At 66.6% G+C, this 56,096-nt stretch carries 53 protein-coding genes (2 of these 53 cut by a window edge); 29 read left to right on the top strand and 24 right to left on the bottom strand.

The genetic code is table 11. The annotated features are described in order from the left end of the window. From K320_RS0108750 to K320_RS0108725, 6 genes are all read right to left on the bottom strand, one after another. Positions 1-551 carry the 5' portion of a FecCD family ABC transporter permease gene (locus K320_RS0108750; protein WP_084301211.1) on the bottom strand. The gene continues 493 nt to the left of window position 1, outside the view, so only the first 551 of its 1,044 coding nucleotides appear in the window; the start codon lies at positions 549-551; the stop codon falls past the left edge of the window. Then, positions 541-1,395, bottom strand: a complete 855-nt coding sequence (locus tag K320_RS0108745; protein WP_024538459.1) for a heme/hemin ABC transporter substrate-binding protein — start codon at positions 1,393-1,395, stop codon at positions 541-543. The genes K320_RS0108750 and K320_RS0108745 overlap by 11 nt, the downstream gene beginning before the upstream one ends. Positions 1,396-1,547: 152 nt before the next feature. Then, on the bottom strand, positions 1,548-2,621 hold the full coding sequence (locus K320_RS0108740) for a hemin-degrading factor (protein WP_024538458.1): 1,074 nt from the start codon (positions 2,619-2,621) through the stop codon (positions 1,548-1,550). Positions 2,622-2,641: 20 nt separating this feature from the next. Next, positions 2,642-3,907 (bottom strand): HmuY family protein, encoded by a 1,266-nt coding sequence (locus K320_RS19630; protein WP_024538457.1) that lies wholly within the window; start codon positions 3,905-3,907, stop codon positions 2,642-2,644. A 27-nt stretch (positions 3,908-3,934) separates the two neighbouring features. Next, a complete protein-coding gene (locus K320_RS0108730; protein ID WP_024538456.1) occupies positions 3,935-6,022 on the bottom strand; it encodes a TonB-dependent receptor plug domain-containing protein in 2,088 nt (695 codons plus the stop codon). A gap of 192 nt (positions 6,023-6,214) precedes the next feature. Then, positions 6,215-6,640, bottom strand: a complete 426-nt coding sequence (locus K320_RS0108725; protein WP_034342977.1) for a hypothetical protein — start codon at positions 6,638-6,640, stop codon at positions 6,215-6,217. A 151-nt stretch (positions 6,641-6,791) separates the two neighbouring features. On the opposite strand from K320_RS0108725, the gene K320_RS0108720 reads away from it, so the two are divergent. Beyond that, positions 6,792-8,873, top strand: coding sequence for an acetoacetate--CoA ligase (locus K320_RS0108720; protein WP_029695965.1), 2,082 nt, complete (start codon positions 6,792-6,794; stop codon positions 8,871-8,873). A 33-nt stretch (positions 8,874-8,906) separates the two neighbouring features. On the opposite strand, the gene K320_RS0108715 is transcribed toward K320_RS0108720, so the two are convergent. Together K320_RS0108715 and K320_RS0108710 are read right to left on the bottom strand one after the other, a co-directional pair. Beyond that, positions 8,907-9,365 carry a DUF2501 domain-containing protein gene (locus tag K320_RS0108715; RefSeq protein ID WP_029695964.1) on the bottom strand — a complete coding sequence of 153 codons (459 nt, stop codon included), beginning with the start codon at positions 9,363-9,365 and terminating at the stop codon, positions 8,907-8,909. A gap of 141 nt (positions 9,366-9,506) precedes the next feature. Continuing rightward, positions 9,507-9,911 (bottom strand): phage holin family protein, encoded by a 405-nt coding sequence (locus tag K320_RS0108710; protein ID WP_024538454.1) that lies wholly within the window; start codon positions 9,909-9,911, stop codon positions 9,507-9,509. 273 nt (positions 9,912-10,184) lie between these two features. Here K320_RS0108710 and K320_RS0108705 point away from each other — a divergent pair, with 273 nt between their 5' ends. Next, positions 10,185-10,490 carry a hypothetical protein gene (locus K320_RS0108705; RefSeq protein WP_024538453.1) on the top strand — a complete coding sequence of 102 codons (306 nt, stop codon included), beginning with the start codon at positions 10,185-10,187 and terminating at the stop codon, positions 10,488-10,490. A 131-nt stretch (positions 10,491-10,621) separates the two neighbouring features. On the opposite strand, the gene K320_RS0108700 is transcribed toward K320_RS0108705, so the two are convergent. The 5 genes from K320_RS0108700 to K320_RS0108680 form a co-directional block, all read right to left on the bottom strand. Then, on the bottom strand, positions 10,622-11,095 hold the full coding sequence (locus tag K320_RS0108700; RefSeq protein ID WP_024538452.1) for an FKBP-type peptidyl-prolyl cis-trans isomerase: 474 nt from the start codon (positions 11,093-11,095) through the stop codon (positions 10,622-10,624). 118 nt (positions 11,096-11,213) lie between these two features. Next, a complete protein-coding gene (locus K320_RS0108695) occupies positions 11,214-12,443 on the bottom strand; it encodes an MFS transporter (RefSeq protein ID WP_024538451.1) in 1,230 nt (409 codons plus the stop codon). Between the two features lie 59 nt (positions 12,444-12,502). Continuing rightward, a complete protein-coding gene (locus tag K320_RS0108690; RefSeq protein WP_024538450.1) occupies positions 12,503-13,066 on the bottom strand; it encodes a hypothetical protein in 564 nt (187 codons plus the stop codon). A 3-nt stretch (positions 13,067-13,069) separates the two neighbouring features. Next, positions 13,070-13,768, bottom strand: coding sequence for a glutathione S-transferase N-terminal domain-containing protein (locus K320_RS0108685; RefSeq protein WP_024538449.1), 699 nt, complete (start codon positions 13,766-13,768; stop codon positions 13,070-13,072). A gap of 166 nt (positions 13,769-13,934) precedes the next feature. Then, positions 13,935-14,324 (bottom strand): VOC family protein, encoded by a 390-nt coding sequence (locus K320_RS0108680; protein WP_024538448.1) that lies wholly within the window; start codon positions 14,322-14,324, stop codon positions 13,935-13,937. A 106-nt stretch (positions 14,325-14,430) separates the two neighbouring features. Between K320_RS0108680 and K320_RS0108675 the strand changes: the two genes are divergently transcribed. Then, a complete protein-coding gene (locus K320_RS0108675; RefSeq protein WP_024538447.1) occupies positions 14,431-15,015 on the top strand; it encodes an NnrU family protein in 585 nt (194 codons plus the stop codon). A gap of 64 nt (positions 15,016-15,079) precedes the next feature. Here the strand turns inward: K320_RS0108675 and K320_RS0108670 are convergent, their stop codons facing one another. Then, complete coding sequence (locus tag K320_RS0108670; RefSeq protein WP_024538446.1) at positions 15,080-17,995, bottom strand: DNA topoisomerase III; 2,916 nt, start codon at positions 17,993-17,995, stop codon at positions 15,080-15,082. Positions 17,996-18,084: 89 nt separating this feature from the next. Here K320_RS0108670 and K320_RS0108665 point away from each other — a divergent pair, with 89 nt between their 5' ends. Genes K320_RS0108665 through K320_RS0108655 form a run of 3 tightly spaced genes read left to right on the top strand, consistent with a single transcriptional unit; the run spans position 18,085 to position 20,164 of the window. Then, on the top strand, positions 18,085-18,615 hold the full coding sequence (locus tag K320_RS0108665) for an SET domain-containing protein (protein WP_029695963.1): 531 nt from the start codon (positions 18,085-18,087) through the stop codon (positions 18,613-18,615). After that, positions 18,612-19,430: a biotin--[acetyl-CoA-carboxylase] ligase gene (locus K320_RS0108660; RefSeq protein WP_024538444.1), complete on the top strand. Its 819-nt coding sequence runs from the start codon at positions 18,612-18,614 to the stop codon at positions 19,428-19,430. Before K320_RS0108665 ends, K320_RS0108660 begins: the two co-directional genes overlap by 4 nt. 5 nt (positions 19,431-19,435) lie before the next feature. Then, positions 19,436-20,164, top strand: a complete 729-nt coding sequence (locus K320_RS0108655; protein ID WP_024538443.1) for an SPOR domain-containing protein — start codon at positions 19,436-19,438, stop codon at positions 20,162-20,164. A 12-nt stretch (positions 20,165-20,176) separates the two neighbouring features. On the opposite strand, the gene K320_RS0108650 is transcribed toward K320_RS0108655, so the two are convergent. The 3 genes from K320_RS0108650 to K320_RS0108640 all read right to left on the bottom strand — a co-directional run bounded on the left by K320_RS0108650 (position 20,177) and on the right by K320_RS0108640 (position 22,937). Then, positions 20,177-21,634 (bottom strand): sensor histidine kinase N-terminal domain-containing protein, encoded by a 1,458-nt coding sequence (locus tag K320_RS0108650; protein WP_024538442.1) that lies wholly within the window; start codon positions 21,632-21,634, stop codon positions 20,177-20,179. A gap of 62 nt (positions 21,635-21,696) precedes the next feature. After that, complete coding sequence (locus K320_RS0108645; protein WP_024538441.1) at positions 21,697-22,371, bottom strand: response regulator transcription factor; 675 nt, start codon at positions 22,369-22,371, stop codon at positions 21,697-21,699. A 77-nt stretch (positions 22,372-22,448) separates the two neighbouring features. Further along, positions 22,449-22,937 (bottom strand): MarR family winged helix-turn-helix transcriptional regulator, encoded by a 489-nt coding sequence (locus K320_RS0108640; protein WP_029695961.1) that lies wholly within the window; start codon positions 22,935-22,937, stop codon positions 22,449-22,451. 192 nt (positions 22,938-23,129) lie between these two features. Between K320_RS0108640 and recA the strand changes: the two genes are divergently transcribed. Together recA and recX are read left to right on the top strand one after the other, a co-directional pair. After that, positions 23,130-24,203: a recombinase RecA gene (gene recA / locus K320_RS0108635; RefSeq protein WP_024538439.1), complete on the top strand. Its 1,074-nt coding sequence runs from the start codon at positions 23,130-23,132 to the stop codon at positions 24,201-24,203. Between the two features lie 58 nt (positions 24,204-24,261). Beyond that, the gene (gene recX, locus K320_RS0108630; protein ID WP_024538438.1) at positions 24,262-24,747 is read left to right on the top strand and encodes a recombination regulator RecX; all 486 of its coding nucleotides are present in this window, start codon (positions 24,262-24,264) and stop codon (positions 24,745-24,747) included. On the opposite strand, the gene K320_RS0108625 is transcribed toward recX, so the two are convergent. Beyond that, positions 24,725-25,276, bottom strand: a complete 552-nt coding sequence (locus tag K320_RS0108625; protein ID WP_024538437.1) for a shikimate kinase — start codon at positions 25,274-25,276, stop codon at positions 24,725-24,727. The two genes, recX and K320_RS0108625, sit on opposite strands and share 23 nt — an antisense overlap. Positions 25,277-25,369: 93 nt before the next feature. Between K320_RS0108625 and K320_RS0108620 the strand changes: the two genes are divergently transcribed. Continuing rightward, positions 25,370-25,822 carry a PACE efflux transporter gene (locus K320_RS0108620; protein WP_024538436.1) on the top strand — a complete coding sequence of 151 codons (453 nt, stop codon included), beginning with the start codon at positions 25,370-25,372 and terminating at the stop codon, positions 25,820-25,822. Here K320_RS0108620 and K320_RS0108615 read toward each other — a convergent pair. Next, positions 25,764-26,492, bottom strand: coding sequence for a TetR/AcrR family transcriptional regulator (locus tag K320_RS0108615; protein ID WP_024538435.1), 729 nt, complete (start codon positions 26,490-26,492; stop codon positions 25,764-25,766). The genes K320_RS0108620 and K320_RS0108615 overlap by 59 nt on opposite strands. A gap of 129 nt (positions 26,493-26,621) precedes the next feature. Between K320_RS0108615 and K320_RS0108610 the strand changes: the two genes are divergently transcribed. The 9 genes from K320_RS0108610 to K320_RS0108570 all read left to right on the top strand — a co-directional run bounded on the left by K320_RS0108610 (position 26,622) and on the right by K320_RS0108570 (position 36,069). Beyond that, positions 26,622-27,467: an ABC transporter ATP-binding protein gene (locus K320_RS0108610; RefSeq protein ID WP_024538434.1), complete on the top strand. Its 846-nt coding sequence runs from the start codon at positions 26,622-26,624 to the stop codon at positions 27,465-27,467. Then, positions 27,467-28,345, top strand: a complete 879-nt coding sequence (locus K320_RS0108605) for a branched-chain amino acid ABC transporter permease (protein WP_024538433.1) — start codon at positions 27,467-27,469, stop codon at positions 28,343-28,345. Before K320_RS0108610 ends, K320_RS0108605 begins: the two co-directional genes overlap by 1 nt. A 4-nt stretch (positions 28,346-28,349) precedes the next feature. Beyond that, positions 28,350-29,387, top strand: coding sequence for a branched-chain amino acid ABC transporter permease (locus tag K320_RS0108600; protein ID WP_024538432.1), 1,038 nt, complete (start codon positions 28,350-28,352; stop codon positions 29,385-29,387). Between the two features lie 38 nt (positions 29,388-29,425). Beyond that, positions 29,426-30,613, top strand: a complete 1,188-nt coding sequence (locus tag K320_RS0108595) for an ABC transporter substrate-binding protein (protein WP_024538431.1) — start codon at positions 29,426-29,428, stop codon at positions 30,611-30,613. 140 nt (positions 30,614-30,753) lie between these two features. Continuing rightward, complete coding sequence (locus K320_RS0108590) at positions 30,754-31,575, top strand: ABC transporter ATP-binding protein (protein WP_024538430.1); 822 nt, start codon at positions 30,754-30,756, stop codon at positions 31,573-31,575. Beyond that, a complete protein-coding gene (locus tag K320_RS0108585) occupies positions 31,572-33,377 on the top strand; it encodes an AMP-dependent synthetase/ligase (RefSeq protein ID WP_024538429.1) in 1,806 nt (601 codons plus the stop codon). Before K320_RS0108590 ends, K320_RS0108585 begins: the two co-directional genes overlap by 4 nt. Before the next feature lie 149 nt (positions 33,378-33,526). Further along, positions 33,527-34,303, top strand: a complete 777-nt coding sequence (locus K320_RS0108580) for an enoyl-CoA hydratase/isomerase family protein (RefSeq protein WP_024538428.1) — start codon at positions 33,527-33,529, stop codon at positions 34,301-34,303. 20 nt (positions 34,304-34,323) lie between these two features. Next, positions 34,324-35,511, top strand: coding sequence for an acetyl-CoA C-acyltransferase family protein (locus K320_RS0108575; protein ID WP_024538427.1), 1,188 nt, complete (start codon positions 34,324-34,326; stop codon positions 35,509-35,511). A 132-nt stretch (positions 35,512-35,643) separates the two neighbouring features. Continuing rightward, positions 35,644-36,069: a DUF3293 domain-containing protein gene (locus K320_RS0108570; RefSeq protein ID WP_024538426.1), complete on the top strand. Its 426-nt coding sequence runs from the start codon at positions 35,644-35,646 to the stop codon at positions 36,067-36,069. 246 nt (positions 36,070-36,315) lie between these two features. Here the strand turns inward: K320_RS0108570 and K320_RS0108565 are convergent, their stop codons facing one another. Together K320_RS0108565 and K320_RS0108560 are read right to left on the bottom strand one after the other, a co-directional pair. Continuing rightward, entirely contained in the window at positions 36,316-37,569 is a 1,254-nt protein-coding gene (locus K320_RS0108565; RefSeq protein WP_024538425.1) for a nucleoside recognition domain-containing protein, read from the bottom strand. 4 nt (positions 37,570-37,573) lie between these two features. Further along, entirely contained in the window at positions 37,574-38,467 is an 894-nt protein-coding gene (locus K320_RS0108560) for a recombination-associated protein RdgC (protein ID WP_024538424.1), read from the bottom strand. A gap of 199 nt (positions 38,468-38,666) precedes the next feature. Here K320_RS0108560 and K320_RS0108555 point away from each other — a divergent pair, with 199 nt between their 5' ends. Then, positions 38,667-39,203: a Spy/CpxP family protein refolding chaperone gene (locus K320_RS0108555; protein WP_024538423.1), complete on the top strand. Its 537-nt coding sequence runs from the start codon at positions 38,667-38,669 to the stop codon at positions 39,201-39,203. Positions 39,204-39,278: 75 nt separating this feature from the next. Further along, positions 39,279-39,824, top strand: coding sequence for an acyloxyacyl hydrolase (locus tag K320_RS0108550; protein WP_029695960.1), 546 nt, complete (start codon positions 39,279-39,281; stop codon positions 39,822-39,824). Here K320_RS0108550 and K320_RS0108545 read toward each other — a convergent pair whose 3' ends face one another. Together K320_RS0108545 and K320_RS0108540 are read right to left on the bottom strand one after the other, a co-directional pair. After that, positions 39,825-40,316, bottom strand: a complete 492-nt coding sequence (locus K320_RS0108545; RefSeq protein ID WP_024538421.1) for a C40 family peptidase — start codon at positions 40,314-40,316, stop codon at positions 39,825-39,827. A gap of 37 nt (positions 40,317-40,353) precedes the next feature. Beyond that, complete coding sequence (locus K320_RS0108540) at positions 40,354-41,061, bottom strand: MOSC domain-containing protein (RefSeq protein WP_024538420.1); 708 nt, start codon at positions 41,059-41,061, stop codon at positions 40,354-40,356. Between the two features lie 107 nt (positions 41,062-41,168). Between K320_RS0108540 and K320_RS0108535 the strand changes: the two genes are divergently transcribed. The 3 genes from K320_RS0108535 to cueR all read left to right on the top strand — a co-directional run bounded on the left by K320_RS0108535 (position 41,169) and on the right by cueR (position 43,913). Beyond that, complete coding sequence (locus K320_RS0108535; RefSeq protein WP_024538419.1) at positions 41,169-43,190, top strand: cation:proton antiporter; 2,022 nt, start codon at positions 41,169-41,171, stop codon at positions 43,188-43,190. A gap of 82 nt (positions 43,191-43,272) precedes the next feature. Further along, on the top strand, positions 43,273-43,470 hold the full coding sequence (locus K320_RS0108530) for a heavy-metal-associated domain-containing protein (protein WP_024538418.1): 198 nt from the start codon (positions 43,273-43,275) through the stop codon (positions 43,468-43,470). Continuing rightward, positions 43,467-43,913, top strand: coding sequence for a Cu(I)-responsive transcriptional regulator (gene cueR, locus K320_RS0108525; RefSeq protein ID WP_024538417.1), 447 nt, complete (start codon positions 43,467-43,469; stop codon positions 43,911-43,913). The genes K320_RS0108530 and cueR overlap by 4 nt, the downstream gene beginning before the upstream one ends. Here cueR and K320_RS0108520 read toward each other — a convergent pair. Further along, positions 43,892-45,007, bottom strand: coding sequence for an alkene reductase (locus K320_RS0108520; protein WP_024538416.1), 1,116 nt, complete (start codon positions 45,005-45,007; stop codon positions 43,892-43,894). The two genes, cueR and K320_RS0108520, sit on opposite strands and share 22 nt — an antisense overlap. A gap of 91 nt (positions 45,008-45,098) precedes the next feature. On the opposite strand from K320_RS0108520, the gene mnmG reads away from it, so the two are divergent. The 6 genes from mnmG to K320_RS0108490 form a co-directional block, all read left to right on the top strand. After that, positions 45,099-47,051, top strand: a complete 1,953-nt coding sequence (mnmG, locus tag K320_RS0108515; protein WP_024538415.1) for a tRNA uridine-5-carboxymethylaminomethyl(34) synthesis enzyme MnmG — start codon at positions 45,099-45,101, stop codon at positions 47,049-47,051. Continuing rightward, positions 47,048-47,698: a 16S rRNA (guanine(527)-N(7))-methyltransferase RsmG gene (rsmG, locus tag K320_RS0108510; RefSeq protein WP_024538414.1), complete on the top strand. Its 651-nt coding sequence runs from the start codon at positions 47,048-47,050 to the stop codon at positions 47,696-47,698. The genes mnmG and rsmG overlap by 4 nt, the downstream gene beginning before the upstream one ends. Positions 47,699-47,844: 146 nt before the next feature. Next, complete coding sequence (locus K320_RS0108505; RefSeq protein ID WP_024538413.1) at positions 47,845-48,624, top strand: ParA family protein; 780 nt, start codon at positions 47,845-47,847, stop codon at positions 48,622-48,624. Between the two features lie 136 nt (positions 48,625-48,760). Continuing rightward, positions 48,761-54,625, top strand: coding sequence for an IPTL-CTERM sorting domain-containing protein (locus tag K320_RS0108500; RefSeq protein WP_024538412.1), 5,865 nt, complete (start codon positions 48,761-48,763; stop codon positions 54,623-54,625). Between the two features lie 196 nt (positions 54,626-54,821). Continuing rightward, positions 54,822-55,358 carry an RBBP9/YdeN family alpha/beta hydrolase gene (locus K320_RS0108495; protein WP_024538411.1) on the top strand — a complete coding sequence of 179 codons (537 nt, stop codon included), beginning with the start codon at positions 54,822-54,824 and terminating at the stop codon, positions 55,356-55,358. A 7-nt stretch (positions 55,359-55,365) separates the two neighbouring features. Beyond that, positions 55,366-56,096, top strand: the 5' portion of a protein-coding gene (locus tag K320_RS0108490) for a ParB/RepB/Spo0J family partition protein (protein WP_024538410.1). Its footprint extends 184 nt past the window's final position; 731 of the gene's 915 nt are visible here — the first part of the coding sequence; its start codon is at positions 55,366-55,368; its stop codon lies off the right edge, out of view.

The raw sequence follows: 56,096 nt of genomic DNA, 5'->3' as shown, positions 1-56,096 counted from the left end.
CAGGTGAACAGGCCGATCACCGCCGCGCACAGCGCGTTGATCGCCACGCCGGCCAGCAGTACGCCGGCCACCCCCGTGCCGCGCCCGCCCAGGCGGTAGGCCAGCAGCGTGGCCGCCAGGCTGCCGCAGAACGCGGCCGAGCCGACCACGGGCAGGCTGGCCGCGCCCAGCACGATGGCCCCGACCGCGCCTAGCGCGCCGCCAGCCGACACGCCGATCAGCCCCGGCTCGGCCAGCGGGTTGCGAAACAGCGCCTGCATCGCCGCGCCCGAAATCGCCAGCCCCGCGCCCACCAGGATCGCCAGCGCCACGCGCGGCAGGCGCACTTCCAGCAGCACGTTGCGCCACAGCGCGTCGTCGCCCGCGCGTGCGCCCAGCAGCAGGGCCGGCACACGGCGCAGCGGAATATCCATCGCGCCGCTGGAGGCCGCCGCCAGGGCCAACACGAACAGGGCCGCGCCCAGCGCCAGCAGCGCCGCGCCGGTGCGGCCCAGGCGCGGCGTGTGCGTCGGTGTGCTGCCCACGGGGATGGCCGAAGCCTCAGGAGGCATGGCGCGCGGGTGCGTCGAACAGCCCGGCGCGCACCTGCGCCAGCGCCTGCGGCAGGCGCGGGCCGAAGCCCAGCAGCAGCAGCAGGTCGTCGAGCACGATGATGCGTTTTTCCCGTCCGGCAGGCGTCATGGCGATACCTGGCTGGGCGGCAAACCCGGCCAGGCCGCCGGCGGCCTTGATCGACAGCGTCGAAGTCAGGATGGCCTCGGGCCGCGCGGCGGCCACCGTCTCGGCGGAGACGGCCTTGTAGCCCGGCTGCCCGAAGGCGTTGGCGCCGCCGGCCAGCGTCAGCAGCGCATCGGGCGCGCTGCCCTGCCCGGCGGCTTGCAGGCGCCCGGTGTGACTGCTGAGGATCAGCACGCGCGGGGGTTTGCCGCCGTGCGACACCGGCCGCACCGCCTCCTCCAGCGCTTCATGCAGGCGGCGCGCCCGCGCCAGGCCGTCGGCGTCCAGCGCCAGCGCGGCGGCCACGGCGTCAATGGCGCTCTCCAGCGCGCCCACCTTGGGCGACGAGGCCACCAGCACCACCGGCACGCCGGCCGCGCGCAACTGTTCCAGCGCATGGGGCGGGCCGGACTGCTCGGACGCCAGCACCAGGTCAGGACGCAGGCTCAGCACGCCTTCCACAGCAAAACTGCGAAAGTAGCCCACCTGCGGCAGCGCGCGCGCCTCGGGCGGGTATAGGCTCGATTGATCCACGCCCACCAGCCGCTCGTCCGCGCCCAGCGCATGCACGATCTCGGTGACCACGCCGCCCAGGCTGACGACGCGACGGGGTGTTGCCGCACGCGCTTGCCCCGCCAGCGCCAGCAGCGGCAGGGTCAGCAGATGGCGCCTATGCATCGACGGGATGGCTTTTGACTCCCTCTCCCGCCGGAGGAGGGTGGGGGTGGGGGCACACGCCGACGCCCAGGCTTGCTGCGGGTCTGCCCCCATCCCAGCCTTCCCCCAGCGGGGGAAGGAGCTTGTGGGGCCCCCGTGTTTCGGTGCCATCTTCAGGCCGCCAGCGCAGGTTCCGCCTTTGCCAGGCTGTCTGCCAGCCGGGTCCAGGCCTCAATCTCGGGGCGCCCGGGCAGGCGCTGGCCGAAGAATTGCGCGATCTGTCCGCCCTGCGCGTCGTACAGCTCCAGCGAGGTCACGGGGCCGTCGGCGGTGGGCTTCTTGACGACCCAGCTCTCGGCCACCTGGTCCAGGCGCAGGTGCAGGTTGAAGTCCTCGTCCAGCACGTTGATCCACGGGCCCATGGGCTTGACGGTGCGCACCGGGCCGGAATGGATCTGCACCAGCCCGGGCGAGCCGACGAAGACCATCAGCGGCAGGCCGCTGCGCGCAGCCTCGTGCAGCACGCGCTCGGCGGCGTCGTTGCCGGCCTGGCGCGCGAACTCGCCACCCACCACGCGTAGGGCCTGCAGGCGCGTAGTGCGCAGGCGCTTGAGCAGGCCGTAGAACTCGTGCGGCCCATAGCCCATGGCGCGCCAGCCCTCGCGCAGCGCCTGCGCGTCCACTTCGTCGTCGGCCTGCTCGCGCGGCAGCGGATCGACCACCGGCTGCACGGTCATGCCCGGCGCCTGGTCGGCCGCCGTGTAGCGCGCGGCGAGCTGCTGCCACGCGGGGCCGTCGGTCTGCTCCAGACGGTACACCTTGTGCACGGCCGTGCCGTCGCCGTCGAAGAACTGCAGGCTCTCGCGCTGCTGTCCGTGCCCACCCTCGGTCACCGCGAAGCCGTGCTTGAAGTGCGTCAGAAACACACGCAGGTCGATGGCGCCGCCCACCACGGCGCCCATGGCCTTTTCCAGGTGCACGCCTTCGAACCAGCCTTTTTTCTCGTGCACGCAACTGTCGTTGCGCGTGAGCACCATCACGCGGCCCACGCCACGCAGCGCGCGGAAGATGTCGCCCCAGTCCTCGGCCTGCAGACGGGTAACGCCGTCGCCCGTGCGGCAGGCGACCAGCTCGCCCTCACTGACGCCCAGGCGCTGGGCGATGGTGCGGGCGTACAGCTCGGGCTCGGCCGCGCGCAGCTGGCTCCAGGCCTCCTTGAGCGCGGCGGAAGTGGAATATTGGGACATTCTGTTTCCTTTCTGTGGGCTTATTTCGCGGGCTGGACATCGAAGGCGATGCTCCAGGTCTGGGTGCCGGCGTAGGGCGGATCGGCCTCGGCGTATTTGATTTCGGTCACGTGCAGGCGCGCGTAGCTGTTGCCTTCGCCCGAGCGCACCAGGGCCGCGGCCTCGGGGTTAGCCTTGAGCATGTGCTGGTGCAGGCCGACGGCGACGCCGGCCGCCTCGGTCGGGTAGTAGCTGTACCAGCCAAAGTCCAGCGGGTTGGGGTAGCTGCCCTTGTAGTCAGGGTTCAGCGCCGAATGGTTGACATCCACCACCCATTTGTTGGCCGCCGCCGGCACGGCCATGTCGGCGGCGGTCAGGGCCGCGCGCAGATCGGTATCGTCCGGTTTGGCGGCGGCGAAGCGATCGACCACGGGCTTGCCATCGGCGTCGTAGAAGCCCGCCGGGGTGGCGCCGACGAAGCCGGCCACCGTGCCCGTGCCCGAGTCGCCGCCGTTGAGCTTGACGTTGTAGCGGTTGAAGGCGATGTGCCAGGTGCCGTTGGCGCTGCTGACGGTGCCGGTTTCCAGGTTGAAATAGACCCAGTCGGTGTCGCTGCGCGCGTCCACCGTGGCCTCGTGCACCGCACCCGGTGCGGCTCTATCGACCCAGCGCAGTGACACGTAGCCCGAGGCCACGCCCGTCGGCCCGCCGTAGTAGCCGGTGATCTGCAACGCGTACACCGGCGCACCCGGCGTGCCCACCGCGTCGGCGGAAGCGCTGTCGCTGGTGACCAGGAACACGCGGTAATTGGGGTAGAGCTGGTGGTCGGCCTTGAGGTCATATTCGAATGCCGCGGCGGCAATGGCGTTGCTGCCGGTGAAGGCGCCCTTGCTGGTGTCCTTGAAGTACACCGCGTCGGGCAGCGCGCCGTCCACCGGGTCGATGGTCGCGTCCTTCCAGGCCGAAAGATCCGTCCAGGTGTGGTCGAACGGCCCGCCGAAGGCGCCGCCCTTGCCGCTGCCGCTGGTGCCGCTGTTGGTCCACAGCGTGGCCGAGCGCCCGCCGCTGGTGACCTTCAGGTCCCAGGCGGCGCCGCTGCAGCCGGCCACTTCGGTGGCGGTGTCGAAGTCGTAGCACACCGAGTTGCCGTTGTCTGGCAGCGCGAAATTCCAGGTTGCGCTCTTGGTGAAGGCGCTGGCGGGTGTCGGGTCGGGTGTGGGCGTGTCGTCGCTGCCACCGCCGCCGCAGGCGGTCAGGAGCGCCGCCGCCAGCGCGGCGGCGGTGAGTGCCAGGGGTTTGCTTGTCATGCTTGGGGTCTCCATGGGAAGTGAAAGTCAGGGCGTGGTGCCAAATGCATGGCGGATGCCTACGTAGATGAACCGGCCCGCCAGCGGGCCGAAGTCATTGGGATCGCCGAAGGCGCGCTGGCGGTTGAACAGGTTGTTCACGCCCGCGAAGGCGGTGGTCGCGCGGCCCAGCTTGTGGTTGAACACCACATCCAGCGTGCTCCAGGCCGGGGAGCGCCCGCCGGTCGTGGTGTCCACCAGCTCGCTACCCTGGTAGCGCGCGCGCAGCGACAGCGTACTGGCGGCGCCGGCCTGCCAGTCCGCCCCCAGCCGCAGGCTCTGGCGCGGGCGGCGCGTGAGCTCGATGCCGGTATCGAGGTTACGCGTCTGCGTGTACGTGTAGCTGGCGCGCAGGTCCAGCCCCGGGCGCGCTCGCCAGGTGGCCAGCGCCTCCAGCCCGCGGGTGCGCGCACGGGCGATGTTCTGGTAGGTGAAGTGGGTGATGCCGCCCACCGACGCAGCGTTGGCCTCGTCCACCTGGATCAGGTCGCTCACGCGGTTGTCGAACAGGTTCACGTCCAGGCTGAAGTGGTTCTTCAGCGCCACCTGCGCGCCGAGCTGGAAGCTGTTGGACGACTCGGGCTTCAGATTGGGGTTGCCGATCACCATGTAGCCGAGCGAACTGTGGTCGAACAGGAAGTAGCGCTCCTTCAGGTTGGGCACGCGGTAGCCGCGGCCGAAGCTGGCGCGCAGCGAGCTGCTCCAGTCCGGGCCGTCCAGCAGCCGGGCGCGCAGGCTGGCCTTGGGCGCGAAGTGCACGCCGAAGTCCGAATCGCGCTGCCCGCGCAGGCCCAGCAGCAGCTCCCAGGTGTCGTTGAACAGGATGTCGTTCTGCGCGAACAGCTCGTGGCTGCTGCGCCGCGCCTGCCCGCCGATCAACTCGGCCGTGCCGTCCGCGCTCTGGCTCAGGCTCTCGCGGTGCAGGTCGGCGCCGAACTGCCAAAGCTGGCGGTGCCAGGCCGGCAGGTCCACCTGTGCGGTCACGTGGTCGGTGCGCTGGCTGGCCTGCCGCGACTGCTGCAGGAAGGCGTTGGAATAGGTCTCGGAATCGCTGGCGTAGCGCTCGGACACGCCCTTGACCTCAGCGCGCAGGCCCTGTTCGCCGCGCCACAGCCCGCCCCAGGTGAGGCGGTCGCGGGTAATGGCCTCATCCTTGCTCTGCGGCACGTCGTTGGGCGGCGCGAAGTAGTTGAAGCGCTGGGTGTCGTCCTCGCGGTAGCGGCTGGCGTCCAGCCACAGCCGGGTGCTGGCGCTGGGCAGCCATTCCAGCCGCCCGCCGAGCTGGCCGCGCCGCGCGGCATCGCCCTGGCGCGCCCAGGCCAAGGGATCAACCGCGAAGCCGTCGCCGTGCAGCACGTCGCCAGTCAGGCGGTAGCGCCATTTCTCGCTGCCGCCGTCAAGCCGCACGCGCGCGTGGCGGCTGGCGGTGTCGAAGGAGCGGCCCGAAGGGTTCTGCGCACCATGCGAACCCACATCCAACACCGCCTCGCCCGAGAAACCGGGCTGGATCGGCCGCGTAATGACGTTGATGACCCCGCCCATGGCCGAGCTGCCGTACTGCGCCGAGGTGGCGCCCTTGACCACCTCGATGTGATCGACTTCAGTCAGCAGGTACTGGCTCAGGTCCACGGTGGAGCCGGTGCTGGCAGTGATCGGCAGGCCGTCGATCAGCACCAGCACCTGGTCGCTGGTCAGGCCCTGCAGCGAGACTTCGTAGCCCGACTTGCCGTGCACCTCGGTGAGCTGCAGGCCGGGCACGTCCTCCAGCGCCTGCTTGAGCGTGCGCGCATGCGTGCGCTCGATCTCTGCGCCATCGACCACCTCGGTGCGAATCGGCGTCTCGTCCAGCGTCTTTTCGGTGCGCGTGCCGGTGACTACTACCGGCGAGAGGGCTGGCGCGGCATCGGCCGGCCTCGGCCCCTGTGCGTGCGCCAGCGTGGTGGCGCAGGCCCACCCGAGCATGACCGCCAGCCGCAACCGGGCTCCGTGCGTGCCGCCCGAGGAGGCGCCGGCAGCCCCGAGGCTGCGGCGCGCCTCCTTGCCTTCCGCTGCGATACCGTATGCGTATGAACACATTATTAAATGCGAATGCTAATGCGAATGATTGTCATTATTATATATTAATCACCTGATGCCAGCAAGGTTTTCGATTCCAGTCACCGGCGCCAGCCACCGACGGCAAAAACGGTCACCCACCGTCCGCAACGCCTTGCCCGGCGATTGCGCCTGCCGGCGCTTCATGGCCGAGGCGATTGAAAGTCGGCGTGCTCAGACGGGCATCGGCAGGCGCTGGCCGCTGGCGCCCAGCAGCGCGGCGAGCTCACGCACGCTGGCTTCCAGCGTCTGACGCAGCGGCCGCCACGCCAGCCAGCTCAGGTGCGCCTCCAGCGTGGCGGGGCAGTCGTTCTGCGCCGCAGCCACCAGCGCCAGCATGCGCACCTCGTCGGTGGTGAGTGCGTGCCGGCCCGGCGGATTGACCGTGAGGCAACGGCGCTGCGCCACCGCCAGCGCGCACAGAAAGGTACAGAACGCGGTGAAGACCTCGCGCCCCTCGGCACCGCAGCTGCAGCGGAACTGCTGCGCGATCAACGGGCAGTCAATGCCATGCACCATGGTCTGGCGCCAGGCATTGACCAGCAGCTGCGCGCAGTCGTTGAATCTCGTCTCCTCGTCGTGCCTGGACATCGTTTGCATGGTGTTGACCCTGAGTGATATCGCAAAGCCTTACTATATATGAGAATGATTCTCATTTCAATTATGAAAATCCGGTCCTGCCAGGCGGCATCACGTCGCCTGCGCGTCGCATCCGATTGGCAAGCGCGGGGCTGCTGCTGATAATGAAACCATGACCCCTGCCACCGCCCGCCCGCCTTTCACTCCCCTGATCCGCCTCTACCAGGATTGGCTGCGCGAAAAACGCGGCCTCTCCTTCGCCGACTACCACGCGCTCTGGCAGTGGTCGGTGACGGACCTCGAAGCCTTCTGGCAGAGCATCTGGGACTACGCCGAGCTGCAGTCGCCCACGCCGCACCGCGCGGCGCTGGGCAGGAACGTGATGCCCGGTGCCGAGTGGTTTCCCGGCGCGCAGGTGAACTACGCCCGGCAGGTGCTGCGCCACGTGGAGCCAGCGCACGCCGCGGGGCAGCCGGCGCTGATCGCCGAGGACGAGCGCGGCCGCGTGCGCGAACTCTCCTGGCCCGAGCTCAGGCGCCAGGTGGCGGCGCTGGCGCTGCACCTGCAGCAGGTGGGCGTGCGGCCCGGCGACCGCGTGGCAGCCTATCTGCCCAATATCCCGGAGACCGCCGTCGCCTTCCTCGCCTGCGCCAGCGTGGGCGCGGTGTGGAGCGTCTGCGCCCCCGACATGGGCACCAACGCGGTGCTCGATCGCTTCAAACAGATAGCGCCCAAGGTGCTGATCGCGATCGACGGCATCACCTGGGCCGGACGCGCCATCGACCGCGGCGAGGTGGTGGCGCAGCTGCGCGGCGAACTGCCCAGCGTGCAGCATGTAGTGTCCGTACGCTATCTGCACGACACACAAACCATAGCTGACAGCGCAGACTGGGCAAACGTTGCAAGCCGAAACGATGCAGATACTGCCGCCTTCGAGCCGCAGTGGCTGGCGTTCGACCACCCGCTGTGGATCGTCTATTCCAGCGGCACCACCGGCCTGCCCAAGCCGATCGTGCATTCGCACGGCGGCATCCTGGTCGAATCGGTCACCACCGGCCTGCACAGCGACGTGGGCTGCAGCTACGCCCCCAACAATCTGGGCGAACGCTTCTGCTGGTACAGCTCCACCGGCTGGATCATGTGGAACCTGCAGATGGGCGGGCTGCTCACGGGCACCACCTGCGTGATCTTTGACGGCAGCCCAGCCGGGCCCAGGGATGCGCCGGACTGGACCACGCTCTGGCGCTTTGCGGCGCGCCACGGCGTGAGCTTCCTCGGCTCGGGCGCGGCGTTCTACGCCGGCTGCGCCAAGGCGGGCGTGGACTTGTCCCGGTGCGGCGATCTCTCGCGCATCCGCGCGCTCGGCACCACCGGCTCGCCGCTCTCGCCCGAGGTGCAGCAATGGGGCACGGACCAGTTCATGCGCATCGCAGCCACACCGGCGCAAAAAGACCTCTGGTGGTTCAACGTCTCGGGCGGCACCGATTTTGCCGGCGGCTTCATCGCCGGCACACCCGAGCTGCCGCAGCGCCCCGGCGTGATGCAGTGCCGCATGCTGGGCGCGGCCGTGCAAGCGTGGGACGAAGAAGGGCGATCGGTCATCGGCAAGGTAGGGGAGCTCGTCTGCACGCAGCCGATTCCATCGATGCCGCTGCGCTTCTGGAACGACCCCGGCGACGTCCGCTACCTGGCGAGCTACTTCGAGATGTACCCGCCGGGCCACGGGCGCAGGCCGGGCGGCGGCGATTTGCCCGCGGAGGCCGGCGGCGTCTGGCGCCACGGCGACTGGCTGCGCATCGGCGACGAGCACGGCGCGGGCGAATGGTGCGTGATCTACGGCCGCTCGGACGCGACCATCAATCGCCACGGCCTGCGCATGGGCACCAGCGAAATCTACAGCGCGGTCGAGTCGCTGCCCGAGGTGCTCGACAGCATGGTGGTCGATCTGGAATACCTGGGGCGCGAGAGCTATATGCCGCTGTTCATCGTGCTGCGCCCGGGACATGCGCTGGACGATGCCCTCAAGGCCCGCATCAGCGATGCCATCCGCAAGGCCCTGAGCCCGCGCTTCGTGCCCAACGAGATCTTTCAGGTACCCGAAATTCCGCGCACGCTCTCGGGCAAGAAGCAGGAGCTGCCGATCAAGAAGCTGCTGCTGGGCCAGGCGATCGAGAAGGTGGTCAACCGCGAGGCCATGGCCAACCCGGGCTCGCTCGCCTGGTACGTGGACTTCGCAGCCCACCAGCCGAAATGAGCCGCGCCGCGCCCGGCCCCGCGGCGCGGCCGGTCACAGCAAGGATTGGGCGTTGTCGAGCGCGAAGTCGCAGGCCTTTTCCTTGAGCTTGCCCTTGACCTTGCTCATGTCGAAGGTCTTGCCGCCCGAACCCGTGACCATGCCGGACAGGCCACTGAGGTAGCCCTCGTCCCTGGGCTCTTCCCTGGGCTCCAGGCCGATCTTGCCCAGGAGCTGATCCTTGACCTGCGCCGCCTTGTCGGCGTTCAGGTAATTGTTCTTCATGCAGTAGGTAATGACACCCGCCGCGTTGCCCGCGCTGGACGAGCCCACCAGGCCCGCCGCCGAAAGCGCCGAGGCATCCGCGCCGCCGCCCAGCAAACCACCCAGCGCCGATGCATCCGAACCGCCGCCCACTTGGCCGCGCAGGGCATCGCCCAGACCGGCAGCGTGCGCACCCGGGCCCAAGCCGCACAGGCTCGCCAGCACGGTGGAAATGAGCAGGTGTTTCATGGCGCTTCCTCTGTTGGTTTCACTGAGCGTTGATGGTAGGCGAACGCTGCAATGTCCATCCAATTCGATTGAATACCTTATGCAACAAGCGTCGGCAGCCATGTTTTTACGCGGCCATCGGCACCCATGGCGCAAACCCGCTCAGAGCCAGGTCCCGCTGCCCTGCGGCATCTGTATCTCCATCGCCGGATCGCCACCGGTGACGATGGCGCCGATCAGCACGCTGAGGAGCGAGACAAACAGGCTGGCGAACAGCGCCGTCCAGAAGCCCGAGAGCCGAAAGCCCTTGACCAGCGCCGACACCAGCAGAATCACCAGCGCATTGACGACCAGCAGGAACAGGCCGAACGTGAGCAGCGTCAGCGGCAAGGTCAACACGATCAGCAGCGGCCGCACGATGGCATTGGCAAAGCCCAGCAGCAGCGCCGACACGATGAGCGCGCCGGTGCTGTCGAACTTCACGCCCTTGAAGATGTGGCTGGCCACCCAGAGCGCGAGTGCGGTGATGGCCCACTGGGTGAGGAAAGGGCCGATATTGGAAAGCATCGGCTCATGATAACGGCTGCCAAAGGGTAAAGACAGGCCGCATGGCGCCCGGCGCGGCAGCGTGCGATGCACCGACACCCGGTTTTATTGTTTCCATTTGCGAAACAATCTAATTCGATATTTGGTCTTTTTTATCCTAGGGTAAACCCTCACAATACAAGTCATCGAAGGACATCAACCGATGCACCTCCGGTAAGGAAAGTGGCTCAGGCCACCTGTTTACCTCATAGGTTTTGTTTGTTTTTTGGTTTACCACACCGTAAGGAGAAAATCATGATCCGCAAGAATTTCGCTTTCGCCGCCGTTGCCGCCGCCGTGCTCGTCTCGGGTACCGCCTTTGCCGCCGATGCGCAGCCCGCCGCTGGCGCCTTCCCGCTGTTCCAGCCGCAAGACGTGGTCGTGAACCAGGCCCAGCGTGCCGATGTGCAGGCCCAGGCCATCGCCCAGGCGCCCGAGGCCGGCAACATGCCGGTGGCGCAACCCGCGGTCAAGAGCGATCTGACCCGCGCCCAAGTGCGCGAAGCCACGCGCGAGGCCTTCGCACAGGGCTTCCACCCAGCCGTCGGCAATCTGTCGTAATCACGCAGGGGCTGGCACGCGCCAGCCTGCCGCCATCCAGGGCACGGGGCTTTCGCCGCGTGCCCTTTTGTTTTGGGCCTACCGCTTTGCTGCAGGCGCGGACCGCGGCATCAAGGCAGCGCTGAAGCAAATCAGTGGTGATGCCCATGGCCGCCATGCACATGGCGGTGGGCAATTTCCTCGGCGGTGGCGGGCCGCACCTCGGTCACCTTGCAGGCAAAGCGCAGCGCCTTGCCGGCAAGCGGGTGGTTGCCATCCAGGTGCACCTCGGGGCCTTTGATCTTCACCACGTTGTAGACGCGCGGCTGGCCATCCTCACCCAGGCGCTGCAGCCGCCCACCCACCTTCACGCCGGGCGGGAAATCGGTTTTGGGAATGGTCGTCACCAGGCTCTCGTCACGCGGTCCGAAGGCCTCCTCGATCGCCAGCTCGACCGCCGTGGCATGCCCCACTGCCTGGCCCTCCAGCGCCTGCTCCACCTTGGGAAAAATGCTTTCATAGCCGCCGTGCAGGTAGGCGGTGAGCCCGGAATCCAGCGGCTTGCCGGTGACGGCGTCCGCCAGGGAGTAGCGCAGGGTGACGGCGGTGTCTTTGGTGATGGTCATGTGCGGTGCGGTGAAAAGCGAATGAAGCCGATTGTCTCAGCCCGCGCGCAGGCTCACCCGGGCGGCAGCCCGGATGCGGCGCGATGCGTCTCGTGCTTGCTCGGACAGGGGTATTTATTCAGTTCACCTTGCGGCGCGGCTGCTCGATGGTCGGCAAGAAGATGGTGAGCAGCCCCAGCAGCGGCAGGAAGGCGCAAATCTGGTAGACGAATTCGATGCCGCGGCTGTCCGCCAGCACGCCCAGCACCGCCGCGCCCACGCCGCCCATGCCGAAGGCAAAGCCGAAGAACAGGCCGGAGACGGCGCCGATCTTGCCGGGCATCAATTCCTGCGCATAGACCAGGATGGCCGAGAACGCCGAGGCGATGACCACGCCGATGATGAAGGTCAGGATGCCCGTCCACACCAGCCCCACATGCGGCAGCAGCAGCGTGAAAGGCGCCACGCCCAGGATCGAGACCCAGATCACCGGCTTGCGCCCGATGCGGTCGCCAATCGGCCCGCCGGCCAGCGTGCCCGCCGCCACGGCGAAGAGGAAGACGAAGAGGTGGATTTGCGCCGACTGCACCGAGACGCCAAAGCGCTCGATCAGGTAGAAGGTGTAGTAACTCGTCAGGCTGGTAAGGTAGAAATACTTCGAAAAAATGAGCAGCAGCAGCACGCCGATGGCGCGGCGCACCACGTTCGGCGGCACAGGGCTCATTGCGCTGCCGACCGCCTTTTTGGCGCGCGCGCCGCTGCCCAGGAACTGGCGCCGGTACCAGTTGCCGATCTGCCAGAGCACCGCAATCGCCACCAGCGCCGCCACGGCAAACCAGGCGATGGCGCCCTGGCCGTGCGGCAGCACGATGATGGCGGCCAGCAGCGGCCCGAGCGCCGAACCGGTATTGCCGCCCACCTGGAAGATCGACTGCGCCAGCCCATGCTGCCCGCCCGAAGCCAGGCGCGCGATGCGCGACGATTCGGGGTGGAACACCGAAGAGCCCGTACCCACCAGCGCCGCCGCCACCAGGATCACGGCAAAGTTCGGCGCCACCGAGAGCAGCAGCAGGCCGCACAGCGTGGAGCCCATGCCAAACGCCAGCGAATGTGGCTTGGGGTGCCTGTCGGTGTACAGGCCGATCAGCGGCTGCAGCAGCGAGGCGGTGAGCTGGTAGGTCAGCGTGATCAGGCCGATCTGCAGAAAGCTCAGGTTGAAATCGCCCTTCAGGATCGGGTAGATCGCCAGGATCAACGACTGGATCATGTCGTTGAGCATGTGCGTGAAGCTGATGGCGCCGAGCACGCGGTAGCGTGTGGGGTCGGGAGCAAGCGCGGTTGCGGCACTGGTGGCCACGGGGGGGTTCATGGAAGCGGCCCGAAAAATGGCGGGCGTTGATGGTAACCAAGCAAACGCCGTAACGTTGCTCAGGGGTTTTTTGCAACCAGTTCCACCCGCAAGCCATCACTGGTGACGGTGATGGCACCGGGCTGCAGGCCCAGCGTATCGGCCAGCCTCAGATCGTCTTCGCTCAGGCGATAGACCACCACCTCGAGCACGGCCTTGCGCACCGCGTCGGCCAGATAATTCTGCAGCAGCGCGGCGCCGCTTTCGGTCATGCCATCGAGCCGCAGCGCGTTGACGTTCAGTTCCGTGGCGCGCAGGCTGCGGTCACCGGGGTCGTAGCGCAGCGCAAAGTCCACATCCGCCTGGCCGGTGTAGTCACGCTGCAGCAGTGGCCCGCTGGCGTTCAGGCTGAACTGCGCACCGATGTGGTCCATGGCCGGCAGCAGGCTCAGCAGCGGTGCCTGCACGGACACATCCAGCAGGCGCTGCACGCTGTAGCGGCGCGGAAACCGCCTGGCGACCGCGGCCTGCAGTCGTTCCAGGCTCAAGGTCAGGCTGCGCGGGCCGCTCTGCCCCACGGTGCAGGCTGCAACGCCCAGCCACAACGCCAAGCCGCCCGTGAGCCAGCCACGGCGCGAGCGCATGGTTCAAGCGCGCGGCGGAATGGCCAGCCCGCGCTGCACCGCGGGCCGCGCGGCAAATGCTTCCAGCACCCGCGCCACCTCGGGGTAGACGCCCCAGCCCACGAGATCGGCGGCCTCGTAGAAACCGATGAGGTTGCGCACCCAGGGGAAAACGGCGATGTCGGCAATGCTGTAATCGCTGCCCATGATCCAGTCGCGCCCGGCAAGGTGCTTGTCCAGCACGGTCAGCAGGCGTTTGGACTCGGCCGCATAGCGGTCGCGCGGGCGCTTGTCCTCGAAATCCTTGCCGGCGAATTTGTGGAAGAACCCGAGCTGGCCGAACATCGGCCCGACGCCGCCCATCTGCCACATCAGCCATTGCAGGGTCTGGTAGCGCTGCGCCGGATCGCTGCTGAGCAGCCGGCCGGTTTTCTCCGCCAGATAGACCAGAATGGCGCCCGATTCCCACAGCGCCAGCGGCTTGCCGCCGGGGCCGTTCGGGTCGAGGATGGCCGGAATCTTGTTGTTCGGGTTGAGCGACAGGAACTCGGGCGAGAGCTGGTCGTTGGTGTCAAAACTCACCAGATGCGGCTCGTAGGGCAGCGCAAGTTCTTCCAGCGCGATCGAAGCCTTCACGCCGTTGGGCGTGGGCAGCGAATACAGCTGCAGCCGCTCGGGGTGCCGCGCCGGCCATTTCGCGGTGATGGGATGCGTCCAGGTCATGGGGTGGTTTGTCCTTTCTCGAGGGTGGATTCTGCGCCCGCTGCGGGCGGCTGGTGCGGCACGCACGGTTTGTTGCCGCTGGGGTCTCGCGCAGGCAGGCCAGGTACAGCGGCCCGTCCGCGCCGGTACCAAGCCGGCCGCCAGGAACGCGAGCGGAGCCCGGCGATCAGGCCGCTTTGGCCGGGCGGTGTGCCAGGCACAGCTTGTTGCCCGTCGGATCGCGCAGATAGGCCAGGTAGATGCGCGCGCCGCCGCCGAGCTCGCGCCAGCCGGGCGGGTCTTCGCAGCTCACGCCGCCCGCGGCCGCGCCTGCCGCGTGCGCCGCGTCCACCTGCTCGGGCGAAGCGGCGGCAAAACCGGTGGTCGCGCCATTGCCAAAGCAGGCGGGCTCGCCATTGATGGGGGTGGAGATGGCAAAGGCTCCGGCAGGGGTGCGGTAGAAATAGCGGTTTTTGTTGGCCACGCCTGCGGCGATGCCGAGCGTGCCCAGCAGGGCATCGTAAAAACGCCTGGATTGCTCCAGATCGGCGGCGCCGAGCATGATGTGGCTGAACATGGGGTTTTCTCCGTCCAGAGGGTTCAAACCCGGCAATGGTAGCGGCCGCGCCTTCAGCGTGCCGCCCACGGATAATTGCCGGAGGTTCCCGCACACATCACGCACCATGAGCACTCTTCTTCTCGGCCTGATCTTGTTTCTCGGCATGCACTCGGTGCGCATCGTGGCCGAAGGCTGGCGCACGCGCACCGTGGCGCGGCTTGGCCCCATGGCCTGGAAGGGCCTGTATTCCATCGTCTCGCTGGCGGGCCTGGCGCTGATCGTCTGGGGCTATGCGCAGGCGCGCCAGCAGCCGGTGCTGCTCTGGAGCCCGCCGATGGCGCTCAAGCACCTGAACTCGCTGTTCACGCTGCTGGCCTTCATCCTGGTGGCGGCGGCCTATGTGCCGCGCAATGCCATCCGGGCACGGCTGCACCACCCGATGATCCTGGGCGTCAAGCTCTGGGCCTTCGGCCATCTGCTGGCCACCGGCAAGCTGGCGGACCTGCTGCTGTTTGGCGCCGTGCTGCTGTGGGCGGTGCTGGATTTCCGCGCCGCGCGCCAGCGCGACCGGGCGCAGGGCACGGTGGTCGCGCCGGGCAAGGCGGCGCCCACGCTGCTGACGCTCGTGGTCGGCGCGGCAGCCTGGGCCGCGTTTGCGTTCTGGCTGCATGCGGCGTGGATTGGCGTGGCGCCGATGGCGCGCGGCTGAACACGCTCAGACCGTCTCGCGGCACTCAAGGCCTGAAGGGCCTCGGGCGACGGGGGCCACGCGCTCAGCCCAGATGCTGCCCCAGGATGCCCGCGAGCTCGAACATGCCCGCGCGCTCCTTGCCGAAGACGGCGCGCAGCTTGTCGTCGGCGACGATCTGGCGCTTGTCCTGCGGGTCCTGCAGCGCGTGCTCCTTGATGTAGACCCAGATCTTCTTGACTGCCTCGGGGCGGCTGACGGGCTCCATGCCGATCACGGCCGCGAGCGTTGCGCTCGGCACCTTGCCACTGGCCGCGGTGGTCTTGCGCGGCGCCTTTTTGGCGGCAGTCTTTGCAGCAGGTTTTGAAGCTTTTTTGGCTGCAGCACTTGCTGCGCCTGCGCGAGCAGCTCCTGTTTTTGCTGTCGCCGTCTTGCGCGGCGGGTATTTGCCCTCGCGCGGCTCGAATTCAAAATTGACCTTGCCCGCGTCCGCGTCCCACGCCAGGCGCGCCTTGAAGGGGCGGCGCGTGCGGTTGGAGATGAATTTGTCGAGCACGTCGGTCTTGCCGGTGGCCAGCAGCTTTTGCATCTGCGCGCGCTCGATCGGCTGCTGCAGGATGATCTTGCCGCTCTTGAACTTGCACGAGGGCACGGGCTGCGCGGCCGTGGGTACGGCCCTGGCGCAGACGTAGTTGCTGCCGTGCTCGTGCACCGCGCCGCCGCAGGCCGGGCAGGTGCCCAGCGGCTCGTCGGCAAATTCCACCAGTTCGCCGGTTTCGCCTTCATTTTTGTCGTCGCCGAAGTCGAACGAGAGCTTGTAGCGGCCGGGTGCCTCATCGTCCTGCACGATGGCGATCTCGGCCGCGAAGGGGAAGCCGGCCTTGGAGCGAAAGCCCGCGAGCGGCCCGATGCGCCGATCGCGCAGCAGTTGCTCGGCCTCGGCGATCTCGAAGGTGCGCCCTGCCGGTGATTTGCCAAAGCCAAAGCCGCAACCCTCGCCGCCATCCTTGCCGGTGCAGGCGTAGCGCCGGTAGTTTTCCTTCACCACGCCGCCGCAATTGGGGCAGGGGGTGGACAGCTGCGCGTAGTCGCCGGGGATGGTGTCGCGGTCGTATTCCTTGGCCTTTTTGACCATGCGCTCGGTCATCTCGGCGATCTGCTGCATGAAGGCGGCGCGAGAGAGTTGCCCCTTCTCCATCTGCGCCAGCTTGTATTCCCACTCGCCGGTGAGCTCGGCCTTGCACAGCTCGTTCACCTCCAGCCCGCGCAAGAGCGTCATGAGCTGGAAGGCCTTGGCCGTGGGGATGAGCTCGCGCCCCTCGCGCAGCATGTATTTTTCCGTGAGCAGGCCCTCGATGATGGCCGCGCGCGTGGCGGGGGTGCCCAGGCCCTTCTCCTGCATGGCCTCGCGCAGCTCGTCGTCGTCGATCTGCTTGCCCGCGCTCTCCATCGCGCCCAGCAGCGTGGCCTCGGAGTAGCGCGCGGGTGGTTTGGTCTTGAGGCCCTTGGCCTCCACCTGCGCAGCCAGCGGCTGCTCGCCCGGCTGCACCGCCACCAGCGGCTGGCCCTTGTCGCCGTCCTTGCCGCCTTCCACCTCGTCGGCCGCTTCCTTGCCGTAGATCGCCAGCCAGCCGGGCTTGACCAGCACCTTGCCCTCGGTCTTGAAGCGGTGCTGCTCGACCTGGCTGATGCGCGTCGTCACCTGGTATTCGGCCGCCGGGAAGAACACCGCCAGGAAGCGGCGCACCACCAGGTCGTAGAGCTTCTGTTCCGCGTCCGACAGGCCGTGCGGCGCCTGCGTGGTGGGGATGATGGCGAAGTGGTCGCTGATCTTGCTGTTGTCGAAGATGCGTTTGCTGGGGCGCAGGTAGCTGCCGTCCAGCGCCTGGCGCGCATAGGGCGCCAGATGCGCCATGCCCGAGTGCGCCAGCATCTCGAAGGTCTGGCGCGCCACGGGCAGGTAGTCTTCGGGCAGCGCGCGCGCATCGGTACGCGGGTAGGTCAGCGCCTTGTGTTTTTCGTACAGCGCCTGCGCCAGCGAGAGCGTGGTCTTGGCCGAAAAGCCGAACTTGCCGTTGGCCTCGCGCTGCAGGCTGGTGAGGTCGAACAGCAGCGGCGAGAGCTGGGTGCTGGGCTTGGCCTCTTCCGTCACCGTGGCCGGTTTGCCGCGCACCGCGTCCGCGATCGCGCGCGCCTGCGCTTCGTTCCAGACACGGTCGGCCCGCGCCTCGGGGTCGTCGCCCTTTTTGAAGGCCGGGTCAAACCACTTGCCCAGGTACTCGCCCGCCTGCGCGGCAAACGTACCATGGATTTCCCAATAGTCGCGGCTCTTGAAGGCGCGGATTTTTTCCTCGCGCTCGACCACCAGCGACAGCGTGGGCGTCTGCACCCGGCCCACGGTGGTCAGAAAGAAGCCGCCGCCCTGCGAGTTGAACGCGGTCATCGCGCGCGTGCCGTTGATGCCTACCAGCCAGTCGGCCTCGCTGCGGCTGCGGGCGGCGTCGGCCAGGCCCTGCATCTGCGGTTCGCCGCGCAGATGCTCGAAACCGTCGCGTATGGCCTGCGGCGTCATGCTCTGCAGCCACAGACGGCGGATCGGTTTGCCCAGGCTGCCCTTGCTGCCCCCCGCGTACTGCTCGATCAGGCGGAAGATCAGCTCGCCCTCGCGCCCGGCGTCGCAGGCGTTGATGAGTTCGGAAACATCCTTGCGCTTGGCTTGCTTGACGACGGCGGCCAACCGCGACTTGGTCTTGTCCACGGGCTTCAGATCAAAGCGCGGCGGGATCACCGGCAGGTGGGCAAAGCTCCACTTGCCGCGTTTCACGTCGAATTCCTCGGGCGCCTGGATTTCCACCAGATGGCCGACGGCGCTGGTGACCACATAGCGCTCGTTCTCGAAATGGTCTTCGTGCTTGTCGAATTTGCCGCTGGTGGGCGTGAGGGCGCGCACGATGTCCTGCGCGACCGAGGGTTTTTCTGCGATGACGAGTGTCTTGCTCATGACGAATAGTGAAGCACTTCTACAATGGGCGGCCCCACGCGCACGCGCGCGCAGGTACGTATGCATACAAGGTAGCAGAGATTTTCCGCATGGCCTCTCCCCGCAGTATTCAGGCGCCCCGTGGTCGGCGCATTCAGGTGCGCCGCTCGGGCGTGCACGGCAAGGGCGTGTTCGCGCTGCAGGCCATCGCCGAGGGCGAGGTGGTCATCGAATACCTGGGCGAGGTGATCTCCTGGGACGAGGCGCAGCGGCGCCACCCGCACGACCCCAGCGACCCCAACCACACTTTCTACTTTCATGTGGATGAAGACCACGTGATCGATGCCAACATCGGCGGCAACGCCGCGCGCTGGATCAACCACAGCTGCGAGCCCAACTGCTGGGCCGACGAGGTGGACGGGCGCATCTTCATCACCGCGCTGCGGGGCATCGCCGCAGGCGAAGAGCTCAATTACGACTACGGCCTGATCATCGAAGAGCGCTATACCCAAAAGCTCAAGGCGGAATACGCCTGCCGCTGCGGCAGCAGCCACTGCCGCGGCACCATGCTGGCGCCCAAGCGCGGCTGGCGGCCGCTGGAGCCAGGCACGCGGCCGGCACGCAAGGGTTCTCGTGCATGAGTCTGTCTGACTGGCCCCTTGCCGCGCTGCGCGAGCAGCTCGCGCCGCTGCTGCCGGGGTTGCTGATCGAGGTGCTGCCCACCATCGATTCGAGCAACACCGAGCTGATGCGCCGTGCGCGCAGAGGCGCTCTGCCGCCCACGCTGCTGATCGCCGAGGAGCAGACCGCCGGGCGCGGGCGCCAGGGGCGCAGCTGGTACAGCGGCGCGGGCGACGTGCTGGCGGTCTCGCTCGGACTGCCCTACGCACCGCGCGACTGGTCCGGCCTGTCGCTGGCCGTGGGCATATCCGTGGCCGAAAGCCTGCAGCCGCACCTGCCCGCACGCGCCAGCCACCGGCCGCGCATCGAGCTCAAATGGCCCAACGACCTGTGGCTGGCGGACGGACGCAAGCTGGCCGGCATCCTGATCGAGACGGCGGAAATCGCCGATGGCAGCGGCCAGCGCTGCGCCATTGTCGGCATCGGGCTGAACCTGCAGCCACCGCCGGAACAAGGCCTGCGCACGCCGGCCGCCTGCCTGCAGGACGTGGACGACACGCTGGATGGCCCGGCCGCACTGCTGCGCTACGCCGCGCCGCTGGTGCGCACGCTGCTGGGTTTTGCCGCATACGGCTTCGCCCCGCTGCAGCCGCGCTTCGAGCAGCGCGATTACCTCCGGGGCAAGGCGGTGGCGCTCAGCGACGGCACGCGGGGCCGCGCGCTGGGCGTGGACGACGATGGCGCGCTGCGCATGGAGACCGCGGCCGGCGTGCAACGCATCACCAGCGCGGAAGTCAGCGTGCGCCCCGCGCCCGCCGACGCGCGGGAACACTGACCGCCATGCTGCGCCTTGCCATAGCACTGCTGCTGCTCGCCAACGCGGGCTATTACGGCTGGAGCACCGGGCTGCTGGCGCCCTGGGGCTGGGCGCCGCAGCAGGAGGGCGAGCCCGAGCGCCTGCAGCAGCAGATCGCGCCGCAATCCCTGCAGCTGCTGGGCCCCGACACGCCGGGCAGCCCCGCCGCACCGGCCCCGGCACCCGCACCAACGCCAGCACCTCCCGCCGCCAGCCCGGCTGTGCCAGCACCGGCCGACGGCACCGCCGCCGCTCCAGCGCCGGAGGCAACGCAATGCCTGCAGGCCGGGCCGCTGGATGGCACGCGCACGGCAGACCTTCGGGCGGCGCTGGCAGCGCTGCCCGAAGACAGCTGGGTGCTGGAGGCCAATGAAATCCCCGGGCGCTGGATGGTCTACATGGGCCGTTTTGCCGACGAGGATGCGCTGGCAAAGAAGCGCGCCGAGCTGCGCGCGCTCAAAGTCGCCTTCGACCGCCCCGGCGCGGCGCTGGAGCCCGGCCTGTCGCTCGGGCGCTTTGCGACGCAGGAGGCAGCGCAGCGCGGCCAGGCCGATCTCGCCAGCCACGGCATCCGCACTTCGCGCGTGGTGCAGGAGCGCGCACCGCAGACCAACTACCTGCTGCGCCTGCCCGCCAGCACGGCGGCGCTGCGCGCGCAGCTGGACGCGCTGCACATCGCCTGGGGCGACATGCCGCCGCAGCCCTGCAAGTGATGCGCCGCCATGTCACTGCGGCGGCGCTGCCTCCGCGGTGGCGGGCCGGGACGCGAAGCGCACGGTAAAGCGCACCCCCGGCTCCGCCTGGCCCGGGGCCAGCGCGTCGATCTGCACCTGCGCGCCGTGCTGGCGGGCGATTTCGCGCACGATGGACAGGCCCAGCCCCGAGCCATCGACCTGGGTGCCGAGCGCGCGGTAGAAGGGCTCGAACACCCGCTCGCGTTCCGCCGGCGCAATGCCGGGGCCGGAGTTGTCCACCTGCAGCATCAGCACCTGGCCAAAGGGATCGGTGATCACGCGGGCGGTGACCACGCCCGGCTTTTCCGGCGAAGACGGCGTGTAGTACAAGGCGTTGTCCAGCAGGTTGCGCACCAGTTCGGAGAGCAGCGTGGCATTGCCCCGCACGGCGGCGCCGGGGCTGCCCGCGGGCGTGCCGTCGTAGCCGAGATCGATGTGCCGCTGCAGCGCGGCCGGCACGCTGGCATGCACCGCATCGATGGCGATCTGCGCCAGGTCCACGCTCTGGCGCTGCATCAGCGCCATGCCGCCCTCGGCGCGCGCCAGCGCGAGCAGCTGGTTCACGGTATGCGTGGCGCGCACCGAGGCGCGGCCGATCTGCTGCAGCGACTGCTTGAGCTCATCGGCGCTGCTGCCCTGGCGCTGCGCCAGGTCGGCCTGCATGCGCAGACCGGCCAGCGGCGTCTTGAGCTGGTGCGCCGCGTCGGCCAGAAAGCGCTTTTGCGTGGCCACCGATTCATGCAGGCGGTCGAGCAGATCGTTGACTGAATCCACCAGCGGTGCCACCTCGATCGGCACCGCCTTGTCGTCCAGCGGCGAGAGATCGTCCGGCTTGCGCCGGCGGATGCGCTCCTCCAGCTGGTGCAGCGGCTTGATGCCCCGCGTGAGCGCCAGCCACATCAGCAGCAGCGCCAGCGGCAGCACGAAGAGCTGCGGCAGCAGCACGCCCTTGATGATGTCGGTGGCCAGCAGGCTGCGCTTGTTGCGCGTCTCGGCCACCTGCACCAGCGCCGGCCCGGTGCCAACCTGCGGCAGATGCATCCAGATATAGGCCGCGCGCAGCTTGGCGCCGTGCAGTTCGGCATTCGTCAGCCGCACCTGGTCGCTGGCGGGAACGTCGTCCTGCGGCGGGATCGGCAGATCTCCTTCACCCGCCAGCAGCGCGCCGCTGGGCGCGAGCACCTGGAAGTACACCACGTCCGCTTCATCGGCGCGCAGCACGCCGCTGGCCGGCCGCTCCAGGTTCAGGCGCACCTGCCCATCCTGCACCGACAGCAGTTCCGCCAGCGCGTAGGCGTTGTATTCCAGCGTGCGGTCAAAGGGCTTGTCCGCCAGGTCCTGCGCAACGAACCAGGTGAACGCCAGGCTGATGGGCCACAGCAGCAGCAAGGGCGTGAGCATCCAGTCCAGGATTTCGCCAAACAGGGAGCGCTGCTCGTGCCGCATCATTGGAGTTGAATTGGCTGAAAACGCTTACTGCACAGGCGCCAACGGCTTTTGTTTCAATAGCATCACTGGGTGATTTTCTGCAGGCAATAGCCCAGACCGCGTACCGTGGCGATGCGGATCGGGCCCTGTTCTATCTTCTTGCGCAGCCGGTGCACATAAACCTCGATGGCGTTGTTGCTGACCTCCTCGCCCCATCCGCACAGGTGCTCGACCAGCTGGTCTTTCGACACCATGCGGCCGGCGCGCTGCAGCAGCACCTCCAGCAAGCCCAGCTCGCGTCCCGAGAGTTCGATCGCCGTGCCGTCGATGCTGGCGGTGCGGCCCACCGGGTCGTAGGTCAGCGGCCCGTGGCGCAGCAGGTTGGTGGTGGTGCCCAGGCCCCGGCGCGTGAGCGCGCGCACGCGCGCCTCCAGCTCCTGCAGCGAGAACGGCTTGGCCATGTAGTCGTCCGCACCCAGGTCCAGACCGCGCACACGCTCCTCGACGCTGTCGGCGGCGGTGAGGACCAGCACCGGCAAGGCGCTGCCGCGCGCGCGCAGGCGCTTGAGCACCTCCAGCCCATGCATGCGCGGCAGGCCCAGGTCCAGGATCAGCAGATCGAACTCATGGTTGGTGAGCAGCGCCGCATCGGCCTCGCTGCCGTTGTCCACATGGTCGGCCACCGCGCCCGAGCCGCGCAGCGAGCGCAGGATGGCGTCCGCAAGAACCTGGTCGTCTTCGGCGATGAGGATGCGCATGCCACGGGTCTCCTGAAGTTGCGCGGCGGGTGCGCACTGTCTCGCGCGCTCTGCAAAGCCCATCCGCTGCTGAAATTTTAGGCGATCGCTCCCGCGCCGTAGACCTCCAGCCCCAGCATGACGACGGTGGCGACCTCTTCGCCGACCTCGGCACGGAATTCCGCCTCGGCCTGCGCCACGCTGGTGCGAAAGGCCTGCAGCCAGGCTAGGCCCGTTTCGGTGAAGCGCACCCGGCGCGCGCGCGCATCGTGCGGATCCTCCTCGCGCGCCACCAGGCCCCAGGCCTCGCACTGCGCCACCAGCGCGGCCATCGCCTGCTTGGTCATGCCGGCGCGCTCGGCCAGGTCGGTCAGGCGGTCGCCGTTCAGGGAAAGATGGCGCGTGATGTGGATATGCGCCGCGCCTACCTTGTCACGCGCCGCCAGGTGCGACAGCGCCAGCGGCACGCGCACATCGCGCGCCATGAGCTGCAGCACGCGCGCATCGAAGCGCCGCATCGCATGGCCGATCAGACGGCCCAGGTGCGTCTGGCGCCAGCGGTCGTCGGATGAGGGAATGTCAGACATGCTCAATTGTCAGGCAAACTGACTAAAAATTGCTGGAATTTCAAAACAAGGACACTAAACTACTGTGAACGCATCCAGTATTTTTGGGTTAAGCGTCAGGCGTTGAGCGTTGAGCGAGAAACCGCAGACCCCACGCTCAACGCCAAACGCTCAACCTTTCACCAACGCCCAACCTCTTTCAAGGAGTTTTTCATGGACACCGCCGTCAAGACCACCCCTGCCCAGACCGAAAAGGCCAAGGCCCTGGCCGCCGCGCTGGCGCAGATCGAAAAGCAGTTCGGCAAGGGCACCATCATGCGGCTGGGCGAGGGCGAGGCGATCCAGGACATCCAGGTGGTTTCCACCGGCTCGCTCGGTCTGGACATCGCCCTGGGCGTCGGCGGCCTGCCGCGCGGGCGCGTGGTCGAGATCTACGGGCCGGAAAGCTCGGGCAAGACCACGCTCACGCTGCAGGTGATTGCCGAAATGCAGAAGCAGGGCGGCACCTGCGCCTTCATCGATGCCGAGCACGCCCTGGACACCAGCTACGCGCAGAAGCTCGGCGTCAACATCAACGACATTCTCATCAGCCAGCCCGACACCGGCGAGCAGGCGCTGGAAATCGTCGATTCGCTGGTGCGCTCGGGCGCGGTCGATCTGATCGTCGTCGACTCGGTCGCCGCCCTCGTGCCCAAGGCCGAAATCGAAGGCGAGATGGGCGACAGCCTGCCCGGCCTGCAGGCGCGATTGATGAGCCAGGCGCTGCGCAAGCTCACCGCCACCATCAAGAAGACCAACTGCATGGTGATCTTCATCAACCAGATCCGCATGAAGATCGGCGTCATGTTCGGCAGCCCCGAGACCACGACGGGTGGCAACGCGCTCAAGTTCTACGCCTCGGTGCGCCTGGACATCCGCCGCATAGGCACCATCAAGAAGGGCGACCAGGCGATCGGCAACGAAACCAAGGTCAAGGTGGTGAAGAACAAGGTCAGCCCGCCGTTCAAGACCGCCGAGTTCGACATCCTGTTCGGCGAAGGCATCTCGCGCGAGGGCGAAATCATCGACATGGGCGTGAACGCACGCATCCTTGAAAAAAGCGGCGCCTGGTACGCCTACAACGGCGAAAAAATCGGCCAGGGCCGCGACAATGCGCGCGAATTCCTACGCGAGAACCCTGCATTGGCCGTGGAGATTGAAAACAAGGTGCGCGAATCCCTTGGGATTGCACTTCTGTCTGGCGCCAATATCGCCAGGGAGGCGGAAAAGCCCGCCAAGGGTGATTGAGCCTCCAATACGGCTCCAGCGCGTGTCCATCAAGCGCCGGCCACTCTGTTTTTGATAGATGCCAGCCACGCCTCTCAGCCTCAAGGGCCGCGCCTTGCGCCTGCTGGCGCAGCGCGAACACTCGCGCGGCGAGCTCATGGTCAAGCTCGCGCGTCATGTGCAGGAGGGCGAAGACCTGCCCGCGCTGCTGGACCTGCTTCAGCAGCGCGGCTTCATCGACGAGGCCCGCGTGGCCGAATCCGTGCTGCACCGGCGCGCCCCGCTGCTGGGCGCGCAGCGCGTGCTGCAGGAGCTGCGCCGCAAGGGGCTTCCTGAACCGCTGCTGCGCTCCAGCGCCGAAACCCTGGCCCAGACCGAACTGCAGCGCGCGCAGGCCGTCTGGCAGCGGCGCTTCGGCGGCGCCGCGCCACCCGCAACGCCGCGGGAGCGCGCGCGGCAGATGCGGTTTCTGGCCAGCCGCGGCTTCGGCACCGAGGTGATCCGGCGCGTGTTGCGCGGGCAGGCGCAGGGAGGCGCCGATTTCAGCCCTGGTCCGGGCCCGTGATCCCGTCCTGCGTCAGCTCCAGCTGCATCTGCACCATGTTCACCAGGGCGTTCACCGTCGGGCGGCGGGTTTCGATCACGAAATGCGCCACCTCGCGGTACAGCGGGTCGCGCTCCTGGTAGAGGTCCCTGAGCCTGCCCAGCGGGTCGGCCACCTGCAGCAGCGGGCGCTTGGTGTCATGGCGCAGGCGGCGAAAGAGGTCCTCGGCCGTCGCGCGCAGGTAGAACACCGGGCCGCAGTGCGCGCGCAATTGCACCCGGTTGGCCTCGCGCAGCACCGTGCCGCCGCCGGTCGAAAGCACCCTGTTGGCACCACTGCCGGCCAGCTCGGCCAGCAGCTCGGCTTCGCGGTCGCGGAAGGCCGCTTCGCCGTGTTCGGCGAAATAGTCGCGGATGCTGCAGCCCAGTCGTTGCTCCAGCAACTGGTCCATGTCGACGAAGGGCCAGTCCAGGCGGCGCGCGAGCTGGCGCCCCACCGTCGATTTGCCCGAGCCGGGCAGGCCTACCAGGGTGCAACGCGTCGGCGCCAAGAGGGTTCTCCAGAAATGGCGGGCAGTGTACGGGCGGTGCGGATCCGGCCCGTGAAGCAGACCCCGCAGGGCACGCCTTTTTATACTCGCCGGATGTCCACACCACACCAGGCCAGCGGCCTCCAGGGGCCCTGGCGCCGGGTGATCTACGTCACCATCTACGAAATCATCGCCATCATCGCATCCGGCCTGATGTTCGTGCTCATCGGCCAGCCGCCGCAGGAATCCGGCGTGATGGCGGTCGTGGCTTCGGCGATAGCGGTCATCTGGAACGTCGCCTTCAACAGCGCGTTTGAATGGTGGGAGGCGCGCCAGAGCGTCAAGGGCCGCTCGATCGGGCGGCGCGTGGCGCACGCCCTCGGCTTCGAGGGCGGCCTGGCGCTGATTCTGGTGCCATTCATGGCCTGGTGGTTCAAGGTGACGCCGTGGGAAGCCCTCGTGATGGAAGCGGCACTGGTGGTGTTCTTTCTCGTCTACACCTATCTCTTCAATTGGGTGTTCGACCACTTTTTCGGGCTGCCGGCGTCCGCGCAGGCGGGCGCTTGAGCACCCCTTGCATCAGCGCCGCGATGCACTGCCCGATGATCTGGTCCGCGGCATAGCCGCCGTCCGGCTGGTACCAGCGCCCGATCCAGCTCAGCGCTCCGGCAATCGTGAAGGCCATGATCTTTGGGTCGCAGGGCGCGATCGCGCCCTGCTCGACGCCCTGCGCCACCAGGCGGCGAAACGCCAGATCGATTTCGGCCTTCATGCGGCGCAGCTCGGTGCGGCTGGGTTCGGGCACTTCCTCGTCACCCACGCGGATCAGGCACATGCCGAAGGGCTGGACCACGATCTCCGCATAGACGCGCATGCAGGCGCGCAGCTGGTCGAGCACGTCGCCACCGGCCTGGCGCGAGGCTTCTATGCCGTCCAGCGTCATGTGCAAGCCCTTCTGCACGCAGGCCAGCAGGATCTCGTCCTTGTTCTTGACGTAGTAGTACAGCGTCGGTTTGGTGACGTGCAGCCGCGCAGCGATGTCGTCCAGGGACGTGGCGTGAAAGCCGCGCTCGTTGAAGAGCTCGGCGGCCGTCGTCAGCACCGCATTGCGCTTGGCCTCGCGCTGCTGCTGGCGTGTCGCCGGGCGATCCCAGGGCGAGGCGGCGGGCGGCTGCGCGCGTGCGCGCCTGGGCTTCTGCCCGGCTTTCTGGGTGGTTGTTGGTGCACCGACGGCCATGCCTGATTCCTGCGAACGCGGGTAAATACCGATATTGGTCAGTCCCGATTGTGGAGACAATTTACTCTCAAGTAACCAGTTTACGCGTGGGTATCCTCTTGGGAACCCGCACAAACCCTGAGACACCGCATGTCCGATCCTTCCGCCCCATCCCCGCTGCTGCAGGCACAGGGCGTGACGCTGGCGTTCGGCGGCGTGCGCGCCCTCACGGAGGTGAGCTTTGCCGTGCAGCCGGGCAGCATCACCGCGGTGATAGGCCCCAATGGCGCGGGCAAGACCTCGCTTTTCAACACCATTTCCGGCTTTTACCGCCCATCGACGGGCAGCATCCGCTTCAAGGGCCAGGACATCACGCGCGTGCCCGCGCCGCAGCGCGCCAGGATGGGGCTGGGCAGGAGCTTTCAGAACATCGCGCTGTTCCGCGGCATGACGGTGCTGGACAACATCAAGCTGGGCCGCCATGCGCACCTCAAGACCAACGTGCTCGATGCCCTGCTCTACGTGGGCCGCGCGCGCCGCGAAGAAGCGCTGCTGCGCCGCGAGGTGGAGGAGCGCATCATCGATTTTCTGGAGATCGACCACATCCGCCACGCGCCGGTATCGGCCCTCTCCTACGGCCTGCAGAAGCGCGTGGAAATGGCGCGGGCGCTGGCGATGCAGCCCGAAATTCTGATGCTGGACGAGCCCGTGGCCGGCATGAATCGTGAAGAGACCGAGGACATGGCGCGCTTCATCCTGGACGTGCGCGCCGAATGGGGCGTGACGGTGCTGATGGTGGAGCACGACATGGGCATGGTGATGGATCTGTCGGACCATGTGGTGGTGCTCAACTTCGGCGAGGTGATCGCGCGCGGCACGCCGGCCGAGGTGCAGGCCAACCCCGAGGTGGCGCGCGCCTACCTGGGCTCGGGCAACGTCGGCGAACTGCGGTCCAGGCTGCGCGCCGCGGGCCGCGCCAGGGCGGAGGCGGCCTGATGGATTGGGGCTACCTGTTCGAGGTGTGCCTGACCGGCCTGCTGGGCGGCGGCCTGTACGCGCTGGCGGGCCTGGCCTTCGTCATGGTCTACAAGGCCACGCGCGTGGTCAATCTGGCGATCGGCGAAATGCTGATGGCCGGCGGCTACCTGTTCTTCACCTTCGCCGCCATGTGGGCGCTGCCGCTGTGGCTGGCGATTCCCGCGGCGGTGCTGGCCAGCGGCGTGCTGGGCGCGGTCATCGAGCGCACCATGATCCGCCCGCTGCTGGGCGAGCCGCCGATCTCGGCCTTCATGGTCACCATAGGCCTGGGTTCGGTGCTGGTGGGCCTGGTGGAAATGATCTGGTCGGCCGACCAGCGGCGGCTGCCGGACTTCCTGCCGGCCAAGGCGATCACGGTCGGCGATGCGTTTCTGGCGCCCAAGGTCTTCTGGGGCGCGGTCATCGCCTCGGTCTTCATCGCGGCCGTGCTGCTGGTGTTCCGCTACTGGCGCGGCGGCGTGGCGCTGCGCGCCACCGCCAGCGACCAGGCCGCGGCCTACGCGGTGGGCATCAACGTGCCGCGCGTGTTCTCGCTCTCCTGGGTGGTGTCGGCGATGCTGGCGGCGGTCTCCGGGATCATCGTCGGCTCCATCGGCGGCATTTCCTCATCGATGGGCGTGTTCGGCCTGACGGTGCTGGTGGTCGTCATCGTGGGAGGCCTGGACAGCGTACTGGGAGCCTTGGTAGCCGGTCTGCTTGTGGGTCTGGTTGAAGGGCTGGCGGGCGCCTACCTGGGCGGCGAATACAAGCTGCTGGCGACCTTCATCGTGCTGGTGTTCATCCTGATGGTGCGGCCCTACGGGCTGTTCGGCACCCACGAGATCGAAAGGCTGTAGGCGCATGCGCATCGGTACGCTCAAGGAAAGCTATGTCGCCGACGCGGCGCTGTTCGATTCGCGCACGCAGCATGTCTGGCTGGCCATCGGCGCGGCGCTGCTGCTGCTGTTTCCCTTCGTCGCCAACGACTACTGGCTCTACATGGCCTGCCTGGTGGCGATCAACATCGCCAGCAGCGCGGGGCTCAACATTCTCACCGGCTACACCGGCCTGGTGAGCCTGGGACAGGCGGCCTTCATGGGGCTGGGCGCGTACACCGTGGCCATCCTGCAGCTGCGCTGGGGCACGCCGCTGGCGTTCAACCTGCTGGCGGCCGGCGTGGTGGCGATGCTGGGCGGCATCGTGGTGGGCGTGCCCTCGCTGCGCGTCAAGGGTCTGTACCTGGCCATCGTGACGATTGCCGCCACCTTCATCGCGCACTTTCTGTTCGCCAATTTCGATTTCACCGGCGGCACGGCGGGGCTTTCGATGCGGCCGGCGCGGGTGTTCGGCGTCGATCTGGACACCTCGTTTCGCCTGTACTGGCTGATCGTGCCCATCACCGTGCTGATGCTGCTCGGCGCCGCCAACCTGTTTCGCACACGCATCGGCCGCGCCTTCATCGCCATCCGCGACCGCGACATCTCGGCCGAGGTGCTGGGCATACCGCTGCTCAAGTACAAGCTGCTGTCGTTCGGCCTGTCGTCGTTTTACGCGGGCGTCGCGGGCGGGCTGTTCGCCTATTTCTTTCGCGTGATCACGCCCGAGAGTTTTCCGCTCTCGATGTCGATCTTCTTCCTCGCGGCCATCATCGTCGGCGGCATGGGCTCGACGCTGGGCTCCATCCTGGGCGCGGCCTTCATGACCATGGTGCCCGAGCTGCTCAAGCTGGTGGTCGACCTGCTGCCCGGCGGCGCCGGTCTCACGGTTTTTCTTGCGCCGGTGCGCCTGGTGATCTTCGGCGCGCTGATCATCGTCTTTCTGGTCTTCGAGCCGCTGGGGCTCGCAGAAATCTGGCGGCGCACGCGTCGCTTTTTCCACCTGTGGCCGTTTCGCAATTGAGCGCCATTTTTTCCACGCAACGCCTTGAGGAGACAACCATGAAACAGCAACGCATTTCACACCAACGCCGCCAGTTGATGCTGGGCGCCGCCGCCACGGGTGTGGCCGCGCTCACACAGCCGCTGTCGGTGCTGGCGCAGGGCGCCGAGGAGATCGTGATCGGCGGCTCCATCCCCATGACCGGGGTGTTCGCCTTCGCCGGCGTCGGCATCAACGACGGCATCCAGGACTACGTGAAGATCATCAACGACGCGGGCGGCATCAAGGGCCGCAAGGTCAGGTACGTGCCCGAGGACACGGCCTACAAGGTGGACGTATCGGTGGCCGCCTACAAGAAGATCACGAGCCAGAACAAGGTCAACGTCTACTACGGCGACTCCACCGGTTTTGCCAAGACCATCAACCCCGAGCTGGACCGCAACGGCAACATCCTGATGGCCGGCGCCTCGTTCGCCAGCGAGCTCAACGACCCCAAGAAGTACCCGCACCAGTTCCTCGTCGGCCCCGACTACACCGAGATGTTCGGCATCCTGCTCAAGCACATCGCCAAGGAGAAGCCCGGCGCCAAGGTGGCCTTCGTCTATTCCGATTCCGAATTCGGGCGCGACCCGATCGAAAAGAGCGAGGCCGCGGCCAAGGCGCTGGGCCTGTCGGTGCCCATCAAGATCATGACGGCCGCCGGCAGCGTGGATGTCTCGGGCGAGGTCATCAAGCTGCGCCGCGCCGCGCCCGACTACACCATCTTCCACGGCTACATCCTCGCGCCCATCCCCGAGTTCATCACCCAGGGCAAGCAGCAGGGCATGACCACCAAGTGGATGGGCACCTTCTGGACCATGGACAGTTCCACCGTGATGAAGATGGGGCCGGACGGCGACGGCTTCATGGGCGTGATGCCCTACCGTTACTACTACGACACCGAACCGGCACCCATGCTGGACAAGATCCGCGCCATGCGCCCCCAGTACCAGAGCACCGCCTACACCCAGGGCATGCTGGCCTCGATGCTGTTCCTGGAATCGGTCAAGCGCTGCCTGGATGCGGGCAAGCCCCTGACCGGCGACGCCATGAAGGCCGCGCTCAACAGCCTCAAGGACTTCGACACCGGCGGCCTGATCGGCGTGCCGATCACCATCGCCGGCAACTCGATCCCCGTGGGCCGCGTCTACAAGGCCGACATGAAGGCGCAGAAGATGGTGCCGGCTTCGGACTGGATCCAGCTCTGATCCCGCAACCCCCTCCCCCTATGGGGGAGGGCCGGGGTGGGAGCTGACGGCGCTGAAAATTGGTGCCGCGCATTGCAAGAAAGCCCCCATCCCTGCCTTCCCCCGGAGGGGGAAGGAGCAATACATCTCTATCCCATGCCATGAGTTCAAGCCCCGCCGACCTCGTCCTCGAAGTCAACAACATCGAGGTGGTCTACAACAAGGTGGTGCAGGCCCTGCGCGGCCTGTCGCTGGCGGTGCCGCGCGGCGAGATCGTGGCGCTGCTGGGCAGCAATGGCGCGGGCAAGAGCACCACGCTCAAGGCCGTTTCCAACCTGCTGCCGCTGGAAGACGGATTGCTCGCGGCGGGCAGCATCCGCTTTGCCGGGCAGGACACCGCGCAGCTGGCGCCCCAGCAGCTGGTGCGCCGCGGCGTCTCGCATGTGATGGAGGGGCGCCACGTCTTCGAAGACCTGACGGTGGAGGAAAACCTCATCGCCTCCACCTACGCGCTGAGCGGGCGCGCCAACGCCGCGAAACCCGATTTCGCGTTGGTGTACGAATACTTCCCGCGCCTGTTCGAACGCCGCAAGGGCCTGGCCGGCTACCTTTCGGGCGGCGAGCAGCAGATGCTGGCCATCGGCCGGGCACTGATCGCGCAGCCCACGCTGATGCTGCTCGATGAACCATCGCTGGGCCTCTCGCCCAAGCTCACCGAGGACATCTTCACCATCATCGCGCGCATCAATGCCGAGCGCGCCACCTCCATGCTGCTGGTGGAGCAGAACGCCACCGTGGCGCTGGCCGTGGCGCACCGCGGCTACATCATGGAGGGCGGCAAGATCGTGATCGACGGCACGGCCGAGCGGCTGGCGAGCGACCCGGACGTGCGCGAGTTCTATCTGGGCATGGGCGGCAGCGGCGAAGCCAAAAGCTTCAAACACCTCAAGCATTACAAGCGCCGCAAGCGCTGGCTGTCATGAAACTGCCCGAACACACCCTGCCGCAGATGCTGCGCGAACGCGCACGCCAGCAGCCGCAGCGCATCGCCATCCGCCAGAAGGATTTCGGCATCTGGAAGCCCTGCAGCTGGGCGCGCTACCACGAGCGCGCCTGCCACTTCGCGCAGGGCCTGTCGGCGCTGGGTCTTGCGGGCGGCGGGCATCTGGGCGTGATTTCCGAGAACCGCATCGAATGGGTGCTGGCGCAGATGGGCGCGGGGCTGCTGGGCGCGGTCACCGTCGGCGTCTATCCCACCAGCCCCTCGCCCGAGGTGGCCTACGTCATCGGCCACGCCGACGTGGAGATGGTGGTCTGCGAAGACCAGGAGCAGACCGACAAGGTGCTCGATGCACTCGCCGAGCTGCCGCTGCTCAAGAAGATCATCGTCATCGAGACCAAGGGCCTGCGCAGCTTCACGCCCGAGCAGCGCGCGCTGATCGCCACCTTCGACGAGGTGGAGCAGCTGGGCCGCGCCAGCGCCAGCGCCAACGCCCACCTCATCGACGAGGCGCTGGCGCGCCAGCGCATGGACGACATCGGCCTGATGATCTACACCTCGGGCTCGACGGGCAAACCCAAGGGCGCGATGATTTCCTGGCGCGCCATCCGGGGCGTGGTGCCCGGCATCGCGGAGCGCATGCAGCTCTCCGAAGACGCCTCGCACCTCTCGTATCTGCCGCTGTGCCACGTGGCCGAGCAGATGCTGACCACCTTCACGCCGATCTATCTGGGCTCGACGGTCAACTTCGGCGAATCCATCCGCACCGTGCAGGAAGACCTGCGCGAGGTGGCGCCCAGCATGTTCCTGGGCGTGCCGCGCATCTGGGAAAAATTGCACGCGGCGATCCACATCAAGATGCAGGAAGCCGGCGCGCTGCAGCGCGCTCTGTTCACCCGCGCCATGGCCGCCTGCGCGCCGCTGGCCGACAAGCCGCGCAGGGATTGGTCCGTCGGCGAGAAGCTGCGCTTTGGCGCGCATTACTGGCTGATCCTGCGCGCGCTGCAGAACTTCATCGGCCTGCGCGAGGCGCGCGTGGCGCTCACCGGCGCGGCACCGATCGCGCCCGATGTGGTGCGCTTCTTTCGCACCCTGGGCGTGCCGCTGATCGAGGTCTACGGCCTCACCGAATCCAGCGGCATGGTCACCGGCCACCGGCTCGACGACGTGGTGATCGGCACCGTCGGCCCGGTCACCGAAGGGGTGCAGTACCGCGTTGCCGACAACGGCGAATTCCAGATTCGCGGCGACATGGTCTTCGCCGGCTACTACAAGAACCCCGAGGCCACGGCGCAAAGCATCGTCGATGGCTGGCTGCACACCGGCGACGTGGTGCGCGAGGAGGCGGGCCAGATCCGCATCGTGGACCGGCTCAGGGACATCATGATCACCGCGGGCGGCAAGAACATCACGCCCTCGGAGATCGAGAACACCATGAAGGCCAGCCCCTACATCAAGGAATGCATCATCGTGGCCGACGCGCGCAAGTTCGTCGCGGCCCTGGTGATGATCGACTTCGAGACCGTGGGCAAATGGGCCGAGGCGCGGCGCCTGGCGTTCACGCATTTCCGCTCGCTGGTGCAGACGCCCGAGGTGCAGCAGCTCATCGATGAAGAAATCGCCAGCGGCAACGCCAAACTGGCGCAGGTGGCGCAGATCCGCAGGTTCCACCTGCTGACCAAGGAGCTGGACCACGATGACGGCGAGGTGACCGCTACCATGAAGGTGCGAAGAGCCAGCATCTACAAGACCTATGCCGAGGAGATCGAGGCGCTGTATGGTTGAGGGGAGGTTGGGCGTTCAGCGTTCAGCGTGGGTGTTTTTGGTAGTTCACGCTCAACGCCAAACGCCAAACGCTCAACCATTTTCTAGTCAAACCAGCCTCTAACGCCTGTACAGCCTGCGTTATCAGCTAGCCTTTCAGGAGAACCCAAATGTCAGATTGCCTGCTGACCGAGCGCAACGGCGCCATCGCCACGCTCACCTTCAACCGCCCGGAGGCGCTCAACGCGCTGGATGTGCCCATGGCGCAGGCGTTTCTGGCCGCCATGCGCGCCATTGCCAGCGATACCAGCGTGCGCGCGGTGGTGCTCAAGGGGGCGGGTCGCGCCTTCATCGCCGGCGGCGATCTGGCCACGCTGCGCGCCAACCCGACGCAGGGCGTGCGCGATCTGCTCGTGCCGCTCAATGAAGCCGTTTTGCTGATGCACGGCCTGGATGCCCCCGTCATCGCGCAGGTGCACGGCGCCTCGGCCGGCGGCGGCCTGTCGCTGATGCTGATGTGCGATTTCGTGATCGCCGCCGAAGGGACCAAATTCAACCTGGCCTACATCAACCTGGGCACCAATTGCGATGTGGGCGGCTCGTGGGCGCTGCCGCGCCTCGTCGGCCTGCGCCACGCGCTGGAAATTGCCCTGCTGGGGGAGAACCTGGACAGCGCCGAGGGGCTGCGCCTGGGCCTGGTCAACCGCGTCGTGCCCATTGCCGAGCTCCAAGCCGCCGTGGATGCGTTTGCCGCGCGCATCGCCAGCGGCCCGACCAAGGCCTACGGCACCATGCGCCGCCTGATGCGCGCGGGTTTCGACAACGATCTGGCGACACAATTGCAGGCGGAGGCCGAAAGCTTCGAAGCTTGCACCCGCACCGCCGATCTGCGCGAGGGGCTGGAGGCATTCTTCGAACGCCGCAAGCCGCTGTTCCATGGCCGTTGAACTTTTTCAGGAGTTTCCCTATGTCCACCCGTGAAGTTTTTGTCGTCGGCACCGCCCGCACCGCTGTGGGCGGCTTTGGCGGTTCGCTCAAGGATGTGCCCAACACCACGCTGGCTACTACCGTGGTCAGGGCCGCAATGCAGCGCGCGGGCGTCGATCCCAAGGCCGTGGGCCACGTGGTGATCGGCAACGTGATCCCGACCGACGTGCGTGATGCCTACCTCTCGCGCGTGGCGGCGATCGATGCGGGCTGCCCCATAGAAACCCCGGCCTTCAACGTCAACCGCCTCTGCGGCTCGGGCCTGCAGGCCATCGTCTCGGCGGCGCAGGCTATTCAATTGGGCGACTGCGACGTGGCCGTGGGTGGCGGCTCGGAATCCATGAGCCGCGGGCCGTACCTCGATACCGCCGCGCGCTGGGGCACGCGCATGGGCGACGCCAAGCTCGTCGATTACATGATCGGCATCCTGCACGACCCCTGGCAGAAGCTGCACATGGGCGTGACCGCCGAGAACGTGGCCGAGCGCTACAAGATCAGCCGCGAAATGCAGGACGCGCTGGCGGCGGAAAGCCACCGCCGCGCCGTGGCCGCGATTGCCGCCGGGCGCTTCAAGGAGCAGATCGTCCCCATCGAGATCAAGACGCGCAAGGGCGTGGTGCTCTTCGATACCGACGAACACCCACGCGCCGACACCACGGTGGCCACGCTCTCGGGCATGAAACCGGTGTTCAAGAAGGAGGGCGGCACGGTGACGGCCGGCAACGCCTCAGGCATCAACGACGGCGCCGGCGCCGTGGTGCTGGCGGGCGGCGACCGCGTGCAGGCTTTGAGCCTCAAGCCCCTGGCGCGCCTGGTGGGCTACGCGCATGCGGGCGTCGATCCCAACTACATGGGCATAGGCCCGGTGCCGGCCACGCAGATGGTGCTCAAGCGCACCGGCATGAAGCTGGCGGACATCGACGTCATCGAGGCCAACGAAGCCTTTGCCGCCCAGGCCTGCGCGGTGGCGCAGGAATTGGGCATGGACCCGGCCAAGGTCAACCCCAATGGCTCGGGCATCTCGCTCGGCCACCCGGTGGGCGCGACGGGCGCGATCATCACCACCAAGGCGATTGCCGAACTGCACCGCACGGGCGGGCGCTACGCCCTCGTGACCATGTGCATAGGCGGCGGCCAGGGCATCGCCGCCATCTTCGAGCGCGTTTAGGGATGTCCCGCATGACTCCCTGCGGTCGGTGATGGTGCAGCCTCGGGTGGTCTGCGGCGTTGCCTTCCATCCCGATCTGAACTACCACCAACGCGCGCGGGTCATGCGTGGCGTCTCCAGCCATCGCTGGCCATGACCGCGATCGCTGCCGAACTGCTCGCCGCCTACCGGGAAACCGAATACCACGTCGGCGGGGCTTCACCCTTTGTCTTGTACATCGGCAGGGCCAGCCCCGCCCTGCTGCAACTGCAGGCACGGCTTCTGGTGCGCTGCAGCGCCTTCCTCACCGCGGTCAACCCGCGCAGCCAGTGCTGCAATGCCGACGTCAACGCGGCCCGCCAGCGGGCGCTGGCGGCCCAGCTCGGTGCGCTCGGTCTACCGCTCATCACCGGCTACGGCAAGCACCCGGGCAACGACTGGCCAGCGGAGCCCAGCTTTCTGGTGCCTGGACTTTCTCTATCCAAAGCCCAAGCCGTTGCCCGGCAATGGGAACAGAACGCCCTTGTTTTTTGCGCTGCAGACGCCATTCCCAGGCTGGTGCTGTCAGGCTGTGGATAACTATCCGGGGAACTGAGGACAAAAAAGACCTTATCCACAGAAACGGTGCGAGAGCGGTTCTTGTCCCCATCCAGCCACCACCGAAAACCCGCCTTGAGGTCTCGGTTTCATGGGATGCAAGCCATTGATGTGCAAAAGAAAAAATCACTTATCCAGCAATTGGCCGAACCCCTACTACTACCACTATCTTCAAATACTCTTCTGATCTGTTTAACAGCAATGGTGGGCAGGCGCAAACACCGTGAATCAGCGCAGCATGGCGTAGCCGACAAAAACGGCCGCAATGAGTCCGGCGGCGTCCGCCAGCAGCGCACAGGCCAGCGCATGGCGCATGTGCTTGACGCCCACGCTGCCAAAGTAAACGGCCAGCACGTAGAACGTGGTCTCGGTGGAGCCCTGGATGATGCTGGCCAGGCGCCCGACGAAGGAATCCACGCCGTGGGTCTGCAGCACGTCGATCATCAGCCCGCGCGCACCGGCGCCCGAGAGCACCTTCATCAGGCCCACCGGCAATGCCGGCAAAAATTCGGTAGGAAGACCCAGCGCCGAAATCACCCAAGCCAGTGCACCCAGAATCGCATCCATGCCGCCCGAGGCCCGGAACACGCCGATGGCGACCAGAATCGCTACCAGATAGGGCACGATCTGCACCGCCACGTCAAAGCCCTGGCGCGCGCCCTCTATGAAGGCGTCGTACAGGTTGATGCGCCGCCACAGCCCCGCCAGCAGAAACAGCGCGACGATGGCCAGGATGACGACCGCGCCGGTGGTGCCCGCGATGCGCGCGGCCTGCTCGGCCGGCAGGCGGGCCAGCAGCGCCACCACCGCCACCAGAAGGCTGCCGACGGCCAGTACCGGCAGCAGCAGGCGCGGCTGCCACAGCGGCAAGCGCTGGGCGATGGCGACCGCCAGCACGCCGGTCAGCAGGCCTATGAAGGTGACGATGAGCGTGGGCAGAAAGATGTCGGCCGCGTTGAAGCCGCTGGTCAATCCCTGCTGCAAGGCCACGCTCTGGCGTATGGCGATGACCGAGGTGGGAATCAGCGTGAGCCCGGCGGTGTTCATCACCACGAACATGATTTGCGCGTTGCTGGCGCTGCCGGGCGCCTCGCGGTTCAGGGTCTGCAGCTCTTTCATCGCGGTGAGGCCCAGCGGCGTGGCGGCGTTGTCCAGGCCCAGCAGGTTGGCCGAGATGTTGAGCGTCATCGCGCCCTGCGCCGGGTGGCCCGCGGGTACTTCGGGGAACAGGCGGCGCAGCAGCGGCTGGGCGATGCGCGCCAGCAGCTCCACCATGCCGGCCTTCTCGCCCACGCGCATCAGGCCCAGCCACAGCGCCATGATGCCGGCCAGGCCCAGCGAAATCTCGAAGCCCGAGCGCGCGCCGTCGAACATCGCGGTGAGCAGCTGCTGAAAAATCCCGGCATCGCCGAGCAGCCAGCGCACGCAGGCGGTGGCGAACGCGATGAGGAAGAAGCCGACCCAGACCGCGTTCAATGCCATGATTTCAGGCGCTGGGCTGCTCGCCGCCAAGAGCGGCCATGAGGTCAGGCAGCATGCCTTTGAGCTCGCCGGTGATGAGTGCCACGTCGGCATCGAAATCGTCGTCGCTGCGGCTGTGCTCCTGCTGCTCTGTTTCCAATAGCGCAATGCGCTTGATCTGCATGCCTTCGGTCAGGATGAAGCTAACGCGGCCCTGCCAGGTCATGGCCAGGCGGGTGGGCAGCTTGCCATCGCGCACGTGATCGGGCACCTCGGCAATATCGAGTGGGTGGCGGGCGTAGCGCACCACGGCCTTTTCGGCGTTGGTGGATTTGAGCTCGCATTCATTGTCGATGGTGAAGCCTGCGGGCGCCTGCTGTTCCAGCAGCCAGGCACTCATGGCGGCCTGGGGGCTGGTCTGGGTGTCCACCAGGCTGACGGAAAAACCGGAAAGGGCTTCGACGAGCGCGGTGGTGATGGCGTCGGCGCGCGTCTGACTGCTGGCGCCGATACCGAGCCAGCCTTCCTCGGGGTCTATCCAGACATCGGTGCTGCTGCGCTGGGTGAAGGCCTGGGGCAGCAGATCCAGGCGCGCCTCGTCCTTCAGATCGCGGCGCTCCTTGCGCCCGGGGTTGCGGCCGCTCTCGGAGCTGATCTGCTGCACCTTTTCTTCCACGCGGCGGGCCAGCACGGCGGCGGGCAGCACGCGTTTTTCCGTCTGCCAGGCCAATACCCATTGACCGCCGATGCTCTCGGCCAGCAGGCCATGTTCCTGGCGGCGGGGCGCGGTCCAGCCGCCCGATTGCTCCTGCGTGGCGCCGCAGGCCACGAAGGGCGTTGCGGCCAGAGCGGATTCGAGGGCGGAGAGATCTGGTTTCCAGTTGGAGGCGATGCGATAGAGGATGAGATTTTTGAACACGGAATTCCTGAATTGATAGCTATTGGCGCTTAACCAGCATGCGTCGAAGTGATTTTTTATTGAAATTCAAAGCGCTGTTGCCTGCGTTCGCAACGCAAATGCATGCAACTTTACACAGTTGAAGCACCGGCTCATGCGGGCGATACATCGTCCGCCCACACTGCAGCCATCGTCAACTTCCCGGGAAAGGAACCCGATCATGATGAAGACCAGAACCCCGATCTACGTTGCCGTCGCGGCCACTTTGCTGGCCTGGGGTGGAATCAGCGCCATCGCCGCACCCGCAGCCGATGCGCCGGCAGAGGCTGCCCAGGCGCCAGCGGTGCAACAGCGCATGCACGGCAAGCACATGAACCAGGAGCAGTGGCAGCAGCGCCGTGCGCAGCGCGCCGAGCAGCTCAAGCAAAAACTGCAGTTGACGGACGCCCAGCTGCCTGCCTGGGATACGTTCCAGAAGGCCATGCAGCCGCAGACCCATGCGCGCCTGGATCGTGCGCAAATGCAGAAGCTGACGACGCCGGAGCGCATTGACCGCATGCGCACGCTGCGCGAGCAGCGGGCGGCGGCCGCGGACCAGCGCGGCGCAGCCGTGAAATCCTTCTACGCTGCGCTGACGCCCGAGCAGCAGAAGGTCTTTGATGCGCAGGGCATGCACCAGCGGCGCGAACGCGGCATGCATGGTCATGGCGGGATGCACCAGGGAAGCAGGGGCGCTCCGGCATCGTCCGCTTCCTGAATCCGTACAGGCACCGGGTGGACAGGGAATCCTTTAGACTGTCATTCAATCGACAGCCGAAGGTCCTTCCACCCCATGCCAACCCAATCGGTTTTGCCGGCAATTTTGTTGTCGGCCCTGTCACTGGGCGCTGCGGCGCAGCCCGTGGCGCAGACACCCTCCATTTACATCCAGCCGGGCATTGCCAACGGGCCGATCCATATCGTGACGCTGGGCGGCACGCTGCCGTGGGGCAATTGGCAAAAGCCACTGGGCGGCGGCATGCTGACGGGCCATTGGGATGGCTACCTGAGCCATTGGCACTACAACGGCGTGAACCATGACAACCTGATACTGCTGGGCCTTACGCCCACGCTGCGCTGGACGCCGGATGGTGGCGCTTCGCCGTGGTTTTTTCAAGGCGGGATCGGTGTGACGCTGTCCAGCCACCTCTACCACACGAATGAGCGCCAGTTCAGCACCGCACTCAACTTTGCGTCCCATATCGGTGCCGGATTGCGCTGGGGCGAGCAGCGCCAGCATGAGGTGCTGGTAAGCCTGCAGCATATTTCCAATGCGAGCATCAAATCGCCCAACCCCGGGCGCAATCTGGTGCACCTGCGCTACGCACTGCACTGGTAGTCAGGGCCTGCGGAAAGTCGCCACCTGGCGCGACCAGTAGGGCCCGTCCAGGCTGTCCAGCCGCACCGTGCCGCCGGTGGAGGGCGCATGCACGAAGCGGTCGTTTCCCACATAGATGCCGGCATGGGTTGGCACGCCTGTGCCAAACAGCACCAGGTCACCGGTGCGCAACTTGGTGCGCGGCAGCGGCGCGCCATAACTGCGCAGCTGCGCGACGGTGCGCGGCGGCGGGGTGCCGGTTTCGCTGCGGTAGACGTAGCCGATCAAGCCGCTGCAGTCAAACCCGCCTTCGGGCGTGTTGCCGCCATAGCGGTAGGGTGTGCCCACCAGGCCGAGTGCGTGGATGGCGATGTCGCTGGCCTGCCCGTCGGACAGGCGCGAAGGCGCGTCGGCGGCTGATTCCTGCCCTGGCTGGCGGGGCGCCGAGCCGCAGGCAGCCAGAATCAGCACGGCAGCGATGCAGGCGATGGCGGTGCGGGTGTGGCGGACCATTCGAGCAAGCGTAGCAGCAGAGACGGTGCAGGCGCAATCAGCCCTGGATGCGGCTACGCCAGTCTTCCACGGTGCCGGTGCTCAAGCGGTGCTCGACAAAGCTTTTCCATCGGTCCGGCAGGGGCAGGCGAGCCAGTTCGCGCAGCTGGCGCACGTCAAGCATCCGGTGGTAGAGAAGCTGCAGCACGCGGGACAGTGGCCATTGGGGCCAGGGACGCTCGACCAGGAAGATGGCATCGCCGGCCTGCAGGCTGCCGGGCTCCAGCACACGGTAGTACCAGCCGGTACGGCCGCTTTCCTGCACGCGTCTTGCCATGCCGGGCTGGCCAAAGCGCGCGTTGAGCTTCCAGCAGGGCTGGCGGCTTTGGGTGACTTCCAGCAGCACGCCGCCCATGCGCAGGCGGTCGCCCCAGCAGATATCAGTCTCGGTCAGGCCGGTGCTGGAAATATTCTCGCCGAAGGCCGCGGGCTCATGCAGCACGGGCAGATCGCCCATTTCCGCTCGCCAGACAGCGTAGTGTTCATGCGCATAGTGGTGCACCGCCTTTTCCGGTCCGCCGTGCGAGCGTAGATTGCCCTGTTCATCGCCCTCCAATCCCAGCGGTCCGACGCAGACCAGCCCCTGTACCGGCTTTTTGGCAATCGCGCTCTGTCCGCCCGGACTTCCGTCGAGCCGTGCAAACGGAACGGCGGCGCAGCGCTGCACGGCGCGTATCAGGCCGAGGGGTGAAGCGGATGGGCTCATGGCGGTGGCTGGAAGAATGGGGCAGGAACAATGGTAGCGTCCCACCCGGCAGAGCGTGCATCGCGTGCCACAATGTCCGGCTGTTTCCTTGCGGTTGTCATCCCTTCATGGAATCCACTCTTGCCAAGCTGGCGCAGCAGTTCGAGCTGCCGCTGCAAAGCCCCATCCTGATCTTTTCGCTGATCCTGTTCATCATTCTGGCCGCGCCGGTGCTGCTGGAGAAGGTGCGCACGCCGGACATCATCGGCCTCATCCTGGCTGGCATCCTGATCGGGCCGCACGGCTTCAATATTCTGGAAAAAAGCCTTTTCGTCGACGTATTCTCGACCATAGGCCTGCTCTACATCATGTTCCTCGCGGGGCTGGAACTCAATCTGATCGAGTTCAAGGCCAATGCCAACCGCAGCGTCGTGTTCGGCATCGCCACATTCGCGATTCCCTTTGGCATCGGCTATCCGGTGTGCCACTACCTGCTGGGCATGGATGTCTGGGCCAGTCTGCTGATCGCCAGCATCTTCGCCACCCACACGCTGGTGACCTATCCCATCGCGAGCAAGTACGGCGTGACCAAGGATCCGAGCGTGGCCATCACGGTGGGCGGAACCATCCTGACCGACACCGGCGTACTGGTGGTGCTGGCGATGATTCTTGGCGCGCGCAGCGGCGGATTGACCACCGAGTTCTGGACGCACCTGGTGGTCTCCCTGCTGGTATTCATCGCCTTCATGGCACTGGTGGTGCCCTGGCTGGCCAAGCGGTTCTTCGAGCGGCAGGCCGACAAGAAACATTCGCATTACATCTTCGTGCTGGCCGTTGTTTTTCTTTCCGCCTTCCTCTCGGAGGTGGCGGGTCTGGAACCCATCATCGGCGCGTTTGCGGCGGGGCTGGCCCTGAACCGGCAGATTCCGAATTCTTCAGCACTGATGAACCGCATCGAGTACATCGGCAATTCGCTCTTCATCCCGTTCTTCCTCATCAGCGTCGGCATGATCGTGGACGTGCGCGTGGTATTCGATGGCTTCACGGTGCTGCTGATGGCGCTGGCGCTCACGGTCACCGCGTTTGCCGGCAAATACCTTGCAGCCGAGCTGACGCAGAAGGTGTTTCGCCTCAAGCGCGAGCAGCGCGACCTGATCTTCGGCTTGAGCTCGGCGCACGCCGCCGCGACGCTGGCCGTGGTGATCGTCGGCTACCGCGCGGGCATTGTTGACGACAAGGTCATCAACGCCATCATCGTGATCATCCTTGCCTCCTGCGTGATCGCGTCCATCGTGACGGAAAAGGCGGCGCGCAAGCTGGAAGCCACCACCGAGACCGCCCAGGATGCCGCGCGCAATGGCAGCCAGAACGATGAACAGATCCTGATTCCGCTTTCGGAAACCACGGAGTTCGAGAACCTGGTGCGTCTGGCGGTGCTGATCCGCGAGAAGAAATCCAGCCACCCGCTGGCAGTGGTGTCGGTGGTGCCCAACACGGATGAGGCCGAGGACAACATCGCACTGGCGCGCGAGATGCTGGAAGAGGTGCGCTTCGAGGCCAGTGCGGCGGATGTGGAACTCAAGGTGATGGCGACCATAGACCACCATCCGGGCAGCGGCATCGGCCGCACGGCACGCGAAATCGGCGCGGATCTGATTCTCATGGGCTGGCCGCAGCAGACCGGTTTCGTCGCGGGCTTCATCGGCAACAAGTTCGGCAGCGTCCTCTACCAGACGCGCAAGACCGTGTTCCTGTGCAATCTGGACGCGCCGACCGCCAAATACACCGGCATCTTCGTCATCCTGCCGCCGCTGGCGGAAGGTTCGGAGCACTTCGACCTGTACTGGCGCAAGATCGCCAAGCTGGCAACGGAACATTCGGCACCGGTGCACCTCAATTGCACCAGCAGCGCGCACCAGGCCGTCAAGGAAAGCCTCAAGAGGCAAAAGCTGTCCCTCACGCTGGAACTCAGCGAGTTGAGTGATTGGGACGACTTCTTCATCGTTTTCCGGCGCATGTCGGACTCCGACCTGCTGATCCTGGTGTCGGCGCGCGAGGGTGAGCCGGCGCATACGCCGTATCTGGATCAGCTGCCGCTCAAGCTGGAGAAGCACTTCCCCGGGCTGAACAAGATACTGGTGTATCCCTGATGCCAGCCAGGGCTTGACCTTGCCATAATGTCAAGGAAGATGATTGCCGCATCGTTGTGCAACCCTGACTGGAGATTGAGCCATGCAATACCAATTTGACGTGAAAGGCATGACCTGCGGCCACTGCGAGCGTGCCGTGGTGCATGCCGTGCGCGAGGTGGATACGGAGGCCGTCGTGAAAGTGGATCTGCCCAGCGGACGCGTGGAGGTGCAAAGCGACAAGTCGCGCGATGCCATCGCCAACGCCATCCGCGAGGAGGGCTACGAGGTCGCGGCGTGACGCAGGCGGCGGCCGGGCGCTGGCCGGTGGTGATTGGCGAGGCGGCGGCGCGCTCGCATGTGTCGGCGCGCATGATCCGGCACTACGAATCCCTTGGTCTGCTGCCCAAGGTGGCGCGCACGGAAAGCGGCTATCGCCTCTACACCGAGGCGGATGTGCACACGCTGCGCTTCATCCGCCGTGCGCGCGATCTGGGCTTTTCCATGCAGGAGATCGAGGCATTGCTGGGCCTGTGGCAGGACCGCAGCCGGGCGAGCAGCCAGGTCAAGCAGATTGCCGAGCGGCACATGGTGGATCTGGAGCAGCGCATTGCCGCGATGCAGGATATGCGCCGCAGCCTGCAGTCGCTGGTGCGCTGCTGCCACGGTGATGATCGGCCCGAATGTCCCATCCTCGACGAACTTGCGTCTCAACCCGGGGTTCAATCGGCCAGCGCTGGGTAATCGGTGTAGCCCTTGGCGCTGCCGCCGTAGAACGTTGTCTTGTCCCAGGCGTTCAGCGTCGCGCCACGCCTGAACCGCTCGGCCAGGTCTGGGTTGGCGATCGCATCCTTGCCGAAGGCCACGATATCGGCATGGCCGCCAGCCACCGCGTCCAGCGCCATTTCGCGCGTGTAGCCGTTGTTCACCATCCAGGCGCCGCGCCCGCCGGCGTTGCGGTAGGCAGCCTTGAAGGCGGCGTAGTCGAACGGCCGGTCTGCCATGGTGCGCGGCCCGCCGGTGGCGCCCTCGATCACATGGATATACGCCAGGTTGAGGGGCGCCAGTGCCTGCAGCAGCAGTTCAAAGAGTGGCTGAGGCTGGCTGTCATGGATGTCGTTGGCCGGAGTGACGGGCGAGAGGCGGATACCCGTGCGCCCGCCACCCACGGCATCCACGACCGCCCGCACGGCCTGCACGGCAAAGCGGATGCGGTTGTGCAGGCTTGCCCCGTAATCGTCGCTGCGCTGGTTGCTGCCATCCTTGAGAAATTGGTCAATCAGGTAGCCGTTGGCGCCATGCAGCTCCACGCCGTCAAAGCCGGCCACCTGCACGGCATCGCGTGCGGCCTGCGCAAAGCGCTCGATGATGGCGGGCAGCTCGTCGCGTTGCAGCGCTCGGGGTGCGGATGTGGCGGCAAATTGTCCGGCCCCTGTCAGCGGGTCAACGATGTAGGTGCGCGAATGCGCGGTGATGGCCGACGGCGCCACCGGGTCGCCGCCATCGGCCTGCAGCGAAACATGCGAGACGCGGCCCACGTGCCAGAGTTGCGTCACGATGCAGCCGCCCTGCTCGTGCACGGCGTCGGTGACCTGCCGCCAGCCCGCCAGTTGCTCGGCGCTGTACAGGCCTGGCACATGGGCATAGCCCTGGCCCTGCTGGCTGATGGCCGTGCCTTCGGTGATGATGAGGCCGTTGCCGGCGCGCTGGCGGTAGTACCTGGCATTCATCGCCGTGGGCACGCCGTCCGGAGAGCGGTTGCGCGTGCACGGCGCCACGGCGACGCGGTTGGAAAGGTGCAGCTTGCCTGCCTGCAGCGGATCGAAGAGGGTGGTCATGTAAGGCGTTCAAAGAGGATGTTTCACGTGGAACACGTTTTGTGCGGTGCGGTGGGACAATAACGCCCCTTGATGTTTTGTGTGCACGAGCATGTTGTATCCCGAGGAATTCGATGTCATTGTGGTGGGCGGCGGCCATGCCGGCTCCGAGGCGGCGCTGGCCAGTGCCCGCATGGGCTGCAAAACACTGCTGCTGACGCACAACATCGAGACGCTGGGGCAGATGAGCTGCAACCCCAGCATCGGCGGCATAGGCAAGGGCCATCTCGTCAAGGAAGTGGACGCGCTGGGCGGTGCGATGGCACTGGCGACCGACGAGGCCGGCATCCAGTTTCGCATTCTCAACAGCAGCAAGGGCCCGGCGGTGCGCGCCACCCGGGCGCAGGCCGATCGGCTGCTGTACAAGGCCGCGATCCGCACGCGGCTTGAGAACCAGCCCCATCTGCAGATTTTTCAGCAGGCGGTGGATGACCTGTTGCTGCAAGGCAACCGCGTGGCAGGCGCCGTCACGCAGGCGGGCGTGCGCTTTCGCTCGCGTACGGTGGTGTTGACCGCCGGGACCTTCCTCAACGGCAAGATTCACGTCGGCTTGAACAACTACCAGGGCGGCAGGGCGGGCGATCCACCCGCGGTGAGCCTGGCAAGCCGGCTCAAGGAACTGCAGCTGCCGCAGGGGCGCCTGAAGACCGGTACGCCCCCGAGGCTGGATGGGCGCACCATCGATTTCTCACGCTGCGCCGAACAACCTGGCGATGGCATGCCGGGCGGCGTGAATGAAGGGCTGCTGCCGGTTTTCAGCACCCTGGGCAAGGCGGCGATGCACCCGCGCCAGCTGCCGTGCTGGATCACCAATACCAATGCACGCACGCACGAGATCATCCGCTCGGGGCTGGACCGCAGTCCGATGTTCACCGGTGTGATCGAGGGCACCGGCCCGCGCTACTGCCCCAGCGTGGAGGACAAGATCCACCGCTTTGCGGACAAGGAAAGCCACCAGATTTTTCTGGAACCCGAAGGGCTCACGACGCATGAGTTCTATCCCAACGGCATTTCCACCAGTCTGCCGTTCGATATCCAGTACCAGCTGGTGCACAGTATCTCCGGGCTGGAAAACGCGCATATCCTGCGGCCCGGCTATGCCATCGAATACGATTATTTCGACCCGCGCGCCCTGAAGAGCAGTTTCGAGACGCAGCAGATGGAAGGTCTGTTTTTTGCCGGCCAGATCAACGGCACCACGGGCTACGAGGAGGCGGCGGCGCAGGGCCTGTTTGCCGGGCTGAACGCGGCCTTGCAATGCCGAGGCGAGGCGCCGTGGCTGCCGCGGCGCGACGAAGCCTATCTGGGTGTGCTGGTGGATGACCTCATCACCAAGGGCGTGACCGAGCCCTACCGCATGTTCACCAGCCGGGCGGAATTCCGCCTGCAGCTGCGCGAGGACAACGCCGACATGCGCCTGACGGAAACCGGGCGCCGCCTGGGTTTGGTGGACGATGCGCGCTGGGATGCGTTCTGCCGCAAGCGTGATGCGGTTTCACGTGAAACCGAACGCCTCAAATCCACCTGGATCAACCCCGCCATGGTGGAATCCGTTGAATCCGAGCGCGTGCTTGGCAAGGCGTTGGAGCACGAATACAACCTGTTTGACCTGTTGCGCCGTCCGGGCGTTGATTATTCCGGGCTGCTGTCGCTCAATGCGGGAAAATTCGCCAGCACGGATGTTTCACGTGAAACGCTCGGCGACCTGTGCGATGCGGTGATCGAGCAGGTGGAAATCGCGGCCAAGTATTCCGGCTATATCGACCGGCAGCGGGAAGAGGTGGAGCGCGCCGCGCATTACGAGAACCTGCCCCTGCCCGACGACTTGGATTACACGCAGGTGGCGGCGCTCTCCATTGAGGTGCGGCAGAAGCTGCAGAAGCACAGACCGCAGACCCTGGGCCAGGCTTCGCGCATTTCCGGCGTGACGCCGGCGGCCGTGTCCCTGCTGCTGGTGCACCTGAAAAAGGGCCATTTCAGGGATGCGGCCCGCCGTGCGGCATGACGATGGTCATGCGCGGGCTGCTGCTTGACGGTCTTGGGGCGCTGGAGCTGCAGCTGGATGATCATCAGATTGACCGGTTGCTGGAATTTCTTGCGCTGCTGCAGCGCTGGAATCGCGTCTACAACCTGACCGCGGTGCGTGAGCCGCGGCAAATGCTGACGCACCATCTTTTGGATAGTCTTGCTGCCGTACCACCCCTGCGCCGCTACCTGGTGGAGCAGGGAGGTGCGTGCGCACGTTTGCTGGATGTCGGCTCCGGCGGTGGCTTGCCGGGTGTGGTGTTTGCCGTTTGCCAGCCTGGCCTGGAAATTGTGTGCGTGGACGCCGTGGCCAAAAAGGCGGCCTTCGTGCAGCAGGCGGCAGCCAGCCTGCAACTGCGCAACTTGCGCGGCATGCATGCCAGAGTGCAGGAATTGCAGGGGCCGTTTGATGTCGTCAGCAGCCGCGCCTTTGCATCGCTGGCGGATTTCACCGCCTGGTCGCGCCATCTGCTCGCGCCCGGTGGTGTGTGGCTGGCGATGAAGGGCAAGCCGCCGGACGACGAAATGGCCGCATTGCCCGCGGGCGTCGCGGTGTTTCACGTGGAACCCCTGCGGGTGCCGCAGCTCGATGCCGAGCGCTGCATCGTCTGGATGCGGCCCGCATAGCCTCTACACTGTTGTGTCGGCTCTGCGAGGTTTGTACCGATGGTGGGAGCGGCTGAAGCCGCTCCCACCACTGGAGACTTCATCGGGCCTGATCGGTAGCTACCTTGGGCTGCACTTCGCGCGGCCGTTTTTTTCCCCAACACTGCATGGCCAAGATTTTCTGCATTGCCAACCAGAAGGGTGGCGTCGGCAAGACCACCACCACCGTCAACCTGGCCGCGGGGCTGGCCAAAATTGGCCAGCGCGTGCTCATGGTGGATCTGGACCCGCAGGGCAACGCCACCATGGGCTCGGGCGTGGACAAGCGCCAGCTCGCGCATTCGGTGTACGACGTGCTGCTGGGTTCGGCCACCGTGCAGCAGGCGTCAGTACGGGCAGAGGCCTGTGGCTACCAGGTGCTGGGCGCCAACCGGGAACTCGCTGGCGCAGAGGTCGAGCTGGTGGATCTGGAGCAGCGCGAGAAACGCCTCAAGAATGCCCTGGCTGCCGTGGATGCGCAATACGATTTCATCCTCATCGACTGCCCGCCCAGCTTGAGCCTGCTCACGCTCAACGGCCTGTGCAGCGCGCACGGCGTCATCGTGCCCATGCAGTGCGAATACTTTGCGCTGGAAGGGCTGACCGACCTGGTCAACACCATCAAGCAGGTGCATGCCAACCTGAACCCGGACTTGGAGCTCATCGGCCTGCTGCGCGTGATGTTTGACCCGCGCATCACGCTGCAGCAGCAGGTAAGCGAACAACTCAAGTCGCACTTTGGCGACAAGGTGTTCGATACGGTCATCCCGCGCAACGTGCGGCTGGCGGAGGCGCCCAGCTATGGCCTGCCCGGGGTGGTGTTTGACCCGGCGGCCAAGGGCAGCCAGGCGTTTGTGGCGTTTGCGCGCGAAATGGTGCTGCGGGTACAAGCCGCGCTGGCCGGGTGAATTGCAAACAATGGTCAGCCGTCCGCACCATTTCGTAGCGATGCTGGATGGCACTGCCATACTGCATGACAAAGTCGCCGCTGTTGCACCAAGAGTGTTTGGTGCGCCATCTGAAAAATTCTTGTCTGATCAAGCCATGGCCCTTCATTTTTCCTTGCGCAAAGCCTTTCAGGCCATCCTCGCGACTGCCATCCTGGCGCCCTGCCTGGCGTGGTCCACGACGACGATCAACCACCAGTTCACACCAGATGGCGGCGGTGATTTCTTCCAGGGAGACACAGCCACCTACACCGTGAAAATCTTCAACGACAGCACGACGACTGCCGTCACCGATGTCGCGTTCACGTCGCTGCTGACGGAAGCAGGGGCTTTGCCCAATCCCAAGATTTCGTTGGTGACACCTGTTGCGGCGACGGTGTCAGGGTGCGGTGCCGGGGCCACTTTTAACAGCGGCGGCACCATTGTGGGCCTGACTGGCGCCACCGTAGCTGCGGCGACTGATGCCAGTACGCCGGGTGTGTGCACCGTCACCTTCAAGGTGACGGCCACGGCGCCGGGCAACCACATCGTGCATATTCCGGCCAATACGGATCCAAACCCCACGACCTCGGGCTTCACCTATACCGAAGGCGCGACCAAGCTCTACAACACGACCGATGCCAACGCCACCCTGCTGGTGCGCTCCCTGGCAGCACCCACGGGCGGCAAGGTCTTCAGCCCCTCGCCGTCGTTTGTCGGGCGTCCCACTACGCTGACGATTACCCTGACCAACCCGAACACCGGCACCGGCCAGACCATGCCGCTGACCACGTTCACCGACACCCTGCCCAGCGGAATGCAGGTGGCGCCCACGCCGAATGCGTCCGTGGTCTGTTCGGGCACGGGTGCGAGCAATGGCACGTTTGCGCCCAGCGCTGGCGATACGGCGGTGACGCTGACCGGCGGCACGATAGGTGTCAATGGTTCCTGTATCGCCCAGGTGGATGTGATCGTTCCCGCACTGACGCCGCCGGCGGCGACGACGCAGAATTTCAACAATACGCTGGCGGCAGGCGCCATTGGCAATGCGCGTGGCTTGACGAGTCCTGCATTCAACCGGCAGCTCACCGTGAATGCGCCGGTGCAGGTGGCCAAGTCGTTCAACCCAAGCACGATTCCGGTGAACGCCACGTCCACCATGCGCATCGTCGTCACCAACAACGGCGGCACGGTGCTGACCAATGCGGGCCTGGTGGATACCTTTCCTGCCGGTTTGACGGGAACGGGTGGAGCAACTACATCGATTTGTACCGCTGGCGGCAGCGCAGGCACGGTAACGGTCGATACGGGGAGCAGCCCCAACACGGTCACTTTGGCAAATGCCACCGTCGCGGCCAATGGCGGCACCTGCACCATCGAGGTGCCGGTGACCGCGGCAACTGAAGCCGATTACCCCAACGCCATAGGCCAGAATGCGGTGACCAACAACGAAGGCATAGGCAGCCCGCCTGCCAGTGCTACCCTGCATGCCTATGACCAGCTGCGTGTCAGCAAGTCGGTGGCGCCCGCCAATGTGGCGCCGGGGCAATGGGCGACCTTCACCATCGATATCGCCAACTACGCCACGGCTTTGGTCACCAACGCGCAGGTGACGGATATCCTGCCCACAGTCTCCGGCAACCAGATGCTGGTGGATGGGTCTCAGGCACCTTCTTCCACCTGTGGAATGGATTTCACCGGCAGCGTTGGCACTGCGACCTTGCAAGGCACGGGTGGCACCATTCCCGCAGCCTCCGGCACGACGCCGGGTGCCTGCACCGTGACCTTCCGCGCACGCGTGCCGGCAGGCGCCACAACGGGGCAGATCTTTGTCAATACCCTGCCGGCGACTACCGCTGCCTCGGGTGCCACCCTGGGTGGTGGCGTGGTCAACACCAATACGGTTTCGACCAATGTGGTGGTGGTGGATGCGGTCGATCTGACCAAGGTCTTCAACCCGGCATCGATTGCGGCGGGCCAGACCTCGCAACTGACGATCACGGTGTTCAACCGCACGGTGAGCCCGCTCACGGCGATCAACCTCACCGACACCCTGCCGTCAGATCTTGTGCTGGCGGCCGATCCAGCGGCAAGCACCACCTGTACGGGTGGCGCGCTCTCCGCGGTGCCTGGGGACAACAAGGTGGTGCTGACGGGCGCCACGGCGCCCACGCGGCCGGATGCAAGCCAGCAGGCCTCTTGCACCATTCAGGTGCTGGTGACGGGAACAACGCCAGGCAGCTACACCAACACCATTGCGCCGGCAGACTTCAGCTCCAGCGCCGGTACCATCCCGGCGGACCGCAGTGCCAACCTGGGCATCACTGCCGGGCTGAGCGCTGCCAAGAGCTTTTCGCCCGCCAGCGTGGGCGTGGGCGGTGTTGCCCGTGCCACGGTGAGGGTCACCAACCAGACGGCCGGTGCCCTGACCCATGTGTCCGTCAACGACACCGGGCTCACGGGCGGGCTGGTCGTGGCCAACCCGGCCAATGCCGCCACCTCCTGCGCCGGTGCTCCGACGATCACGGCCAACCCGGGTGCCACCAGCGTGCGCATGGATGGCGCGCAGCTGCCCGGCTCCAGCAGTTGCGACCTGTCGTTCGATGTGCAGGCCACGGGTGCAGGCCCCTGGGTCAATACCATTCCCGCAGGGCAGATCACCAGCGCGGAGGGGGCTTCGAACACGGCGGTTGTCAGCGCCACGTTGGGCAACCAAAGCGCCAGCCTCTCGCTGAACAAGAACTTCAACCCGCTGATCGTCACCGGCAACCAGCCTTCGCTGCTGACCATCGACGTGGTCAACAACTCGGCCGTGCCCATCAACAACGTGTCGTTCACCGACACCTTCCCCACGGGCATCCAGGTGTATTCCGCGCCCGATGCGCAGACCACCTGCACGGGCGGCACGGTGGCGGCCGTGCCGGGCAGCGGGCAGGTTTCCCTGACGGGCGCCTCTCTGGCGGCCAATGGCGCCTGCGTGGTGACGTTGAAGGTGACGTCCGTTGCCTTCCTCAACCTGACCAATACCATTCCGGCAGGTGCCATTTCCAGCCAGGGCGGCTATACCAACGCCACGCCGACTTCGGCGACGCTCACGACGCTGCAGGGACTGGGCGTGTCCAAGGGCTTCGAGCCGGCCTATGTGGCGCCGAATGCCGTCTCGCGCCTGAAGGTCAAGCTGGTCAACACCTTTGATCCGAACGTCCTGAATCCGGTGGTGCTGACGGGACTGACGTTCACCGATGCGCTGCCGGCAGGCCTGGTGATTGCGCCTACGCCCAACGCGACGTCTACCTGCATGGGCGCGCAGATCGCCGCCAGCGGCGGCGGCACCGCCGTCACGCTGTCGCATGTCACGCTCTCGCCGGGGAGTTCGTGCAACCTCGATATCGATGTGACGGCAGCCGCAGCCGGTGCGTACCTGAACAGCATCCCTGCCAACACGGTGACGACCGACCAGGGCGTGACCAATCCGAATCCGGGTGATGCCACCCTGAACGTGACCCCGGGGCCCACGATCAGCAAGCTGTTCACCATGCCGGTCGTCAAGGTGGGCGATACGTCCGAGCTGATCGTCACCGTGACGAACCCCGCCAGCTTTGCCCTGACCGGTGTGGCGCTGACCGACAACCTGCCGCCCAACGTGGCAGTGGCCAACCCGGCCAACACCAGCACGACTTGTGCGGGCGGCAGTGTCACGGCGGCACCGGGCAGCAGCAAGATCCAGCTCAGCGGCGCCACCGTGCCGGCCAATGGCAGCTGCACGTTCCGGGCGTTTGTCGTCGCTTCGCAGCCAGGCATCTTCACCAACACCATTGGTGCGAACGCGATCACGAGCCAGCAGGGGCTGAGCAATGGCAACCCGGCACAGGCCGACCTGCAGGCGCTCGCGCCGCCCGCGGTGACCAAGCGGTTTGCACCGGCACAGATCGACGCCTTCGGTGGCGCGGGGCTGAATCAAATCAGTACGCTGCACATCCGCCTGGAAAACTCCAATGCCGACCCCATTACCCTGACGCAGATGTTTGTCGATGCGCTGCCGGGCCTGCCCGCGCCGTCGACGGGCAAGATTCAGGTGGCGCCTGCACCCAACATCAATGGCCATGTGCCGGGTGGTGAGGCGGCCTGTACGGCAGCATCCGTCACGGCGGCGGCGAATGCCACATCGGTCAGTTACGCCAATGGCGCCAGCATTCCCGCAGGTGGCTGCACGATCACGGTGGATGTGGTGGGCACGCTCACGGGCAACTACCTGAACACGATTGCGGCTGGCCAGCTCAAGACCAGTGCCGGCACCAACCCAGACCCGGCACCGGCTGCGATTGGCGTGGACAAGCCTGCAGCGCCCTCGGTGAACAAGGCCTTCAGCCCTGCCACCATCGACGTGAACGGCGTCTCGCGCCTGACCCTCACGCTGGGCAATCCGAATACTTCTGCGCTGACGCTGGCGAGCGTGTTCACCGACACCTTGCCCGTCAACGTGGTCGTGGCGGCTGCGCCCAACATCGGCGGCACCTGCACCTCAGGTTCGGTCACGGCTGCGGCTGGCGGTACCACGGTGGCCTATGCCAGCGGGGCGACCATCCCGGCCGCGGGCTGCACGATCCAGGTGGATGTCACGTCGGCCACGGCGGGCTCGTACACCAACAACATCCCTGCCGAGGCGCTGGCTACGGTGGAAGCGGGCAGCAACCCGACGCCGACGAATGCCGGCCTGGTGGTGCGCGCGCCTGGCAATCCGACCGTGCTCAAGGCCTTTGCGCCCAGCACCATCAACCCCGGTGGCGTGTCCAGGCTGACCATCACGCTGGGCAACCCGAATGCAACGGCGGCGCACCTGACGGCTGACCTGGTGGATACCCTGCCGGCCAGCGTGCTGGTGGCCGATCCGCCCGCAGTGGGGGGCACCTGCGTGGGCACCAAGAGCGCAACGGCCGGTGGCTCCACCGTGACCTTTGCCACGGGCGGCACCATCCCCGCCAATGGTTCGTGCACGATAGCGGTGAACGTGACGTCTGCCGTTTCCGGTGGCCCATACACCAATACCATTGCGGCAGACGATCTGAAGACCAACCTGGGCAACAACGGTGCACCCGCCACGGCGGATCTGCAGGTCAACCCCGGCCAGCCGCCGAGCGTGAGCAAGAGCTTCTCTCCCAGCTCCATCGTCGCCGGTGGTCAGTCCACACTGACGATCTCGCTGGGCAATGGCGGTACCACTGCAGCGACCTTGACGGCAGCGCTGACGGATAACCTGCCCGCAGGTGTGGCGGTTGCCAGCCCAGCCGGGATTGCCGGCACCTGCACGCTGGCCAGCGTGACGGCGGCTCCTGGCTCGACTTCCGTGACCTATGCTTCGGGCGCGACGATTCCGGCGGGCGGCTGCAGCATCCAGGTAAAGGTGACTTCGTCGGTGGTGGCCACGCACACCAACACGATTGCGGCTGGCGCCTTGCAGACCGACCTGGGCAACAACGCCGTGGCGACGACCGCGCCGCTGCAGGTGGTTGCATCGAGCCCGGCAACGACGGCCTCGCTTGCCGGCAACGTCTACCACGACCGCAATGACAACGGCGCCATCGATGCGGGCGAGGAGGGTATCGGCGGCGTCACCATCCAGCTGCTGCAGGGCGGTACGGTCGTTGCAACCACCACCACGGATGCCGCGGGTCACTACAGCTTCACCAACCTGGCCCCGGGAACCTACTCGGTGCACGAGGTGCAGCCCGCCGGATGGAACGACGGCAAGGACACGCTGGGCACCGGCGCCACGGGTGCAACAGGCACCATGAGCAACGACACCTTCAGCAGCATCACGCTCAATGGCGGCGATGCAGCCATCGACTACAACTTTGGCGAGCACAAGGCGCCGGGCGATCCGGCGAGCATCCCGACGCTTTCCGAATGGGGCCTGATCCTGCTGTCGCTGCTGCTCGCAGGCTTTGCATTCACGCGCGTGGAGCTGCGCCAGCGCCGCCGCTGACCGAGGACCCGGTTTCCTGGTGGGGCGCCGCCGCCGTATCCGAAGAGGGTGCGGCGGCGGTTTTTCGTGCAGGGGCTCTTCCCGCCACGGCAGCGGCGCGGCGTATGCCTTCATGCAAAATAGGGCCTGCGAAATATGAATGAAATATGGCTCCAGCGCCCGTCCATCAAGTGCTTGCAGCTATTTATAAATTAGCATGAACCCCTGCACCGTCCTTCTCCTGCCCGGCTGGCAGAGCTCCGGCCCCGGCCATTGGCAGACCGAGTGGGAGCGCCTGCACGGCTACCAGCGCGTGCAGCAGCACGACTGGGTGCATCCACGGCGCGGCGACTGGTCGGCGCGGCTGGAGGACGTGGTGGCCGACACGCCCGGCCCGGTGCTGCTGGCGGCGCACAGCCTGGGCTGCATCCTCACGGCCTGGTGGGCCGCGCACACGCGCCACGCCGCCAAGGTGCGCGGCGCGCTGCTGGTGGCGCCGGGCGACGTGGAGCGGCCCAACCTGGCGGCGCAGATCACCGGCTGGACGCCCATCGTGCGCCAGGCGCTGCCGTTCCCGGCGGTGCTGGTGGGCAGCCGCGACGACCCGTACTGCAGCTTCGAGCGCGCGCAGGCGCTGGCGGCGGACTGGGGCGCGCGCTTCGTCGATGGCGGCGCGCACGGACACATCAATGCCGAATCGGGGCTGGGCGCATGGGACGCAGGCCATGCGCTGCTCCAATCCCTGAAGGACTGAACGAGACATGGCAACCAAGAAACCCAAGGGCCTGGGCCGAGGCCTGGAAGCGCTGCTCGGCCCCACGGTGGCCGATGCCGCGCCGTCGGCCGCCAGCGATGGCCCGCCCGCCGTGCTGGCGCTGGATCGGCTCGTGCCCGGCACCTACCAGCCGCGCACGCGCATGGATGAAGGTGCGCTCTACGAGCTGGCCGAGAGCATCAAGGCGCAGGGCATCATGCAGCCCATCCTGGTGCGCAAGCTGCGGCAGGGCGAGCACGCGGGCAAGTACGAGATCATCGCGGGCGAGCGGCGTTTTCGCGCCTCGCAGCTCGCGGGCCTGGCCGATGTGCCGGTGCTGGTGCGCGACGTGCCCGACGAGGCCGCCGCCGCGATGGCGCTCATCGAGAACATCCAGCGCGAAGACCTGAACCCGCTGGAAGAGGCGCAGGGCCTGCAGCGCCTGATCCGCGAGTTCGGCTACACGCACGAGCAGGTGGCGCAGGCGGTGGGGCGCTCGCGCAGCGCGGCCAGCAACCTGCTGCGCCTCTTGAACCTGGCCGACCCGGTGCAGACCATGCTGATGGCGGGCGACATCGACATGGGCCATGCGCGCGCGCTGCTGGCGCTCGATCGCGCGGCGCAGATCACGGCGGGCAACCAGATCGTGGCGAAAAAGCTGTCCGTGCGCGAGGCCGAGAGCCTGGTGAAAAGGCTGGGCGCGGAATTCAACCTGGTGCCGCAAAAGCCCAAGAAGGA

Source organism: Comamonas badia DSM 17552 (genome assembly GCF_000484635.1).
Lineage (GTDB): Bacteria > Pseudomonadota > Gammaproteobacteria > Burkholderiales > Burkholderiaceae_C > Comamonas_C > Comamonas_C badia.
This window is presented reverse-complemented; position numbering and strand designations above follow the sequence as displayed.

Coding starts and splice junctions, on each gene's coding strand:
- K320_RS0108745 (WP_024538459.1), bottom strand. CDS start 1,395: ATGCATAGGCGCCATCTGCTGACCCTGCCGCTGCTGGCGCTGGCGGGG.
- K320_RS0108740 (WP_024538458.1), bottom strand. CDS start 2,621: ATGTCCCAATATTCCACTTCCGCCGCGCTCAAGGAGGCCTGGAGCCAG.
- K320_RS19630 (WP_024538457.1), bottom strand. CDS start 3,907: ATGACAAGCAAACCCCTGGCACTCACCGCCGCCGCGCTGGCGGCGGCG.
- K320_RS0108730 (WP_024538456.1), bottom strand. CDS start 6,022: ATGTGTTCATACGCATACGGTATCGCAGCGGAAGGCAAGGAGGCGCGC.
- K320_RS0108725 (WP_034342977.1), bottom strand. CDS start 6,640: ATGCAAACGATGTCCAGGCACGACGAGGAGACGAGATTCAACGACTGC.
- K320_RS0108720 (WP_029695965.1), top strand. CDS start 6,792: ATGACCCCTGCCACCGCCCGCCCGCCTTTCACTCCCCTGATCCGCCTC.
- K320_RS0108715 (WP_029695964.1), bottom strand. CDS start 9,365: ATGAAACACCTGCTCATTTCCACCGTGCTGGCGAGCCTGTGCGGCTTG.
- K320_RS0108710 (WP_024538454.1), bottom strand. CDS start 9,911: ATGCTTTCCAATATCGGCCCTTTCCTCACCCAGTGGGCCATCACCGCA.
- K320_RS0108705 (WP_024538453.1), top strand. CDS start 10,185: ATGATCCGCAAGAATTTCGCTTTCGCCGCCGTTGCCGCCGCCGTGCTC.
- K320_RS0108700 (WP_024538452.1), bottom strand. CDS start 11,095: ATGACCATCACCAAAGACACCGCCGTCACCCTGCGCTACTCCCTGGCG.
- K320_RS0108695 (WP_024538451.1), bottom strand. CDS start 12,443: ATGAACCCCCCCGTGGCCACCAGTGCCGCAACCGCGCTTGCTCCCGAC.
- K320_RS0108690 (WP_024538450.1), bottom strand. CDS start 13,066: ATGCGCTCGCGCCGTGGCTGGCTCACGGGCGGCTTGGCGTTGTGGCTG.
- K320_RS0108685 (WP_024538449.1), bottom strand. CDS start 13,768: ATGACCTGGACGCATCCCATCACCGCGAAATGGCCGGCGCGGCACCCC.
- K320_RS0108680 (WP_024538448.1), bottom strand. CDS start 14,324: ATGTTCAGCCACATCATGCTCGGCGCCGCCGATCTGGAGCAATCCAGG.
- K320_RS0108675 (WP_024538447.1), top strand. CDS start 14,431: ATGAGCACTCTTCTTCTCGGCCTGATCTTGTTTCTCGGCATGCACTCG.
- K320_RS0108670 (WP_024538446.1), bottom strand. CDS start 17,995: ATGAGCAAGACACTCGTCATCGCAGAAAAACCCTCGGTCGCGCAGGAC.
- K320_RS0108665 (WP_029695963.1), top strand. CDS start 18,085: ATGGCCTCTCCCCGCAGTATTCAGGCGCCCCGTGGTCGGCGCATTCAG.
- K320_RS0108660 (WP_024538444.1), top strand. CDS start 18,612: ATGAGTCTGTCTGACTGGCCCCTTGCCGCGCTGCGCGAGCAGCTCGCG.
- K320_RS0108655 (WP_024538443.1), top strand. CDS start 19,436: ATGCTGCGCCTTGCCATAGCACTGCTGCTGCTCGCCAACGCGGGCTAT.
- K320_RS0108650 (WP_024538442.1), bottom strand. CDS start 21,634: ATGATGCGGCACGAGCAGCGCTCCCTGTTTGGCGAAATCCTGGACTGG.
- K320_RS0108645 (WP_024538441.1), bottom strand. CDS start 22,371: ATGCGCATCCTCATCGCCGAAGACGACCAGGTTCTTGCGGACGCCATC.
- K320_RS0108640 (WP_029695961.1), bottom strand. CDS start 22,937: ATGTCTGACATTCCCTCATCCGACGACCGCTGGCGCCAGACGCACCTG.
- recA (WP_024538439.1), top strand. CDS start 23,130: ATGGACACCGCCGTCAAGACCACCCCTGCCCAGACCGAAAAGGCCAAG.
- recX (WP_024538438.1), top strand. CDS start 24,262: ATGCCAGCCACGCCTCTCAGCCTCAAGGGCCGCGCCTTGCGCCTGCTG.
- K320_RS0108620 (WP_024538436.1), top strand. CDS start 25,370: ATGTCCACACCACACCAGGCCAGCGGCCTCCAGGGGCCCTGGCGCCGG.
- K320_RS0108615 (WP_024538435.1), bottom strand. CDS start 26,492: ATGGCCGTCGGTGCACCAACAACCACCCAGAAAGCCGGGCAGAAGCCC.
- K320_RS0108610 (WP_024538434.1), top strand. CDS start 26,622: ATGTCCGATCCTTCCGCCCCATCCCCGCTGCTGCAGGCACAGGGCGTG.
- K320_RS0108605 (WP_024538433.1), top strand. CDS start 27,467: ATGGATTGGGGCTACCTGTTCGAGGTGTGCCTGACCGGCCTGCTGGGC.
- K320_RS0108600 (WP_024538432.1), top strand. CDS start 28,350: ATGCGCATCGGTACGCTCAAGGAAAGCTATGTCGCCGACGCGGCGCTG.
- K320_RS0108595 (WP_024538431.1), top strand. CDS start 29,426: ATGAAACAGCAACGCATTTCACACCAACGCCGCCAGTTGATGCTGGGC.
- K320_RS0108590 (WP_024538430.1), top strand. CDS start 30,754: ATGAGTTCAAGCCCCGCCGACCTCGTCCTCGAAGTCAACAACATCGAG.
- K320_RS0108585 (WP_024538429.1), top strand. CDS start 31,572: ATGAAACTGCCCGAACACACCCTGCCGCAGATGCTGCGCGAACGCGCA.
- K320_RS0108580 (WP_024538428.1), top strand. CDS start 33,527: ATGTCAGATTGCCTGCTGACCGAGCGCAACGGCGCCATCGCCACGCTC.
- K320_RS0108575 (WP_024538427.1), top strand. CDS start 34,324: ATGTCCACCCGTGAAGTTTTTGTCGTCGGCACCGCCCGCACCGCTGTG.
- K320_RS0108570 (WP_024538426.1), top strand. CDS start 35,644: ATGACCGCGATCGCTGCCGAACTGCTCGCCGCCTACCGGGAAACCGAA.
- K320_RS0108565 (WP_024538425.1), bottom strand. CDS start 37,569: ATGGCATTGAACGCGGTCTGGGTCGGCTTCTTCCTCATCGCGTTCGCC.
- K320_RS0108555 (WP_024538423.1), top strand. CDS start 38,667: ATGATGAAGACCAGAACCCCGATCTACGTTGCCGTCGCGGCCACTTTG.
- K320_RS0108550 (WP_029695960.1), top strand. CDS start 39,279: ATGCCAACCCAATCGGTTTTGCCGGCAATTTTGTTGTCGGCCCTGTCA.
- K320_RS0108545 (WP_024538421.1), bottom strand. CDS start 40,316: ATGGTCCGCCACACCCGCACCGCCATCGCCTGCATCGCTGCCGTGCTG.
- K320_RS0108540 (WP_024538420.1), bottom strand. CDS start 41,061: ATGAGCCCATCCGCTTCACCCCTCGGCCTGATACGCGCCGTGCAGCGC.
- K320_RS0108535 (WP_024538419.1), top strand. CDS start 41,169: ATGGAATCCACTCTTGCCAAGCTGGCGCAGCAGTTCGAGCTGCCGCTG.
- K320_RS0108530 (WP_024538418.1), top strand. CDS start 43,273: ATGCAATACCAATTTGACGTGAAAGGCATGACCTGCGGCCACTGCGAG.
- K320_RS0108520 (WP_024538416.1), bottom strand. CDS start 45,007: ATGACCACCCTCTTCGATCCGCTGCAGGCAGGCAAGCTGCACCTTTCC.
- mnmG (WP_024538415.1), top strand. CDS start 45,099: ATGTTGTATCCCGAGGAATTCGATGTCATTGTGGTGGGCGGCGGCCAT.
- rsmG (WP_024538414.1), top strand. CDS start 47,048: ATGACGATGGTCATGCGCGGGCTGCTGCTTGACGGTCTTGGGGCGCTG.
- K320_RS0108505 (WP_024538413.1), top strand. CDS start 47,845: ATGGCCAAGATTTTCTGCATTGCCAACCAGAAGGGTGGCGTCGGCAAG.
- K320_RS0108500 (WP_024538412.1), top strand. CDS start 48,761: ATGGCCCTTCATTTTTCCTTGCGCAAAGCCTTTCAGGCCATCCTCGCG.
- K320_RS0108495 (WP_024538411.1), top strand. CDS start 54,822: ATGAACCCCTGCACCGTCCTTCTCCTGCCCGGCTGGCAGAGCTCCGGC.